This window comes from Streptococcus mitis (assembly GCF_001579045.1).
Lineage (GTDB): Bacteria > Bacillota > Bacilli > Lactobacillales > Streptococcaceae > Streptococcus > Streptococcus mitis_D.
In genome coordinates this window covers 8614-52926 of sequence record NZ_KQ970264.1, presented here as the reverse complement: position 1 = coordinate 52926, position 44313 = coordinate 8614, and the positions used below count along the sequence as shown (strand labels likewise).

The window sequence follows — 44313 nt, the reverse complement described above, 5'->3', positions numbered from 1 at the left end:
ATTGTCAAGCAATTCTGAAATATTTTTTTCCTATTCTGTTCCAATCTAGTTTTCATATTCTTAAAAAAGTGATAAAATGGTAGGAAGAATTGGAGAGTAGAGATGCCAAAAGAAGTGAATTTAACAGGCGAAGAAGTTGTCGCCTTAACCAAAGAATATTTAACGGAAGAGGATGTCCATTTTGTCCATAAGGCCTTGGTCTATGCGGTGGATTGTCATAGTGGTCAATACCGCAAATCAGGCGAGCCTTATATCATTCACCCTATCCAAGTGGCAGGTATTTTAGCCAAACTCAAGCTGGATGCTGTAACAGTAGCTTGTGGTTTCTTGCATGATGTGGTAGAAGATACAGATGCGACCTTGGACGATTTAGAAAGAGAGTTTGGTCCTGATGTGCGGGTAATCGTAGATGGGGTTACCAAGCTTGGTAAGGTCGAGTACAAATCAATCGAGGAGCAATTAGCGGAAAATCATCGCAAGATGCTCATGGCCATGTCTGAGGACATCCGCGTTATCTTGGTCAAACTGTCTGACCGCTTGCACAATATGCGAACCCTGAAACATCTTCGAAAAGACAAGCAGGAGCGCATTTCTAAAGAAACCATGGAGATCTATGCCCCACTTGCCCACCGTCTGGGGATTTCCAGTGTCAAATGGGAATTGGAAGACCTATCTTTCCGTTATCTCAACCCAACGGAGTTTTACAAGATTACCCATATGATGAAGGAAAAACGCAGAGAGCGTGAAGCCTTGGTGGATGAGGTGGTCACAAAATTAGAGGAATATACGACGGATCGTCACTTGAAAGGGAAGATTTACGGTCGTCCCAAGCATATTTACTCTATTTTCCGAAAAATGCAGGATAAGAGAAAACGTTTTGAGGAAATCTATGACCTGATTGCTATTCGTTGTATTTTGGATACCCAAAGTGATGTTTATGCCATGCTTGGTTACGTGCATGAGCTTTGGAAACCCATGCCTGGTCGTTTCAAAGACTATATCGCTAACCGCAAGGCCAATGGTTATCAGTCTATCCATACGACTGTTTATGGACCAAAAGGGCCGATCGAATTCCAAATTCGGACCAAGGCTATGCACGAGGTGGCTGAGTACGGGGTTGCGGCTCACTGGGCTTATAAGAAAGGCGTTAAGGGGCAGGTTAACAGCAAGGAATCAGCTATTGGGATGAACTGGATCAAGGAGATGATGGAGCTCCAAGACCAGGCTGATGATGCTAAGGAATTTGTAGATTCAGTCAAGGAAAACTATCTGGCTGAGGAGATTTATGTCTTTACTCCAGATGGAGCTGTTCGTTCCCTTCCAAAAGATTCAGGACCGATTGACTTTGCCTACGAAATTCATACTAAAGTAGGGGAAAAAGCAACTGGTGCCAAGGTCAACGGTCGTATGGTTCCACTGACAACCAAGCTCAAGACAGGGGATCAGGTTGAAATTGTCACCAATCCGAACTCCTTTGGACCAAGTCGTGACTGGCTCAATATGGTCAAGACCAGCAAGGCGCGTAACAAGATTCGTCAGTTCTTTAAAAACCAAGATAAGGAATTGTCTGTCAACAAGGGGCGTGAAATGTTGATGGCCCAGTTCCAAGAAAATGGCTATGTAGCCAATAAATTTATGGACAAGCGCCACATGGACCAAGTTCTGCAAAAGACTAGCTATAAAACAGAAGAATCCCTCTTTGCGGCCATTGGTTTTGGAGAAATCGGTGCGATTACCGTCTTTAACCGTCTGACTGAAAAAGAACGCCGTGAAGAAGAACGTGCCAAGGCCAAGGCGGAAGCAGAAGAGCTTGTCAAAGGTGGCGAGATCAAGGTTGAAAACAAAGAAACCCTCAAGGTTAAGCATGAGGGTGGTGTGGTCATTGAAGGAGCCTCAGGTCTCCTAGTGCGGATTGCTAAGTGTTGTAATCCTGTTCCTGGTGATGATATTGTTGGCTATATCACCAAGGGGCGTGGTGTAGCTATTCACCGTGTGGACTGTATGAACCTGCGTGCCCAAGAAAACTACGAGCAACGTCTCCTTGATGTGGAGTGGGAAGATCAGTATTCAAACTCAAATAAGGAGTATATGGCTCATATCGATATCTATGGTCTCAACCGTACAGGACTGTTGAACGATGTACTGCAAGTTCTTTCAAACACAACCAAGAATATCTCAACAGTCAACGCCCAACCAACCAAGGATATGAAATTTGCTAATATCCATGTATCCTTTGGCATTACCAACCTCTCTACACTGACCACGGTCGTGGACAAGATTAAGAGTGTGCCTGAGGTTTATTCTGTCAAACGAACCAACGGCTAGTTGTCCTAGCTCTTACTAGAAAGGCTATTATGAAAATCATTATCCAACGGGTTAAAAAAGCCCGAGTGAGTATCGAAGGTCAGGTGCAGGGGAAAATCAACCAAGGCCTCTTATTGCTGGTTGGCGTAGGACCAGAGGACCAAGAGGAAGATTTGGACTATGCCGTGAGAAAATTGGTCAATATGCGGATTTTTTCAGACGCAGAAGGCAAGATGAACCTGTCTGTCAAAGATATTGAGGGGGAAATTCTCTCTATTTCTCAGTTTACCCTCTTTGCGGATACTAAGAAAGGCAATCGTCCAGCCTTTACAGGAGCAGCCAAGCCTGATATGGCATCAGACTTCTATGATGCTTTCAATCAAAAATTAGCACAAGAAGTGCCCGTTCAGACAGGCATTTTTGGAGCGGATATGCAGGTTGAGCTGGTCAATGACGGACCAGTCACCATTATACTTGATACTAAAAATAGATAAGAAAGACCAAGCCCAGACGGCTTGGTTTTTCTTATCTATTACAAAATACTCGAAAATGAAATCTGTTCCTGATAGGCCTTGGGGAAATCTTGTTTCAGGCTTTGGCTTATGCGATAGGAAGGAATGAGATGCCCTAGGATGAGGAGACTTCCCTGAAGGAAAAGTGGCACACCACTCAAACATATCAAGGAGAGAATCATTAGGCTATCCCATAGAAGGATTTGTAAGGCAAAGCGCCAGAATCTCAGTCTAATCTGGGAATAGAGTTGACTAAAGTGGTCACAAAGCTGGTTAGAAAGATAGGTCAATAGTACAGGATGAAAGAAAATGAGCCAACTACTGTAAATCAAAATCCAATCCAAAGTAAGCCCCTCTTTAAATGTCAAAAATGCCAACATGATTCCATCAATGACAAGGAGTTGAGTGGTTTTGATGAAGATGATTTTTTTCATGATAAAACCTCCTTTTTTATATGTTAGTGACGTAATAGTTTATATAATTATTATACAATATTTAGTTGGAACCTGAAAGCGTTTACTATAATTTTTGATATAAAAAATAGATGGGAAAACCCTGAAAATTAAACTTTCAGGGTTGGTTGGGGTACTTGAGAAATTAGTCGATTTTCTCGACGTAGAGTTGTTTGGCAATGTCCATATTTACTTGTAAATCTTCATTTTTAGTGAGGATAGTGAAGGTATTGCTGAAGCCATCAAACTGCTTGACTTTGAGCGGATCTCCGATGTGAAGTGAGTGCTTGTCCAGATAATGGAGAATGTCAAAACTATCGTGCACTCGAGTCAGACGGTAGGAGCCAGCTTCCTTGATATCAGCTAGTGGCAGGTTATTGATTTCAACCAGAAGTTCTCCCTTGGCTGGAATGGTTCCTCCGTGGGGGCAGGTCTTGGGGAATCCAAGTAATTTATCTAGTCTTTCAACGAATAGATCAGAGACAGTATGTTCCAAGACCTCAGCTTCCTCGTGAATCTGGTCACTCGTATAGTCTAAATGATGGACTAGAAAAACTTCAATCAAGCGGTGTTTGCGATAGAGCTCAGAGACCAGTTTGAGGCCGAGGTCAGTCAGTAGATAGCCACATTCCTTGTCCTTAAGGATGAGATTTTCACTCTTCATCCGTTTAATCATTTCAGTTACGGCAGGGGGAGAGACTTGCATGCGGGCAGCAATTTCCTTGTTGGTAATTTTATGCAGGTCTATGCCGATTTCATAAATACATTTTAGATAATCTTCTTTATTCGGGGTCATTCGTTTCCTCTTGTCTAATATCTTTATCTAGTATATCAAAAAAAGCTAGATTTCTCCAGCTGTGACTTTTTATGTTATACTTATTGCAAGAGAAAAAACGAGGAGATGAATATGACAAAAATAGCTCTTCTTTCAGATATTCATGGAAATACCACCGCCTTGGAGGCTGTTTTGGCAGATGCTCGGCAGCTAGGAGTTGATGAATACTGGCTTTTGGGAGATATTCTCATGCCAGGGACAGGGCGTAGAAGGATTTTGGACTTGTTGGCTCAACTACCGATTACGGCTAGAGTTTTGGGGAACTGGGAAGACAGTCTGTGGCATGGTGTCCGTAAGGAATTGGATAAGACTCGTCCCAGCCAACGCTATCTCTTGCGCCATTGCCAGTATGTTTTAGAGGAAATTTCCCTAGAAGAAATTGAACTGCTCCACAATCAACCACTCCAGCTTCATCGTCAGTTTGGGGATTTGACGGTGGGAATTAGCCACCATCTTCCTGATAAGAATTGGGGGCGTGAGTTGATTCATACTGGAGCGCAAGAGGATTTTGACCGCTTGGTGACCAATCCGTCTTGTGATATTGCTGTTTATGGTCATATTCACCAGCAGTTGCTTCGTTACGGGACTGGTGGGCAATTAATTGTCAATCCGGGTTCAATTGGCCAGCCTTTCTTTCTAGATGCCCAGTTGCGGAAGGACTTGCGGGCCCAGTATATGATTTTGGAGTTTGATGACAAGGGATTGGTAGATATGGACTTCCGACGGGTGGACTACGATGTGGCAGCTGAATTGCAGTTGGCTAAAGATCTTAAACTTCCCTATTTTGAGGTTTACTATGAAAGTCTGGTCAATGGTATCCACCATACTCATCATCAGGAATTTCTGAGAGAATTGGCCCAGAAAGAGGGCTATGATAGGGAGTTAGATGCCTGGTTAAAAGGTGGTAACGATTGACATTACAACTAAAAAGGGTATAATAAAAGAAAAAGAAGAGTAGAGGCAGGCTAGCCTCGTAAAAAGGAGAAGAGGATGCAAATTCCAAGTAGATTTACCATTGCGACTCATATGCTGATAATCATTGCCCTCAAGGGGAAGGAAAGCAAGGTGACCAGTGATTTTTTAGCTGCTAGTGTCGGGGTCAATCCTGTCATTATCAGAAAAACCTTGTCCCAGTTGAAGAAGGCAGAGCTGATTTCAGTAGCGCGTGGAACAGGTGGGACAGAGATTGTTAAGGATCTCAAGGACATTAGTCTTTTAGATGTTTATCAGGCGGTTGAGTGTCTTGGTAAGACTGGTAAACTCTTCAGTTTCCATGACAATCCGAATCCAAATTGCCCTGTAGGAGCTCATATTCATGAGGTTTTGGATCAAAAATTGGAGAGAATCCAGCTGGCTATGGAGGCTGAACTTGGTCAGACCAGTCTAGAACAAGTCGTAGCCGATGCAGAGAGTCAGATGAAGGAGTGAATTCTTCTTTAAAACAAAAAAGCTTATGAAAAGGCAAAAACCTTATCATAAGCTTTTTATCTATTCTTCCAAGCTTGGTAACGGGTATCAATCAATAATTGAGTGATGCGTCCCATGGTTTCCCTTTTTTCTGGAGTGAGGGATTGCGCTTGGACAAAGAGATGATGAATGTGTTCAAGCGCCTTTAAGGAAGACAGGTCATTGATGGAGCTAATCCCAGCATCTAGAATGGTGCCAAAGAAGAGGTCGAAGTAGAGCTGGAGTTCTTCGTCAGGGACTGTGGCCACCCACTCCTTGAAGGTCGTGTCGACTTGTTGGCTATCACTGTTGGTCTTATCCAGTTGAACGAAGTGCTTGTCCTTAATTTGCCAGCTAAAGGTATCGTGCTGGGCGATGCCACCCAGGGCAGTACTCTGAACGATGATTTGATGAGCAGGGATTTCCAGCATCATACCGATAATGGAACCTTGTGGGATGAAGACCTTGGTTCTATCCATTATCCTTTGATAACCTGCAGTTTGTGTTAGTTCTTTGTGGAGACCAGGCGAATCATAGGTATAAACTGCTGTGATTTGATTTTGCAAGCTTTTCTCAATTTGGCTAGCAGCATAGATGGCTAAGTTTCCTCCCTTGGAATGCCCAGCCAGAACGACCTTTTGCTTAGGATAGTGGGCAAAAAAGTTCTTTAAATAGCGGAGAGCGTGCTTTTGAGCAGGAATTTCCTTCATATAGGTCAGGTGGAAATCTTCCTTCCAGCCAATGATACTGTCATCTGTCCCACGAAAGACAATCAGATAGGTATCGAGAGTGAGACGGTAGGTCATAGCCGCAAATTGCTTTTGCAGTTCAGGGTCGATGTCGTTGATAAAATGGGAAAGTTTGCAATTTTTGAAGCGTTTGTGTTGAGCCAATTCATCTAACAACTGGAGTCGACTTTTGCTGGTCAACATGTTCGATTCTCTTGGAATCTGAGGTGCTAGGTCTAAGAGACGTTTAGGAGTTGTGATGACCAGATTATCAAAGGAGAGGTAGGTGGTTTCTGTTAAGGCTAAAACATCTAATTCATTCAAAGGTAAGTCGTAAAAGGAATCGTGTGCGACATCTTTCAGATAGTCAAAAATATTGGCCATAAGAGCTCCTTTCTTTTTATTTATCTTATCAAATTTCCCTCAAATTAGCTACTAGGATTGTCTTGCTTTGTTGGCTAAAAACAAGATATGTCAAATTCAGTTTCAGACCATCTAGCATGGAAAAATCTGTTATAATAATAGAAAAGGAGGAGCGCATGCACAAGATTTTACTAGTAGAAGATGATCAGGTTATTCGGCAACAGGTCGGGAAAATGCTCTCTGAATGGGGATTTGAAGTGGTTCTGGTAGAAGACTTTATGGAAGTTTTGAGCCTTTTTGTCCAGTCGGAGCCTCATCTGGTCCTCATGGATATTGGGCTACCTTTGTTTAATGGTTATCACTGGTGTCAGGAAATTCGCAAGATTTCCAAGGTACCCATCATGTTTCTGTCTTCGAGAGACCAGGCGATGGATATTGTCATGGCAATCAATATGGGCGCGGATGACTTTGTGACCAAGCCTTTTGACCAGCAGGTTCTTCTAGCCAAGATTCAGGGCTTGTTGCGCCGTTCCTATGAGTTTGGGCGTGACGAGAGTTTACTGGAATATGCTGGTGTTATCCTCAATACCAAATCCATGGATTTACATTATCAAGGGCAAGTCTTGAATTTGACCAAGAATGAATTCCAGATTTTACGTGTCTTGTTTGAGCATGCAGGCAACATCGTAGCACGTGACGACCTGATGCGGGAACTTTGGAACAGTGACTTTTTCATTGATGATAATACCCTCTCTGTCAATGTGGCTCGTTTGCGTAAAAAGTTGGAAGAGCAGGGCTTGGTAGGATTTATCGAGACCAAGAAAGGGATAGGGTACGGACTGAAGCATGCTTGATTGGAAACAATTTTTTCTAGCCTATCTGCGTTCCCGTAGTCGTCTGTTTGTCTATCTGCTTTCTTTGACGTTTCTGGTCTTACTCTTTCAGTTTTTATTTGCTAGTTTAGGAATTTACTTTCTCTATTTTTTTCTCTTGTGTTGCTTTGTAACCATCTTGTTTTTCACTTGGGACATATTGGTTGAAATGCAGGTCTATCGCCAGGAAATTCTCTACGGTGAGAGGGAAGCCAAATCTCCATTGGAAATAGCCTTGGCTGAAAAATTAGAAGCGCGTGAGATGGAACTCTATCAGCAGAGGTCAGATTCAGAAAGAAAACTGACGGATTTGCTGGATTACTATACCTTGTGGGTTCATCAGATAAAGACCCCCATTGCAGCCAGTCAACTCTTAGTTTCAGAAGTAGCTGACCGCCAACTGAAGCAGCAATTAGAACAGGAAATTTTCAAGATTGATTCCTATACCAATCTAGTTTTACAGTACCTGCGTTTAGAAAGTTTCCATGATGACTTGGTCTTAAAGCAGGTGCAAATTGAGGACTTGGTCAAGGAAATAATTCGTAAATACGCTCTTTTCTTTATTCAAAAAGGCTTAAATGTCAATCTACATGACCTTGATAAAGAAATCGTGACGGATAAAAAGTGGCTACTAGTGGTTATTGAGCAAATTATTTCAAACAGTCTCAAGTACACCAAGGAAGGTGGTCTGGAGATTTATTTGGAGGGGCAAGAGCTTTGTATCAAGGATACGGGAATCGGGATAAAAAATAGTGATGTCCTCCGAGTCTTTGAACGTGGATTTTCAGGATATAATGGTCGCCTAACCCAGCAGTCATCTGGACTTGGCCTCTACCTATCCAAGAAAATTTCTGAAGAACTAGGTCACCAGATTCGTATCGAGTCTGAGGTCGGTACAGGAACGACAGTGCGGATTCAGTTTGCTCAAGTGAACTTAGTCCTTGAGTGAGAAGAGACAATGAGTTTTTACCCAATCTCTTTTTGCTATATTTCAGGATATTTGAAGACTGTTTTTTACAAAACCAATAATAGAATTTTTAATACGGAATATAGTATAAATACTGGTTCAAAGTGAAGTTTTGTATGCTTTATACTTTTGTTGAGCATAAAATCTATAAACTAAGGGTGAATTACAAAAATTAATTTGAGATGAAGTGAATTGTAGACTTGGGAAATGTCTCCTATTCGATTTCAGAATGAATCGTTGATACAGGATTAAAAGAACTGCAGCTTTCTTTTTATTTTGAATGAGATAGGTGTATATAGATTTGTGTAACTGGTGTAGAATTGTTTCCAAGAATTTATTGAATGTATCGAATACACACATTCTATTGATTTTGAACCAGTTTTTAATTTCTAAATGTTATAATAGTTTTATCAAGTAAAAGGAGACTGCCATGATTGGAGACAATATAAAATTCTTACGAAAATCACATAATCTGATATAACCAGAATTTTCACGGATTGTGGGTGTGTCACGAAATAGCCTAAATCGTTAGAAAAACTGAAAAAGCTTACTTTCAATAGAAGTATTGGAAATATTCATTTTACATCTATCAAAGAAACATGGGATAGACCTATATTTTACAAAATAGCAAATTATATTTTGAATGATAGTAAAAACGGCAGTACTTGTGTGATTTACAATTATTGCACTCAATGTCCGAGTATCGCACTATCTGAAATAGGGAATAGTAGAGATTGTTCTGCGATATGTAAAAAAACGCATTAGCAAGGAGTATCGTATATGCTACCATATCTTAAAACTATTAGATGGTATCTCTTCTTTAATTTTCTTTTTGGTGTAGTATCGAATATCTGCACAGCTTTGTTACCGTATTTCACGCAGGCATTAATCAAAGGGGATTATCAAGTAGCTCTATATGGTTACTCTATGTCAGTGGCAGGTTATTTGAGTTGTAACTATATCCAAATGATACTTGATTGGAAGCAGGGGATTATCTTTTCGACTACTTTGAAAAATGAGTGGTTTCGTTCACTTCTGGGACTCAGTCACCACGATTTCAAGCAGAAAGCAGTAGCAGAGTATATTTCCTATCAATCTAATGACCTAGATTCGTTGGAAAAGGATTACCTTCCTCCATTGATGAGTTTTATCAAACAAATTTTACGTATCATCATTTACGCTTTCATTATTAGCAGAACAATTAATCCTATTGTATCACTGATTTTAATCTTTTCCACTGGAATTAGTATTCAAATTCCTAAAATCGTTGGGAAGTTGACCGCTAATCGTAGACAGGTTTACTTGAAAAAACAAGGAGATTACTATCGAACTTTGGAGGATTTGCTCATGGGACATCATTTGGTAAATAAACTAACTATGTCGCATTTTTTGAATCAACAAAAGAGTTCTCTAAAGAATTTGCAGGATAAGTATTTTAAGTATGGTTTGACAAAAATTACAGGCATCTTATTGACAGGTGTTTCTTTTGAATTCATTAGTCTTGTTCTGTTTATTTATTTAGCCTACTCTCTATCTCACCAGCAACTCGGTATTCCTGAGGTGGTGGCGAGTTTCGGATATATTAATGCTTTTTCTGAACCAATACAGGAAATCCTTTATGATTTACAAATGTTAGAGTCCGTAAAGCCTGTAATCAAGAGTTTTCAAAACATTGTTGGGAGCCCCGTTTCAGTTCAAGCACCTCAACATTCTTTTGATACGATTACTTTGAAAAACATTTCCAAACAACTGGGAGAATCAAAATTGATAATTACTTCCGCTACGATTCAAAAAGGGGATAAAATTGCGCTTATTGGTAAGAATGGGTCTGGAAAAAGTAGTCTGCTCAACATTTTAAATGGAACAGATGAAGATTTTGAAGGACAAATTGTGCTAGATGAGCTTGTTTTGGACCATCTTTGGGGAAGATTCGGTATGATTCTGCAACAAGAACATACATTTATTTCGAGTTATGAAAATAATGTAACGCTATTCAATAGTTTCAATGAAAAATTCAGAGAAGAAGATTTTGAAAAAATTCCACCACAATCCCTGTCAGGTGGTCAGCAACAACGAATGTATTTAAATCGTGAGAAAAATCGTAAAAATCCATTGCTTATCCTAGACGAACCTTTTTCTGCCTTGGATACTAATCAGTTTAAAATGGAATTGGAAAGAGTTCTGGAACTACCAAGTGCCGTCATTGTTACTTTACATCGCCAAAACGAATTATTAAGTAAGTTTGACCAAGTTTGGGAAATTAAGAATGGAGAACTTGTAATTTTGAAATAGCTAAATTATAAAGAATAAAACGCATAGTATCAAGGTTCACACCTGATATTATGCGTTTTTTTGATTTTAAAGACTTTTTACTTGGTTCTTATTTCTCAACGCGTGATTTGTTGGCGATATCAGCTAGGATAGTTTGAACAAAGTCATCAACTGAGACAGTTTGTGTTTCTTTTTGGCCGTAGCGACGAACGTTGACTGTTCCGTCTTCCATTTCCTTGTCTCCAACAATCAATTGGTAAGGAATCTTGCTTGTTTGTGACGCACGGATCTTGAACTGCATTTTTTCATTGCGCTCATCTACGTCTGCACGGACACCGCGGTCACGGAGTTTCTTCGCCACTTCCCAAGCGTAGTCCACGTGTTTTTCGTTAGATACTGGGATGAGGGTTACTTGGTGTGGTGCAAGCCATGTTGGGAAGGCACCCTTGTAGTTTTCAATCAAGATAGCAGTGAAGCGTTCCATAGTTGAGATAACCCCACGGTGAATCATAACTGGACGGTGTTCTTCGCCATCAGCTCCGATGTATTTAAGGTCGAAACGTTCTGGAAGTAAGAAGTCAAGCTGGATAGTAGAAAGGGTTTCTTCTTTGCCAAGAGCAGTCTTAACCTGGATATCCAGTTTTGGTCCGTAGAAGGCTGCTTCCCCTTCAGCTTCGTAGTATTCAACACCCATGTCGTCAACGGCTGCTTTCAACATGCGTTGAGCATTTTCCCACATTTCGTCATTGTCAAAGTATTTATGTTTATCTGCAGGGTCACGATAAGATAGACGGAAGCGATAATCCGTCAAGTTGAAATCTTCATAGACATCGATAATCAATTGAAGGATTTTCTTGAATTCATCTTCAATTTGTTCTGGAGCAACGAAGGTATGTCCGTCGTTCAGTGACATTTCACGCACACGTTGAAGACCTGTAAGAGCACCTGATTTTTCGTAACGGTGCATCATACCGATTTCAGCGATACGGATTGGCAATTCACGATAAGAATGGACGTGATGTTTGTAGACTTCGATGTGGTGTGGACAGTTCATTGGACGAAGGACAAATTCTTCCCCATCTCCCATATCCATTGGAGGGAACATATCTTCACGGTAGTGGTCCCAGTGACCTGAAGTTTTATACAATTCAACAGAAGCGATTGGTGGTGTGTATACGTGTTGGTAGCCCGCAGCGACTTCCTTGTCAACGATATAGCGTTCGAGGATACGGCGAATTGTTGCACCGTTTGGCAACCAGAATGGAAGTCCTTGACCAACCTCTTGAGAAATCATAAAGAGGTCAAGCTCTTTACCAAGCTTACGGTGGTCACGTTCCTTAGCTTCTTCACGCATTTGAAGGTAGTTTTTCAAGTCTTTCTTGTCAAACCAAGCTGTACCATAGATACGTTGCATCATAGCGTTGTCGCTATTTCCACGCCAGTAAGCACCAGCTACATGGAGAAGGTGGAAGATTTGGATACGACCTGTTGAAGGGACGTGTGGGCCACGGCAAAGGTCTACATATTCACCCTGACGGTAGATGGTCAAACCACCTTCGTCTTCTGAGTGTTCTTCAATCAATTCCAACTTGTAAGGGTCATTTTTGAAGATTTCACGTGCCTCGTCTTTAGTAACTTCTTCACGGATTGATGGGAAGTTTTCTTTGACAATTTTTTGCATTTCTTCTTCGATATGAGGAAGGTCTTCGTTAGAGATTTGACCAGCTGTGTTGTCAGTATCGTAGTAGAAACCATCTTCGATGGCTGGACCAACTCCCAAGTGAATGTCTGGGAAAAGGCGACGAGCGGCTTGGGCAAACAAGTGAGCAGCTGAGTGACGCAAGATTGGAAGGGCATCTTCGTGATCAGGTGTCACGATTTCAATGCTTCCATCTTCAGTGATAGCACGAGTAGTGTCTATGAGTTTGCCGTTGAATTTACCAGCCAAGGCCTTTTTAGCTAGGGAATTGCTGATAGATTGGGCAATTTCAAAAGTTGTAACGCCAGATTCGAATTCACGAACAGCGCCATCTGGGAAAGTAATGTTAATCATGATTTTCTCCTTACTTATATTATTGACGAATGTGTTAAGCCCTATTTGGAAAACAGGGATAGAGAATTATGAAAGCTAGAAAAACAAAAAGCGACATCCTCGAAAGGACGTCGCAACGTGGTTCCACCTTCATTTATGTACCTCAAAAGAGAGGGACACCTCTGATTGGCTCTAACGTGGCCACCGTTTTATGTTTTCATAAAAAACTCAAGAGTAGTATCAGTTTAGGCTCTCTATGCGTTTCCAGCAACCACGCACTCTCTAGTAGAAAGGGACTAAGTGACTTGTCTCTATGGATTATTATAGCATGATTGTGAGATTTTTCAAGGATTTTGTGAAAGTTTTTTGTTTTTCATTTTTGTAGAATATGCTTGATGCCAATACCGGAAGCCATGCCCACCAGAGCCAAGGTTTCATAGATTAGCAAGTAAATTAGTATAAACTCACCAAAGGTTATGATAGTAAAGCAAAAGAGCAGTCCGTTACCAATTAACCACCAAAGTGAAAAACGGAAACGGTAGCTATAAAGTAGCGATACAATCAAGATTACCAGAGGTGTAAAGAAGAGAATATTATTTACGTAGAGACTCTTGAGAAAAAGGGGGTCAGAAATAATTAGTGATAACAACTGATAAAGTGGCCAATAAAAGAAAAATATGACCAGATAGTAGGGGAGATGGGAATAGAATCTAGGCATGATAATCACCTCGTTTTAAAAAACAGACAACTTAGATTTCTTGCTATGATTATTATAGCATATTTAAAACAAGAAAGTAAATCTGTTGACAAAGAAGTTAGTTATTGGTAGAATAGTGAATGTCGTAAAGACAAATAACTTCTTCTTGGTTACAGGCATGCCAACCTGTCACTCGGATGAAGCCAAATAAAAAGGAGAAACATCATGGCAATCTCAAAAGAGAAAAAAAATGAAATCATCGCACAATATGCACGTCACGAAGGTGATACAGGTTCAGTAGAGGTTCAAGTTGCTGTCCTTACTTGGGAAATCAACCACCTTAACGAACACATCAAACAACACAAAAAAGACCACGCTACTTACCGTGGATTGATGAAAAAAATCGGTCGCCGTCGTAACTTGCTTGCATACTTGCGTAAAAACGACGTTAACCGTTACCGTGAGTTAATCAACTCTCTAGGACTTCGTCGTTAATTCAAGATACAAAGGCCGTCAAAAGCACAAAGCAAAAATAGGAAAATTGACGAAGAAACTTCAGTTTCTAGGAGATTTTATCTTTTTTGCCAAGTGCTTAGGCCGTGTTCAATTGAGCATATCTTGATAATGAAGCTACTCTAAATTGGGTAGCTTTTTTACTTTTGTTACCTTACTTCGATATACTCAAGTATAATCTTCGGTTACAGTTCCTAGCACTGTAAGGTAAAATAAACCAGAATGATCTCCCTTCGGGGAGATTTTTTTGTTTCACTAAAAATTTTGTACAATCTTCGGCTTACCGCCTAGTCTATAAACGGTTTATCCAGCAAGAATTATGATGCTAAGGGCGTAAGAAATCCGTATGAAAATAGGGAAAGGACACCGTGTTCGATGAACGCAAGGAGTTTTATCTTTTTAACTAGGATTTTAGCCCTAGCTCAAATTATCTTTCGGACTTCAGAGGGCTTTTTACGTTGGCACCTTACCTCGATATATTCAAGTATAATCTTCGGTTACGGTTCCTAGCACAATAAAACCAACTATATTCATTTATTCTCATCTTGTTACACAGTTGAAAATATGGTATACTTTTCATGAGAATTTTCTAAATTTTTAAGATTCTATCAAAGGAGGTTTGCATGCTTTCCAAATTTTCTGGAAGCCGACAAGACCAGCAATTTGTGTTACTTTTAGTTATTTTGCTAGGTATTTTAGGGATTTCTCTCTTTCTAGCAGTTTCAATGGGATCTGTTGCGATTGATCTAGGAGATACCTATCGGATTATTTTGAGCAGGTTGGGATTTCCTCTTGAGATAGGAGAGGTTTCCAAGTCCACTCTTGCCATTGTATGGAACATGAGATTCCCTCGAGTATTGTTAGGTCTGATAGTAGGGGCTGGACTTTCTATGTGTGGTAGCGTGATGCAGTCTACAGTGAACAATCCCATCGCAGAGCCTTATGTCTTAGGAATATCTGCGGGTGCAACTCTAGGGGCAACCTTGAGCATCATTCTTGATTTAAAAGTGATGATTAGCCTTGGAGCTTTTCTTGGAGCTATTTTGGCAACAATTGCTGTTCTCATCATTGCCTCTATGCAGGGAAGGATGACAACTTCCAGTCTGATCTTATCGGGAACGGTGGTCAACGCTCTCTTTCTGGCCTTTTCAAACTTTATTATCTCAGTTGGAGCTAATGCGGACAGTGTGATGACCATTAAGTTTTGGACAATGGGTTCGCTCGCTGGGACTTCCTGGGCAGACTTGGTCCTGCCAACTATAGTAGTAGGAATAGCCTTTCTATTTTTCTCTACTCAGTATCGTGTTTTCAATGCGATGATGATGGGAGATGAGGCTGCTTTAACTTTGGGGATTCCCTTACGTTTTTATTGGTATCTTTATGTGACCATGGTGGCTGTGCTGACAGCAGTCTTAGTGGCAACCTGTGGGATTATTGGATTTGTCGGTCTTATTACTCCACATTTAGCTCGAGGGCTAGTAGGAACGAATTACAATAGGCTTTTTCCTGTTGCAACCTTGCTAGGTGCCTTTTTTGTCATTTGGGCAGACGTACTCTCTCGTATCATCATTCCAAACGCAGAGCTTCCTATTGGTATTTTCACAGCCTTAGTAGGTGCTCCCTTCTTTATCTACATTGTTGGAGGTAGGCGAAGGGAGGTGAGGGTCTGATATGGACTTGATTTGTCAGGATGTCCACTTTGGACTGGGAGAGAAAAAAATCCTCAAGGGAGTTTCTCTTAAGGTTGAAGGGCATCAATTTCACACGATACTAGGACCAAATGGAAGCGGGAAAACCAGTCTACTTAAACTCCTCTATCGTCAGGAAAAGGCGGACAAAGGCTTGATAAGCCTAGATGGAAAGCCGCTGGAGCATTGGTCACTCAAAGAAACAGCCAAGCAAATGGCAGTTGTGACCCAGTTTAATCAATTGCAGTTTGATTGTACAGTTGAGGAAATCGTCTTGCTGGGAAGAACTCCCCACCTCTCTTTTTTACAGAAGGAAAGGGAAAGGGATTATGCGCTTGTTCAAGATGCCCTCGTTAAGGTGGATATGCTTGAGAAGAAAACTCGTCTCTATTCGTCCCTGTCGGGGGGAGAGAAACAGCGAGTCTTACTAGCCCGCGCCTTGGCGCAAGAACCGACTCTCTTGCTCTTGGACGAACCAACCAATCACCTGGATATCAGGTATCAGCTAGACTTGTTGGCCATTGTGAAAAATCTCAAGGTTAATGTTCTAGCTGTCCTGCATGATATTCAACTTGCTTGTCGCTATTCGGATTATCTCTATCTGATGAAAGAGGGAGAAATCCTTTACCAAGGGACTCCAAAGGAGACCATCACCCCTGAGTCATTGCAAACTGTATACGGAGTTCAAAGTCAGGTGACTTGGACCGAGGACCAGCAAGCCATGATTCACTATTTATAAGAATGAAAAGGAAAACAAGATGAAAAAAACACTAAGCATTTTACTCGTAACAGTAGCTACCTTAACCATAGCAGCTTGTGGTAACACTACTACAGAAAAAGCTACCACACAATCTAGCATAGAAACAAGTCAAAAGGCGAGCACAGAGACGACTTATCCACTAACGGTCAAAACCTATGACGCGAAAGGGAATGAAGTCGAACAAGTCTTTGACAAGGCACCTGAAAAAGTTATCACCAACAATCTTTCAACCACTGAAATCTTATTGGAGTTGGGGTTGAAGGATAAAATTGTTGGCATGCTCAATCCAGACAATGCTGTGACGGACAAATACAAGGACGCGATTGCGACGATTCCCCAAATTGGGGATAAAAAAACAGTCTCACAAGAGACAATCCTTTCTTATGAGCCAGACGCTGTGATGGGTCGAAACATGATGTTTTCTGAAAAATCCTTGGGGACAGTTAGCACTTGGAATGAAAACAAAATCCCAGTTTATACGCAAAAAGCTTCTCTCTCAACGATTCAGCAAGATTTGGGGAATATCGTAGAAGATGTCAAAAATCTTGGAATGATTTTTAATGTTCAGGATAAGGCTAATGAATACGCAGCCCAATTACAAACTAAAATTGACGCTGTTAAGAAAGCAAATTCAGCAAGCCAAGGTGAAAAGAAAAAGGCATTGATTATGGTTGCTTATAATGATGAAACCTTCGGTGCCTACAAGTCTGCCTTGCAAGAAAGTTTGCTGAACCAACTTGGTTATACAAACGTTGCTACGGGGACATCAGGCTTGACTTTGGAAAATCTCGTGTCAATGGATCCTGAATTGATTATCTATGTAACCAGCGACCGCAATAAAAAATTGGATGAAAAAGCAGTAGAGTTGATGAAGGCAAATGCTGTTTTGGAAAGCGTTCCTGCTATTAAGAATCAAAAAATCATGACCATCTCTTACGATGAATTGATGGACTATGGTCCAGCAGTGATTGATTCCCTTGAGAAAATCAATGACTTTATCAATAAATAATGAGTTTGATTGGGAAGGAATTCAAGTTAAAATCAGCCTTCCCTCTAACTACGACCCCAATCAAACCTATCCGGCTATTTTATTGAATGATGGAAACTTGGATTTCCTATCGTCCCTTTCCGAATCTGTGATTTTAGTGGGCTTGACATCTAAAAATCGCCTAGATGATTACACTCCCTGGAAGGCAGCTGCTCTGAGAGATGGAGCTCCAGATTTTGGAGGTCAGGCCAACGTCTATCATGATCATTTATTTGGAGGTCTTTTAGACAAGTTGCAGTCACTTTATCGCCTGGACGAAACTCGCCTTGCTTATGGAGGCTACTCACTAGGTGGTTTGGCGGCAGTCTACAGTCTTTTCAGCTTTGACAAGGTTTCCTGTGTCTTCTCCATCTGCGGTTCCTTTTGGTATCCTGATTTTGTGACTTATTGCAAGGAAGAAAATGTGGAAAATTTGGACTGTTTGCTGTATTTACAGAACGGTCAAACAGAAGGAGCACGCCATACTAATCGCTTGGCTCAAGCACCAGTCTATGCTGAGCAGATCCATGCCAGTCTTCAGAAATGCTATCCGAACGGTCTGTTTGTCTTTGATCCTTATGGACACCATGAACAAGTAGCTGAGCGATTTTTAGCCTTTTCCAGCTGGTTGGCTCAAAAATGGAAAATCGAATAAAAGATTTATCCCTTGGCTTTTGCCAAGGGATTATTGTATTTATTTAACCAAGTTTTTCTCTTTTCTTATCTGGATTCCAGATGAAGCTCGCGATAAAGCTAAAGATGATAGTTAGGATAGCGAGGATAATGGCAAGGATGAGGGCAGGGATGCGGATAAACCACCAGAGTGGGTTTGGTTTTTTATCATTGTGCCATTGTTTGGTTTCTTGGTCCAGACGTTGAAATTCTGCTTGGATGCGATTGGCGACTGTTTCAATGCCGTCATCATTCATTTTCTTGATATCTGAGATATCGATTGGATTTCCAAAGTTCATATCGACACGTTCACGGCTAACTAAGCCCTTCAAGGTCATAGGACCTGTGTAGGTAACCGGCATGATACGGACCTTGGCCATTTTGGCAATCAGAGCTACGCCACCCTTGACATCGTTTGAGTGGCGGCTCCCACTTGGAAACATGATGAGAGAGCGGTCACTTTTTTTGAGAACATTGATAGGGTATTTGATGGCTGAGGCGCTAGGATTTTCACGGTCGATAGGAAAGGCACCACACATGCGAATCCACCAGCCAAAGATACGGTTGGTAAAGAGTTCTTTTTTGGCCATAAAGATAAACTGTTTTGGCTTGGTCGCAAAGGCCATGTAAACAGGATCCCACCAGGTACGGTGAGGCGCAACTAAAATATAATTTTCATCTTGATTAGGAATTTTATCAGTATTATGATAGTGGGCATTGCCATTGATGGACCATAGGAGCAAGACAACCAATCCACGTAAATAAGTATAAAACATGCGATCTCCTTCGATTCTTTTCTTGTTATTATTATACCTTATCAAAGGAGGGCTGGCAAACTTTTCCCTTGACTAGGTGCATATTTGGGATGAGATTAGAATTCTTTTAGAAAAAATGATATGATAGAATTTATGGATAAAAATAAGATTATGGGATTAACCCAAAGAGAAGTTAAGGAAAGACAGGCTAAGAGCTTGGTCAATGATTTTACTGCTTCGGCCAGTACCAGTACTTGGCAAATCGTTAAACGAAATGTCTTTACCCTTTTTAACGCTTTGAACTTTGTCATTGCTTTGGCCCTTGCCTTTGTGCAGGCTTGGAGCAATCTGGTCTTCTTTGCCGTTATCTGTTTTAACGCTTTTTCTGGGATTGTGACCGAGTTGCGGGCCAAACACATGGTGGACAAGCTCAATCTCATGACCAAGGAAAAGGTCAAGACTATTCGTGATGGCCAAGAAGTGGCTCTGAATTCGGAAGAATTGGTGCTGGGAGATGTCATTCGTCTGTCTGCTGGAGAGCAGATTCCCAGTGATGCCTTGGTTTTGGAAGGCTTTGCGGAGGTTAATGAAGCCATGTTGACTGGAGAAAGCGATTTGGTGCAAAAGGAAGTGGACGCCTTGCTTTTGTCAGGAAGTTTCCTAGCTAGTGGGTCAGTTTTAGCTCGTGTCCATCATGTCGGTGCAGACAACTATGCTGCCAAACTCATGCTGGAAGCCAAGACCGTTAAACCAATCAACTCTCGTATCATGAAATCGCTGGACAAGCTAGCTGGTTTTACTGGGAAGATTATCATTCCTTTTGGTCTGGCTCTCTTGCTAGAAGCCTTGCTTTTAAAAGGCCTGCCTCTCAAGTCATCCGTTGTAAATTCGTCGACAGCCCTACTGGGAATGTTGCCCAAGGGAATTGCCCTTTTGACCATTACTTCGCTTTTGACTGCGGTGATTAAGTTGGGCTTGAAAAAGGTCTTGGTGCAGGAGATGTACTCTGTTGAGACCTTGGCACGCGTGGATATGCTCTGTCTGGACAAGACGGGTACCATCACCCAAGGAAAGATGCAGGTAGAGGCTGTCCTTCCACTGACGGAAACTTATGGTGAAGAGGCTATTGCTAGCATCATGACCAGCTACATAGCTCATAGTGAGGATAAAAATCCAACAGCTCAAGCTATTCGCCAGCGATTCCAAGGTCAGGTAGCCTATCCTATGATTTCCAATCTCCCCTTCTCAAGCGACCGCAAGTGGGGTGCCATGGAGTTAGAAGGCTTGGGAACAGTTTTCTTAGGGGCGCCTGAGATGTTGCTGGATTTTGAGGTCCCCGAAGCCAGAGAGGCCTTGGAGAGAGGGTCACGTGTCTTGGTTTTGGCTTTCAGTCAGGAGAAATTAGACCATCACAAACCACAGAAACCATCTGATATTCAGGCTCTAGCCTTGCTGGAAATCTTGGACCCCATTCGGGAGGGAGCGGCAGAGACGCTGGACTATCTCCGTTCTCAGGAAGTGAGCCTCAAGATTATCTCTGGTGACAATCCAGTTACGGTGTCTAGCATTGCCCAGAAGGCTGGCTTTGCGGACTATGACAGTTATGTAGATTGCTCGAAAATTACGGATGAGGAATTGGTTGCTATGGCTGAGGAGACAGCTATTTTCGGACGTGTTTCCCCTCATCAAAAGAAACTCATCATCCAAACACTGAAAAAAGCGGGGCATACAACAGCTATGACAGGGGATGGAGTTAATGATATCCTGGCCCTTCGTGAGGCGGATTGTTCTATCGTGATGGCTGAGGGAGATCCTGCGACTCGTCAGATTGCCAATTTGGTTCTTTTGAACTCAGATTTTAATGATGTTCCTGAGATTCTCTTTGAAGGTCGTCGCGTGGTTAATAACATTGCCCATATCGCCCCGATTTTCTTGATAAAGACCATCTATTCTTTCTTGCTCGCAGTTATCTGTATCGCCAGTGCTCTTCTGGGACGGTCTGAATGGATCTTGATTTTCCCCTTCATTCCGATCCAGATTACCATGATTGACCAGTTCGTGGAAGGTTTCCCACCATTCGTTCTGACTTTTGAGCGAAATATCAAACCTGTCGAGCCAAACTTCCTCAGAAGATCCATGCTTCGTGCTCTACCAAGTGCTCTCATGGTTGTGTTCAGCGTTCTTTTCGTGAAAATATTTGGCACGAGTCAAGGCTGGTCTGAATTAGAAATCTCAACTCTACTCTATTATCTCCTTGGGTCTATCGGTTTCTTATCCGTATTTAGAGCCTGCATGCCATTTACCTTATGGCGTGTCCTCTTGATTGTTTGGTCAGTAGGAGGCTTCCTAGCCACAGCTCTCTTCCCAAGAATTCAAAAACTGCTTGAAATTTCGACCTTGACTGGACAAACGATACCTGTGTATGGGGTCATGATGTTGGTCTTTACCGTGATTTTCATCCTGACTAATCGCTATCAAACCAGAAAATAAAGAAAGGCTGCAATCTGTGGATTGCGGTTTTTTTAGGTACAAGATTGCCAGCTGAAATGTGGTATAATAAGAGGTAATAGAGTTTTGGAAAGTGAGAGAAGATGATTTCAAAGAGATTAGAATTAGTGGCTTCCTTTGTGCCACAGGGAGCCATTTTGCTAGATGTGGGGAGTGATCATGCTTATCTGCCTATCGACTTGGTCGAAAGAGGACAAATCAAAAGTGCCATTGCAGGTGAGGTGGTGGAAGGTCCCTACCAATCTGCAGTCAAAAATGTTGAGGCTCACGGTCTAAAGGAAAAAATCCAAGTCCGTTTAGCAAATGGCTTGGCAGCCTTTGAAGAGGCAGACCAAGTGTCTGTCATTACCATTGCTGGTATGGGTGGTCGTTTGATTGCTAGGATTTTAGAAGAAGGCTTGGACAAGTTAGCTAATGTAGAACGATTGATCCTTCAGCCCAATAATCGTGAAGACGACTTGCGCATTTGGTTGCAAGACAATGGTTTTCAGATTGTAGCAGAAAACATCCTAGAAGAAGCTGGCAAGTTTTACGAGATTTTGGTGGTGGAAGCAGGTCAAATGAAGCTATCAGCCAGTGATGTTCGCTTTGGACCTTTCTTGTGCAAAGAGGTCAGTCCAGTCTTTGTCCAAAAATGGCAAAAAGAAGCTGTTAAGCTAGAGTTTGCCCTCGGACAAATCCCAGACAAAAATCTGGAGGAACGTCAAGTTCTAGTAGATAAGATTCAAGCCATCAAGGAGGTACTCCATGTTAGCAAGTGAAGTGATTAATGCGTATGAAGCCTTTTGCCCTCAGGAATTTTCCATGGAGGGAGATAGTCGTGGTCTGCAAATTGGTACTTTGGACAAGGATATCCAAAGTGTCATGGTGGCTCTCGATATTCGTGAAGAAACGGTGGCTGAAGCCATTGAAAAGGGTGTGGACTTGATTATTGTCAAGCACGCGCCGATTTTCCGTCCTATCAAGGATTTGGTAGCTAGCCGTCCACAAAATCAGATTTACATTGATCTCATCAAGCATGACATCGCAGTTTATGTCAGCCATACCAATATTGACATCGTTGAAAGTGGCCTCAATGATTGGTTCTGTCAGATGCTAGGTATCGAGGAAACGACTTATCTACAGGAGACATGTCCTGAACGTGGGATTGGACGTATTGGAAATATTCGGCCTCAGACATTTGGGGAATTGGCCCAACATGTCAAGCAAGTCTTTGGTTTAAATAGCCTTCGATTGGTGCATTATCAAGAGAGTGATTTGCAGAAACCTATTTCAAGAGTGGCCATCTGTGGTGGGAGCGGGCAGTCTTTCTATAAGGATGCTTTAGCTAAGGGAGCTGATGTCTATATCACTGGTGACATCTACTACCACACTGCCCAGGATATGTTGTCTGATGGCTTGTTGGCATTGGATCCAGGTCACTATATCGAAGTGCTTTTTGTGGAAAAAATCGCAGAGCTTCTTAATCAATGGAAAGAGGAAAAAGGCTGGGAACTAGAGATTTTACCTAGTCAAGCATCGACCAATCCTTTCCACCATATCTAGTTAGAAAGTGAAAACAATGAAAAAAGTTGCCATTATCGGAGCAGGGATTGTAGGTGCAACAGCTGCCTACTACCTCTCTAAAGAAAGTGACCTAGAGGTGACCGTTTTTGACCATGGACAGGGGCAAGCCACCAAGGCAGCAGCTGGAATTATCAGTCCTTGGTTTTCCAAACGCCGCAATAAAGCTTGGTACAAAATGGCGCGCTTAGGGGCTGACTTTTATGTGGATTTGTTGGCTGATTTAGAAAAGTCAGGGCAAGAAATCGACTTTTACCAACGTTCGGGAGTCTTTCTCCTGAAAAAGGATGAAACTAAGTTGGAAGAACTCTATCAACTAGCCCTCCAGCGTAGAGAAGAATCTCCCTTGATAGGGCAATTAGCCATTCTGGACCAAGCATCAGCTAACGAATTATTCCCTGGTTTGCAGGGATTTGACCGTCTGCTCTATGCTTCTGGTGGAGCGAGAGTAGATGGCAAACTTTTAGTGACTCGTTTGCTGGAAGCTAGTCAAGTCAAGCTGGTCAAAGAAAAAGTGAGTCTGACACCTTTAGCATCAGGTTACCAGATTGGTGAAGAAGTGTTTGATCAGGTTATTTTGGCGACGGGAGCTTGGTTGGGATACCTGTTAGAGCCTTTAGGTTATGAAGTAGATGTTCGTCCCCAAAAAGGACAACTCCGAGATTATCAGCTGGCCCAAGATATGGAAGCTTATCCTGTTGTTATGCCAGAAGGGGAGTGGGATTTGATTCCTTTTGCAGGTGGGAAATTGTCCTTAGGTGCTACTCATGAAAATGATATGGGATTTGATTTGACGGTAGATGAAACCTTGCTCCAGCAAATGGAGGAGGCAGCCTTGCCTCACTATCCAGTTTTAGCTAGAGCGACTTCAAGAGCTGAGCGTGTGGGAATCCGTGCCTATACCAGTGATTTCTCTCCTTTCTTTGGGCAGGTGCCAGAATTGGCAGGTGTCTATGCAGCCAGTGGCCTAGGTTCATCGGGCCTCACAATTGGTCCTATCATTGGTTACCATCTAGCTCAACTGATCCAAGACAAGGAGTTGACTTTGGACCCTCTAAACTACCCAATTGAAAACTATGTCAAACGACTAAAAAGCGAATAATACTCAATGAAAATCAAAGAACAAACTAGGAAACTAGCCGCGGGCTGCTCAAAGCACTGCTTTGAGGTTGTGGATAGAACAGACGAAGTCAGCTCAAAACACTGTTTTGAGGTTGTGGATAGAACTGACGAAGTCAGTAACATATATACGGCAAGGCGAAGCTGACGTTGTTTGAAGAGATTTTCGAAGAGTATAGGAATTTTACTGAAATTTTAGCCTCCCTTCTAGGATAGCAAATGACATTCCCTATCAAAAATGGTAAAATAAGAAAAAATCCGAGAATCGAGGAAAAAAGATGCAAGAAAAGATTTTGGTAACGGGTGGAGCTGGTTTTATCGGAACTCACACTGTTATTGAGTTAATCCAAGCAGGCCATCAAGTCGTTGTGGTGGATAACCTTGTCAACAGCAACCGTAAAAGTTTAGAAGTTGTTGAGAGAATTACAGGAGTTGAAGTGCCGTTCTATGAGGCTGATATCCGTGATACAGATACTCTTCGTGATATTTTCAAGCAAGAAGAACCAACAGGTGTCATTCACTTTGCTGGTTTGAAGGCTGTTGGCGAATCAACCCGTATCCCACTTGCTTATTATGACAACAATATCGCTGGAACTGTTAGTCTTTTGAAGGTCATGGAAGAAAACAACTGTAAAAACATCATTTTCAGTTCCTCTGCGACAGTTTACGGAGATCCTCATACAGTGCCCATCTTGGAAGATTTCCCACTTTCAGTGACCAATCCATACGGTCGTACCAAACTCATGTTAGAGGAAATTTTGACGGATATCTACAAGGCAGACTCAGAATGGAATGTTGTCTTGCTTCGTTACTTTAACCCAATCGGAGCCCATGAGAGTGGAGATTTGGGAGAAAATCCAAACGGTATTCCAAACAATCTCTTGCCATATGTGACGCAAGTAGCCGTTGGAAAACTAGAACAAGTGCAAGTGTTTGGAGACGATTACGATACGGAAGATGGAACTGGTGTTCGTGACTATATCCACGTTGTTGACTTGGCTAAAGGTCACGTTGCAGCTCTGAAAAAAATCCAAAAAGGTTCAGGACTTAACGTTTACAACCTTGGAACAGGTAAAGGCTATTCTGTTCTTGAAATTATCCAAAATATGGAAAAAGCAGTGGGACGTCCAATTCCTTACCGCATCGTAGACCGTCGCCCAGGGGATATCGCAGCCTGCTATTCAGATCCTGCAAAAGCCAAAGCAGAATTAGGCTGGGAAGCAGAATTAGGCATCACCCAAATGTGTGAAGACGCATGGCGTTGGCAAAGCAAGCATCCAAATGGATTTGAAGACTAAGATGGTGATGTCAATCATTGTCCCCTGTTTAAACGAAGAGGAAGTACTTCCTCTTTTTTATCAGGCTCTGGAAGCTTTACTTCCAGATTTGGAAACAGAAATCGAGTATGTTTTTGTCGATGATGGATCGAGCGATGGGACCTTGGAACTCTTAAAGGCCTATCGAGAACAAAATCCGGCAGTGCATTATATTTCTTTCTCACGAAATTTTGGCAAAGAAGCAGCCCTCTATGCAGGCTTGCAATATGCGACAGGAGATCTGGTGGTGGTAATGGATGCAGACCTCCAGGATCCTCCTAGTATGTTGCTTGAGATGAAAAACTTACTAGACCAAAATGAAGATTTGGACTGCGTAGGAACACGGAGAACCAGTCGGGAGGGAGAACCAGTTTTACGTAGTCTCTGCGCTAATCTCTTTTATCGCCTTATGAAAAAAATCAGCCCAGTAGCCCTACCGTCAGGTGTCCGTGATTTTCGCATGATGAGACGGTCTGTGGTCGATGCCATTTTATCCTTGACCGAGTCTAATCGTTTTTCAAAGGGCCTCTTTGCTTGGGTCGGCTTTAAAACCCACTATCTGGACTATCCAAATGTTGAAAGGCAGGCTGGTAAGACCAGTTGGAGTTTTAGGCAACTCTTTTTCTACTCCATTGAAGGGATTGTTAATTTTTCAGATTTTCCCTTGATTATCGCCTTTGCGGCTGGTCTCCTATCTTGTTTCATTTCTCTGCTAATGACCTTTTTTGTTGTGGTTCGAACTCTCATTTTGGGCAATCCGACATCAGGTTGGACCTCTCTGATGGCTGTCATTCTCTTTCTTGGAGGCATTCAACTCTTGACCATTGGGATTCTCGGTAAGTACATCAGTAAGATTTATTTAGAGACTAAAAAAAGACCACTTTATCTTATCAAAGAAAAAAGTGACCTTCCTGATTTTACAGAAAAAAATAGAGAGAAAAGACTATAATTTTACATGGAAATGTGCTAAACTAGAGGGAGTGGATTATCGCCATTGATTTAGGCTTCCTGGTTTCTGATCAGGGCGCGAGTTGGGCAATTTTTAACAGCCTCTAAGACGTCCTGACTAGGAGAAATTTCTTTTTCCAGCTGGTCAGGATCATCGTAAAAACGCACGATTCCATTATCGTGGTAATCAAATAAATCAGAATAAGTTTGGCAAAGTCCACAGGCGATACATCGTTCGGGTATAAGTGTGATTTTCATGTTCATATTTATATTGTAATAAGAAAAGTAAAAAAAACAAGGAGTAGGGTATGGAAAAAGAACCGTGGCAAGAAGATATTTATGATCAAGAAGAATCAAGGGCAGAGCGTCGTAAGAGAACTCAAGGCAGAGATGTAGTGGCCAATCGTGTCTTGACGATTTTAGCTAGTATTTTCTTCGTGATTGTAGTCGTGATGATTATTGTTCTTATCTATCTATCAACGGGGGGGAGTAATCGCACGGCAGCCTTGAAAGATTTTCATGATTCAGATGCAAGTGTAGTACAAGTCTCATCTTCAAGCAGTTCTCAGCCTGAGCAAAGTTCAGAGCCAGAATCTACTTCTAGTAGTTCAGAAGAAGCTACTAATCCTGAAGGAACGATTAAAGTTCTCGCAGGAGAAGGGGAAGCAGCTATTGCAGCTCGTGCTGGAATCTCCATTGCTCAGTTAGAGGCCTTGAATCCTGGGCATATGGCTACAGGATCTTGGTTTGCTAATCCAGGTGATGTTGTCAAAATAAAATAGGAGTTGATATGAAAACTATTCAAATTGCTATTGACGGCCCTGCTTCAAGTGGTAAGAGTACGGTCGCAAAGATTATTGCCAAGGATTTTGGATACACCTACCTAGATACAGGTGCCATGTATCGTGCGGCGACCTATATGGCTCTCCAAAACCAGTTAGGAGTAGAAGAAGTCGAAGCCCTTCTAGCCTTATTGGCCCAGCATCCAATTAGTTTTGGGCGTTCAGAAACTGGAGAGCAGCTTGTCTTTGTAGGAGATGTGGATATTACCCATCCTATCCGTGAAAATGAAGTGACCAATCATGTTTCTGCTATTGCAGCAATTCCTCAAGTGCGTGAGAAACTAGTTTCTCTCCAACAAGAAATCGCCCAACAAGGCGGGATTGTCATGGATGGTCGCGATATTGGGACTGTTGTATTGCCACAAGCAGAATTGAAAATTTTCCTAGTAGCTTCGGTAGATGAAAGAGCAGAGCGTCGTTACAAGGAAAATGTTGCCAAGGGAATTGAAACAGACCTTGAAACTCTAAAAGAGGAAATTGCTGCGCGTGACTACAAGGATAGTCATCGTGAGACTTCACCTCTCAAACAAGCAGAGGACGCTGTCTACCTTGATACAACTGGTTTGAACATTCAAGAAGTAGTTGAAAAAATCAAAGCAGAAGCTGAAAAAAGAATGTAAATGTAGAAAAGCCGATAGATGGATATCGGTTTTTTTCTAAATTTGTCAAAATGCTGATTTTAGGGTATAATAGTTGCTGTTCGAGAAATTTTGATTTTCAAAGAATAGTGAATGATGATAAGGAGAAACCATGAACAACCTACCAAATTGCCCACAATGTAACTCAGAGTATGTCTACGAAGACGGTGCCCTACTGGTTTGCCCAGAGTGTGCTTATGAGTGGAATCCTGCTGAGGTTACAGATGTAGAAGAGGGTCTTGTTGCTATCGATGCCAACGGAAATAAATTGGCTGACGGTGATATAGTCACTCTAATCAAGGACTTGAAAGTAAAAGGTGCGCCAAAAGATTTGAAACAAGGGACGCGCGTGAAAAATATCCGTATCGTAGAAGGCGACCACAATATCGACTGTAAGATTGATGGTTTTGGTGCCATGAAACTTAAATCAGAGTTTGTGAAGAAAATTTAAACATGTCAAAGAACTACAAACTTACATTTTATAGCCGTATCTTCTTGTTTCTAGCGGCTTTTACGGGAGTTTATCTTGAAATCGCCAAGCATGGTGGATTTGGGATGCTGCTCTATTATACGGTTCTGTCCAACCTCTTGGTAACTATTTTTACCCTTTATCTTCTAAAGGTTATGAGCCGTTTAGGTGAAAACTGGCAAAGGCCAAGTCTCTTGCGTCTAAAAGGTGGAGTCACCATGAGTATCATGATTACCTGTGTGATTTACCATTTCCTCTTAGCGCCTATTGCGACTAATTTCTATACCCTAGAAAATTTCCTTTGTCACTATATCGTTCCCCTCTGGTTTTTAGCAGATACCCTCTTTTTTGACAAACAGGGTCAATACAAGATTTGGGATCCAATTGTGTGGACGATTTTACCCTTGCTTTATATGATTTTTGCTCTTTTTAATGGCTTGGTACTGAAACTTGATGTTCCTAATTCTAAGGTCAGTCCCTTCCCTTACTTCTTTTTGAATGTGAACAAGGGGTGGGATGTCGTGTTCAAGTGGTGTCTGATTATCTTTGTTGCCTATATGGTGGCAGGATTTATCTTCTACTTTATCAAGCAAATCAAGAGAAAGTCATCCTAAGACACAAGGGATTCATTTTCGAGTTTAAGAAGGAGTCTATACACTAAAGAGGCTTCTTCTTTTCTTGCTTGTTTGATAACTATCAAAAAAGTAGATTAAGAGAAATATAGAAAGAGATTTCATGAAACAATTTTTAGAACGGGCCAGTATTTTGGCTCTCTCCCTCGTTTTGATTACCTCCTTTTCCATCTCGAGTGCCCTGCCAGCCATGTTTGACTATTATCAAGGTTATCCTAAGGAACAAATTGAGCTCTTGGCGAGCTTGCCATCCTTTGGGATCATGATTATGTTACTACTAAATGGTTTCTTAGAAAAAATATTTCCTGAGCGATTACAGATTAGTTTGGGATTGCTGATTTTATCACTGAGTGGAACGGCTCCCTTCTGGTATCAAGCCTACCCCTTTGTCTTTGGAACACGGATTCTTTTTGGTTTAGGAGTTGGGATGATCAATGCCAAGGCTATTTCGATTATCAGTGAACGCTATCAAGGAAAAATGCGAATTCAGATGTTAGGGCTACGCGGTTCTGCAGAGGTTGTTGGGGCTTCTCTCATTACCTTGGCAGTCGGCCAGTTGTTGGCCTTTGGTTGGACAGCTACCTTCCTAGCCTATAGTGCTGGATTTTTGGTGCTGACCCTTTATCTGCTCTTTGTCCCTTATGGAAAAGAAAAGAAAGAAGTCAAGAAAAAAACGAAGGAAGCAAGTCGTTTAACTCGGGAAATGAAAGGCTTGATTTTTATCCTAGCTATAGAAGCAGCAGTGGTAGTTTGTACCAATACGGCTATTACTATCCGTATTCCAAGTTTGATGGTGGAAAGAGGACTTGGAGATGCCCGGTTATCTAGTTTTGTTCTTAGTGTCATGCAGTTGATTGGGATTGTGGCTGGGTTGAGTTTCTCTTTCTTGATTTCTATCTTTAAAGAGAAACTGCTCCTCTGGTCAGGTATTACCTTTGGCTTAGGGCAAATTGTGATTGCCTTGTCTCCATCCTTGTGGGTGGTAGTGGCAGGAAGCATTCTGGCTGGTTTTGCCTACAGTGTAGCCTTGACGACGATCTTTCAACTTGTCTCTGAAAGAATTCCAGCTAAACTCCTCAATCAAGCCACTTCATTTGCAGTTTTAGGCTGTAGTTTCGGAGCCTTTACGACTCCATTCGTTCTAGGTGCGATTGGCTTACTAACTCACAATGGGATGTTGGTCTTTGCTATCTTAGGATCTTGGTTAATTGTAACCTCTATCTTTGTCATGTACCTACTTCAAAAGAGAGCTTAGGATTGTTTTCCTAAGTTTTTCTTTTTGGAAATATTGTACCCAGACACTATTTGATTTAGGACCTTGTTTACAGACTAATTTCTTGATAAAATAGAAGTTATGACGAGATATAAAGCAACTATTTCCTATGATGGTTACGCCTTTGCTGGTTTTCAGCGCCAGCCCCATGCGCGTAGCGTTCAGGAAGAAATTGAAAAAACCTTGACCAGGTTAAATAAAGGGCAAGCCATTACTGTTCACGGTGCTGGTAGGACAGATAGTGGGGTTCATGCTTTGGGACAGGTGATTCATTTTGACTTGCCCTATCAAATGGATGAGGAGAAGCTCCGTTTTGCTCTAGACACTCAGTCCCCTGAAGATATTGATGTGATTTCGATTGAGCTTGTGGCGGATGATTTTCATTGCCGTTATGCTAAACATAGCAAGACCTATGAGTTTATTGTGGATAGAGGACGTCCCAAAAATCCTATTCACCGTCATTATGCCACTCACTTTCCCTACAAACTCGATGTGGAACGCATGCAGATTGCAATCAAAAAGCTAGAAGGAACCCACGATTTCACAGGCTTTACAGCCTCTGGAACCAGTGTGGAAGACAAGGTTCGCACTATTACCGAAGCTAGTCTTAGGGTTGATGAGACAGGACAATTTTTGACCTTTACCTTTTCAGGAAATGGTTTCTTGTATAAGCAGATTCGTAATATGGTGGGGACACTGCTCAAAATCGGAAATAATCGAATGCCAGTAGAGCAGATTGATCTGATCTTGGAGAAAAAGGACAGGCAACTTGCAGGTCCCACTGCAGCACCTAATGGTTTGTATTTAAAGGAGATTCGTTATGAAGAATAATCGTATTTTAGCACTTTCAGGAAATGATATTTTTAGTGGTGGTGGTTTGTCCGCTGATTTGGCTACCTATACCTTGAACGGCTTGCATGGCTTTGTAGCAGTGACTTGTTTGACAGCCTTGACGGAAAAGGGCTTTGAAGTCTTTCCAACTGACGATACCATTTTTCAACATGAATTAGATAGCTTGCGTGATGTGGAGTTTGGGGGAATTAAGATTGGTCTTCTTCCTACTGTCAGTGTGGCTGAGAAGGCCTTGGACTTTATCAAGCAATGCCCAGGAGTGCCTGTGGTATTGGATCCTGTCTTGGTCTGCAAGGAAACGCACGATGTAGCTGTAAGTGAGCTCTGCCAAGAGTTGATTCGCTTTTTCCCTTATGTCAGTGTGATTACGCCTAATCTTCCTGAAGCAGAATTACTAGCAGATCAAGAGATTAAAACCCTTGAAGACATGAAAACTGCAGCTCAGAAATTGCATGACTTAGGCGCGCCAGCAGTCATTATCAAGGGAGGCAATCGCCTTAGTCAGGACAAGGCTGTGGATGTCTTTTATGATGGACAAAACTTTACAGTCCTAGAAAATCCAGTTATCCAAGGCCAAAATGCTGGTGCAGGTTGTACCTTTGCCTCCAGCATTGCCAGTCACTTGGTTAAAGGTGATGAACTTTTGCCAGCAGTAGAAAGCTCTAAGGCTTTCGTTTACCGTGCCATTGCACAAGCAGATCAGTATGGAGTAAGACAATATGAAGCAAAGCAAAACAACTAAAATCGCCCTTGTATCCCTATTAACCGCCCTCTCTGTGGTTCTAGGTTATTTCTTAAAAATTCCAACACCGACAGGCATTCTAACACTCTTAGATGCAGGTGTCTTCTTTACGGCCTTCTACTTTGGTAGTCGTGAAGGGGCTGTAGTCGGAGGACTGGCAGGTTTCTTGATTGACCTCTTATCAGGCTATCCTCAGTGGATGTTCTTTAGCTTGGTCAACCATGGCTTGCAGGGATTTTTCGCAGGATTTAAAGGAAAAACTCAGTGGTTAGGCCTTATCTTAGCAACGATTGCCATGGTAGGGGGTTACGCCTTGGGTTCTACATTGATGAATGGCTGGGCTGCAGCCCTACCAGAAATCCTACCAAATTTCATGCAAAATATGGTAGGAATGATTGTAGGGTTTATTATTAGTCAAAGTATCAAGAAGATTAAGTAAAGAGGATGTGGAGAAAGTCCTAAGAATTAGAAAAAACGCATAGTATCAGGTATTGAAACCTTGATAGTATGCGTTTTATTGTGGGAAGATTTTATACTCTTCGAAAATCTCTTCAAACCTCGTCAACGTCGCCTTGCCGTAGATATGGTTACTGACTACATCAGTTCCATCTACAACCTCAAAACAGTGTTTTGAGCAACCTGCGGCTAGTTTCCTAGTTTGCTTTTTGATTTTCATTGAGTATTAGATGAATATTAATCAAAATAAAGCAAGTCTTTGCTGGTGCTTGTAAAGAGGTCAAAGCCATCCTTGGTAACAACACCGCAGTCTTCGATACGGACACCGACTTTACCAGGGATATAGACACCAGGTTCAACAGAGAAGCACATGCCTTCTTCGATAACCAAGTCGTTTCCTTCCATGATGGATGGGAATTCGTGGACATCCATACCGATACCGTGACCGAGACGGTGGTTGAAGTACTCGCCGTAACCAGCTTTTTCGATGACCTCACGGGCAGCACGGTCCACTTCATGGGCAGTCACACCTGGTTTGATAAAGTCAAGAGCAGCTTGTTGGGCTTCAAGAGTCAAGTTATAAATGTCTTTCTTGAATTGGTCAGGTTTGCCGACTGCGACTGTACGAGTCATATCTGACGCATAGCCGTTGACTAGAACACCAAGGTCAAAGAGGAGAAGGGCGTTATTTTCAACTTTGTTTGCTGCTGGAATGCCGTGTGGATTTGCAGCATTATCACCAGTCAAGACCATGGTATCAAAGCTCATTTCATAACCTTCACGTTTCATAGCAAAGTCAATTTGGGCAATAATATCTGTCTCCGTCTTATCAAGAGAAATATTGTCAAAACCAACCTTAACAGCCTTGTCCGCATAGAGACCTGCAACCATCATTTTTTGCACTTCGTCAGCTGATTTGATGAGGCGCATGCGTTGGATACGAGGTGTGAGGTTTTCAAACTCAGCAGCTTCAAAGACTATTTTCAAGCCATGATATTTGGTCAAGATGAGATTGTCAAACTCAACAGCGACACGTTTGAAGTCAAGTTGTGGAAGAGCATGTTTCATTTTTTGCCATGGATTTTCAGAATCCACATAGCCCACAACTGGGAAGGAAACAGTGCTACTTGCACGTTCTACTTCAAGGGCTGGGACAAAGAGGAGGGGTTCCTGATCCGCTAGAACAAAGAGGAACATTTGGCGTTCATGGGGATCACTGTAAAAGCCAGTGAGGTAATTGATTGTGACGGGGTCAGATACGACAGCGACGTCTAGTTTTTCTGATTCAAGATATGTTACGATTTGTTGTAATTTAGACATATGCTACCTTCTTTCTACCCCTCTATTTTGGCAAAAAATGAGAGAAAATGCAAGGGAGAAGGGTAAAAGAACAGACAAAAAGAACTCCGACAAGATAACGGAGTTCTTTGATATCATTTTCCTTTGTTTAAGAAAAGTCAGCCTTGCTTTTGACATCACTGTATTCTTCAGCGATTTCTTGGCTGAGAATGTCCTCATAAGCAGGGAGTTGGATGTCCTGACCATATTTTTTCTTGAGGGCAGTAGTGACTAGGCGATAAGCCAGATTGGCATTACGAGAGAGGATAGGCCCGTGGAAGTAGGAACCAAAGACATTCTTGTAATGGACCCCTTCACCAACCTTTTCTTCATTGTTTCCATTTCCATAGACAACCTGTCCCAGTGGTTTTTGGTCATCAGAGAGGAAGGTACGGCCCTGATGGTTTTCAAATCCATAGTAGGTTTCATCGAAATCTTCATTGTGAATCTTGATGTCACCGATAAAACGGTTGTTGGCTTGATTAAGGGTATAATGTCCCATGACCCCTAGCCCTTCGATGCGTTTGCCTGAAGCTTCAACATAATACTGACCCAATAGTTGGAAACCACCGCATATAGCGAGAACCACACCGTCGTTTTGGATGTAGTTGTCAATACTCTCTTTTTTAGCAGGTAGATCGTCTGCAATAATACTCTGTTCAAAGTCTTGGCCACCACCGAAAAAGGCAACGTCGTAGTGATTTTCATCAAAGTCATCATGGAGAGAAACGATGTCAACTGTCACATGGGCTCCCAGTTTTTCAGCCACATACTTGAGCATGAGGATGTTTCCATTGTCCCCATAGGTATTCATGAGATTTCCGTAGAGGTGGGCAATGTTGAGCTGATAAGGGTAATTGCCAGCTTTTGAGGAAAGTGAAGTATAAACCATTAGTTCATCTCCTTTCTAACAATCTGACGACTAGCCAGCAGTTCGCGGAATTCCAGCATAGCAGTATAAGTTGCTAGGATATAGGCATGCTTGCAGTCTTGGTTCTCAATTGTTTTGAGAACTTGCTCCAGACTACTTGTTTCAGTGATTTTCTCAGCTGGATAGCCTGTTACTCGTAGACGACGAGCGATTTCAGAATGGCGAACACCGCCAGCGTTGATTTCTGGAATATCCATCTCAGTGATTTGTTCAAAATCAGCATCCCAGATCCAGCTAGTATCAATCCCATCAGCATAGTTGGCATTAAGGAGAACAGATAGGCTAAATGGATAAGGAGCTAGTTTAATCATTTCGATAGCTTGGGTTGCACCGACTGGATTTTTAATCAAGACGAGGGTACATTCCTTGTCACCGATATGGAAGGTTTCTTGGCGTCCAAAGACAGCACGGCTCTTATCAAATCCCTGTTTGATGAGTTGTGAATCTGCACCGAGAAAACGGGCGATGGCAACCGCAGCTAGGGCGTTGTAGATATTGTAGAGTCCACCGATTTGAATACCGTATTCTTGCCCGTCAATGACAAAGCGAGAGCGATTGTTGGTTAACTCAACCAATTCTGTCAAGCGATAGTCGAGATCAGGACGTTTACATCCGCAACCTTCACAGATATAGGCACCCAAGTTTGCATAGGTATTACGCTCATATTTGAGGATTCCTTGGCAGTCAGGGCAGAGGATTCCTTCGGTATTATAGTGAGCCAGCTGAGCTGGACCTTTCTCCAAGTCAAAACCAAAATACTGTACAGGATTTGGAATAGCTGGCTTGTAGAAAAGTGGACTGTCTCCATTAAGGAGAACAGTGGCAGTAGGCACTTTACGAATGGCATCCAAAATCATCTTATAAGTTGTGTAAATCTCACCATAGCGATCCATCTGGTCACGGAAGATATTCGTGATAACAAATAAGCTTGGCTGGATATAGTCACAGATACGAGATAGACTGGCTTCGTCGATTTCGAGGACGGCAATATTTTTCCCAGTTTTAGAAGATTTGGCAGTCAAGAAAGTTGTCGCAATTCCTGTGATCATGTTGGCACCGCTTGGATTGGTCAGAACTTGACCATAAACCTCTTTTAAAATACCGACAGTCAGGGCAGTTGTCAGGGTTTTTCCATTGGTCCCAGTGACCACGACAATCTCGTAGTTCTTAGCTAGGTTTTGTAAAATATCTCTATCAAATTGAAGGGCGACTTTTCCTGGGAGCGTACTTCCACGGCCAAGACGACTTAAAACGAAGTGGGAAGAACGCCCAGCAAGAAGGCCCAAAGTAGTTTTTAATTTCATGTTTCTATTATATCACAAAAGAGGAAAAAGACAGATTTGGTGTTTCGCAGAAGCAAAAACAGCCCAAAGAGGGCTGTCAGTTAAGATGAGATTTCAACTTAAATCGCAAACAAGTCATTCAAGTTCTCAGCCAAGGTTGGGTGAGTGAAGATTTGTTTTGTGAAGTAAGTGTAAGGAATCTTGTTGTCCATAGCAACAGTGATGATGTTGATGATTTCTTGAGAACCTTCTGAGAAGATGCTTGCTCCAAGAATTTCTTTTGTTTCAGTATTAACCACAGCTTTGAAAGCTCCTCGAAGGTCTCCGTTTACGTGACCACGAGGCATTGCTGCAACAGGGATTTCCTTAACAGCGTATGGAAGTTTCAAATCAGCTGCTTGGCTTTCAGTCAAACCAACTTGTGAAAGGGCAGGTGTGATGAACATAGTATTTGGTACATTGAGACGGTCTTCAAGTGTGTAGCTGCCATCTCCAGCAAGGTAGCTGTATACAACACGGAAGTCATCAAGTGAAATGTAAGTAAATTGAAGGCCACCGTTGACATCTCCAACTGCAAAGACACCAGGAACGTTTGTTTGACAATGTTTGTCTACTTTAATAGCACCACGTTCAGTTAATTCAATATCTGTATTTTCAAGTTGAAGTGGTTCTACGTTGGGTTTACGTCCAGTTGCGTAGAGAAGGGCATCGAAACGGTAAGTTTCGTTTTCAGTTACGACAAGCACTTGTTCACCGTCATTTTTAATTTCAGTAGTACGGATGTTTTGAAGCAATTCAATACCGTCTTCTTCCATGTATTGCTTAGCAAGAGCTGCGATGGAAGGTTCTGCACGAGGTAGGAAAGTATCCAAAGCATCTAGGACTGTGACTTTGCTTCCAAGTTTGTTGTAAAGGCCAGCAAATTCCAGACCGATATTTCCACCACCAAGGACTCCAAGTTTTTCAGGCAATTTGTCCAAGTTTTGGATACCTGTTGAGTCAAAGACGTTTTTGCTTGTAGCAAGTCCAGGGATTGGCAAGACGTTTGAAACAGCACCAGTGTTGATGACGATTGTTTCAGCAGTCAGTTCTTTCTTTTCATCACCAGCTTGGATTTCGATGACTTTATTTGAAAGGAAGTGAGCTTCCGCATCAAAGATATCCACGCCTGTACCAGCAACAGTCGCATAGTTTTTACCGTTAAGGCGACCAGTGATAGTGTTTTTGGTAGCAATCACTTCTTCAAAAGACAAGTCCTTCTCAGCAGCAACTAGCAAAGTCTTAGTTGGGATACATCCGATGTTGATACAAGTTCCACCGTACATAGCTTTGCTACGTTCAACGAGGGCAACTTTTTTGCCAGCTGAAGCCAATTTACCTGCTAGTGTTTTACCAGCCTTACCAAATCCAATAACAATTAAATCGTATGTTAACATTTATCTTCCTCCTATTCGAATTACATTCTAGCACAAGAAAAAAACTTTTGCACAATTCTGCTACGCTTTAAAAAAGTTTATGAAATAGTGGAAATTTCAGCCTCATTTTCTCAGGAAAGATGTCAGAAAATAGAGAATTATCAAAAAATTCCGTAAATACACTTGTCTTTATCGTAATTTTATGTTATATTATCTAACACAAAATAAATTATGAATTGGAGTGGTTTCATGGATACAGGTAGTAGTGCCTTTATATTGATTTGTTCAGCCATGGTTTGTTTGATGACACCGGCCTTGGCCTTCTTCTATGGTGGGCTCGGACGTCGTAAGAATGTTATCAATACCATGATGATGTCTGTTCTTCCCTTAGCTATAGCTTCTCTCTTGTGGATTGTTGCTGGCTACTCGCTTTCTTTTGGCGGTCATGGGAATTTCTTCGGTAATTTTAGTCACCTTTTTTTAAATGGTGTGTCTGAAACGGCCTCAAGCCGTGGTCTAACCATTCCTGATATGCTGTTTGCTGCTTTCCAGATGATGTTTTCAATTATCTGTGTGGCGATTTTGACGGGTTCAGTGGTAGGAAGGATGCGCTTTACACCTTTAGCCATCTTTGTTGTCTTTTGGTTACTTCTTGTCTACTATCCATTTGCACATATGGTTTGGGACGAAGGGCTCCTTGCTAAATGGGGGACAATTGACTTCGCAGGTGGTGATGTGGTTCATATTACCTCGGGTGTATCGGCTTTGGTTCTGGCCATCGTTGTTGGTAAACGTCGTGATTTTGGCATTTTAGAACACCGTCCTCATAATGTTCCTTTTGTCCTATTGGGAGCGGGTCTCTTATGGTTTGGTTGGTTTGGTTTCAATGCAGGATCAGCCTTGGCTGCTAATGGCTTGGCAGTTCACGCGCTAGTAACCACCCATGTTTCAGCAGCTGCATCCATGTTTTCATGGCTAGCTCTTGAAAAATATGTGACAGGTCATCCCTCTTTGGTCGGTGGTTCGACTGGGTTAGTGGCCGGACTTGTTGCCATCACACCTGGAGCAGGTTTTGTTTCAATTTGGAGTGCCATTCTAATTGGTCTTATGGTTAGTCCGATTTGTTTCTATGCTATTTCAGTCTTGAAGAAGCATTTTGCCTATGATGATGCTTTGGATGCTTTTGGTTGCCATGGTGTCGGAGGCATCTTTGGTGGTTTGGCTACTGCGATTTTTACGACACCAGATTTAGCCCTAGATAAGGCCAATATTGGCTTAATTTATGGAAAGGCCCATCTGTTTATTGTGACCATCTTGGCTATTATCTTTACAGCTATTTGGTCTGCTCTTGTGACCTATGGTATTATTAAAGTAATTGCTCATTATATGCCTTTACGTGTTAGTGACCGTGATGAGGCTATTGGTCTTGATGACTGTGAACACAAGGAAACAGCCTACCCAACCTTTATGGGTATGGATTCGTAGGAGGATACTGATGAAAAAAATAGAAGCGATTATTCGTTCGGATAAATTGGAAGATTTGAAAAATGCCTTGACTGGTAGTGGTTTGGCCAAAGGGATGACTGTGATGCAAGTACTAGGATACGGTAATCAACGTGGCTTTGCAGAGTTTGTTCGTGGACAGCGCATTGTTCCCACCTTATTAGCTAAGGTTAAGGTTGAAATTGTAGTTAAGGATATGGCAGTTGACGAAGTTGTTGATGCCATTCGGAGCGCCGTGGCGACAGGAGAAGTTGGTGATGGGAAGATTTTTATTGTTCCTATTGATGATGTTGTCCGCATTCGTACTGGTGAACGTGGTGGAGACGCTATTTAATATAATGAAGGCTTAAACCAGTTGGTTTGGGTCTTTTTTAGTGAATTTTGATATACTTAGAGGAGTTAGTATGATTGAGGGGGTGACCGATTGGCGAAAGGAAAAAAGAAAAGCAAGTCGAAAGCTAGACTGAAAGTTCTAAGGAAAATCGTTTACATGACTTTATCGACGGATTTAACTATCTTTTGCTCTGGTCTTGTGTTATACTAGATAGGTTGCAAAGAAAACAGTACTTTTCTTTTGTGGAAAAGAAGCAACACGATTTTGTATCCAGTATATGAAAGTACGTCATAAAAAGAAAAGTATAAACTAAGCCCTATAGGGTGGCTTCGCACCACCTTTAGAAAGAAGAATAACGTGAAATTTAATAAATTAAACTTGTCTGCTGATTTGCTAGCAGAGATTGAAAAAGCTGGTTTTGTAGAAGCTAGTCCAATCCAAGAACAAACTATTCCCTTGGCTTTAGAAGGTAAGGATGTTATCGGTCAAGCTCAGACTGGTACAGGAAAAACTGCAGCCTTCGGCTTGCCTACCCTTGAAAAAATCCGTACAGAAGAAGCGACCATTCAAGCCTTGGTCATCGCTCCAACTCGTGAACTCGCTGTCCAAAGTCAAGAAGAACTCTTCCGCTTTGGTCGTAGTAAGGGAGTCAAAGTCCGTTCAGTATATGGCGGATCAAGCATTGAAAAGCAAATTAAGGCTCTTAAATCTGGTGCCCATATCGTGGTGGGAACTCCAGGTCGCCTCTTGGACTTGATTAAACGCAAGGCCTTGAAATTACAAGACATTGAAACTCTTATCCTTGACGAAGCGGATGAAATGCTTAACATGGGCTTCCTTGAAGATATCGAAGCTATCATTTCTCGTGTCCCTGAAAACCGTCAAACTTTGCTTTTCTCAGCAACTATGCCAGATGCTATCAAACGTATCGGTGTTCAGTTTATGAAAGAACCTGAGCATGTGAAGATTGCGGCTAAGGAATTGACAACAGAATTGGTTGACCAATACTATATCCGAGTTAAGGAACAAGAAAAATTTGATACCATGACTCGTCTTATGGATGTGGAACAACCAGAGCTTGCTATCGTATTTGGTCGTACAAAACGCCGTGTAGATGAATTGACTCGTGGTCTGAAAATTCGTGGCTTCCGTGCAGAGGGAATTCATGGTGATTTGGACCAAAACAAACGTCTGCGTGTCCTTCGTGACTTTAAAAATGGCAATCTCGATGTTTTAGTAGCGACAGACGTTGCAGCGCGTGGCTTGGATATTTCAGGTGTGACCCATGTCTATAACTATGATATTCCACAAGATCCTGAAAGTTATGTTCACCGTATCGGTCGTACAGGTCGTGCTGGTAAGTCAGGTCAGTCTATTACCTTTGTTGCTCCAAACGAAATGGGCTACCTCCAAATCATTGAAAACTTGACCAAGAAACGCATGAAAGGTCTCAAACCTGCAAGTGCAGAAGAAGCCTTCCAAGCTAAAAAACAGGTAGCTCTCAAGAAAATCGAACGTGATTTTGCAGATGAAACCATTCGTGCCAACTTTGAGAAATTTGGTAAGGATGCTCGTAAGCTAGCTGCCGAATTTACTCCAGAAGAATTGGCAATGTATATCTTGAGTCTGACTGTTCAAGATCCAGATAGTCTTCCAGAAGTGGAGATTGCGCGTGAAAAACCACTGCCATTTAAACCATCAGGTAATGGCTTTGGTGGTAAAGCTAAGGGAGATCGTCGTGGAGATGATCGTCGTGATAATCGCCGTGGAGACAACCGTCGTGGTGGTCGCCGTGATGATTTCAAAAAAGGAAGTCGTGGCAACGATCGTTTTGATAAGGAAAAACGTTATCGTAAGGATAATAAAAAACCACGCACTACTTCAAGCGAAAAGAAAACAGGCTTTGTGATTCGTAACAAGGGCGATAAATAAGAAAAAGCGGTTCAAAATGAATCGCTTTTTTATATAAGGAGACCGAATGGAAAAAGAAAGATAGATAAAATAGCTATATTATCTTCTTGTAATATTATAATACACAAAAATAGGGGGCTTGTCAATAGAAAAAAGCAATTTAATTAAAAATATTCTTGTTTTTTCAAATTGCAATTAAATAAGCAATTTTCAGATAATAATTGAAAATTCAAGCTGTTTATGTTATAATGATAGCGATTAAATTCGAGGTGAAAAATGGCACATTTATTAGAAAAAACAAGAAAGATTACATCAATTTTAAAGCGCTCAGAGGAGCAGTTGCAGGATGAGCTTCCTTACAACGCTATTACGCGTCAGTTAGCGGATATTATTCATTGCAATGCCTGCATTATCAATAGTAAGGGACGTCTGCTTGGCTATTTTATGCGTTATAAAACAAATACAGATCGTGTAGAGCAATTCTTCCAAACTAAGATTTTCCCAGATGACTACGTTCAAGGGGCTAATATGATTTACGAAACAGAAGCAAACTTGCCTGTTGAGCATGATATGAGTATTTTTCCTGTTGAGAGTAGAGATGATTTTCCAGAAGGCTTGACGACTATTGCACCGATTCATGTATCGGGGATTCGCCTTGGTTCTTTGATTATTTGGCGCAATGATAAGAAATTTGAAGATGAAGATTTGATTCTTGTTGAGATTGCCAGTACCGTGGTTGGGATTCAACTCCTCAACTTCCAGCGTGAAGAAGATGAGAAAAATATCCGTCGCCGTACTGCTGTTACCATGGCGGTTAATACTCTGTCTTATTCCGAACTCCGTGCTGTTTCAGCAATTTTAGGAGAATTAAATGGAAATGAAGGGCAGTTAACTGCGTCTGTAATCGCAGACCGTATCGGAATTACCCGCTCTGTGATTGTCAATGCCCTTCGTAAACTTGAGTCCGCTGGGATTATTGAAAGTCGCTCGCTTGGAATGAAGGGAACCTATCTTAAGGTCTTGATTTCAGATATTTTTGAAGAAGTGAAGAAAAGAGATTACTAATGACTAAGGCTTTGATTTCGATTGACTATACGGAAGATTTTGTTGCTGATAGTGGTAAATTGACAGCAGGGGCTCCAGCTCAGGCAATTTCAGAAGCTATTAGCAAGGTGACTCGATTAGCTTTTGAACGAGGGGATTACATCTTCTTTACTATTGATGCGCACGAGGAAAATGATTGTTTTCATCCAGAAAGCAAGCTGTTTCCTCCTCACAATTTGATTGGGACTAGTGGACGCAATTTATACGGAGATTTGGGGATCTTTTATCAAGAGCATGCTTCAGACAGTCGTGTCTTTTGGATGGATAAACGCCATTACTCAGCTTTTTCAGGGACTGACCTGGATATCCGTTTGAGAGAGCGGAGAGTGTCTACCGTTATCTTAACAGGTGTCTTGACGGATATCTGTGTCCTGCATACAGCTATAGATGCCTATAATCTAGGATATGATATCGAGATTGTTCAACCAGCTGTTGCTTCCATCTGGCCTGAAAATCACCAATTTGCCCTAGGTCATTTCAAAAATACACTTGGAGCTAAGTTAGTAGATGAAAATCTAAATGAACTTTCTGAGTAATTTGGTTGATGAAATGAAAAATTTTGAAAAAAGTGTTGACAAGCATCCCAAAAGTTGATATACTAGTAAAGTAATCGACGCGGGGATGGCGGAATTGGCAGACGCGCAGGACTAAGGATCCTGTGACCGCTTTAGGTCGTGAGGGTTCAAGTCCCTCTCTCCGCATAGGATAAGAGTTAGCTTAGGCTAGCTCTTTTGTTTTTTATCAGGGTTATAATATCTATAGTGGATGCCTTTCACTTTCAGATAAATAATATAGTTTGAAATTTCTCCTAATTTTCTCTACTCTTTCTATTTTTTCCTTTTTTCCGAATAAATAGATAGAAGCATCAAATCTAGTAAATTAGATTAAAAAATGTGCTATAATGAAAGGAGAGCAAATATGACCTTACGTCATCCGGGCATTAGCCCAACCAATGACTTGGTTGCTAAGAAAATCTTTAGCAATCCAGAGATCACTTGTCAATTTATTCGCGATATGCTGGATTTACCAGCCAAAAATGTAACCATTTTGGAAGGGAGCAATATTCATGTCTTGCCTTCTCTACCCTACTCGGCGCAGGATTTCTATACTAGCATAGATGTCTTGGCGGAGTTGGATAATGGAACCCAAGTAATCATTGAGATTCAAGTTCATCATCAGAATTTTTTCATTAATCGCCTGTGGGCGTATCTGTGCAGTCAGGTTAATCAAAACCTAGAAAAAATTCGCCAACGAGAAGGTGACACACACCAAAGTTACAAACATATTGCACCAGTATATGCTATTGCTATCGTGGACAGCAATTATTTCTCAGATGATTTAGCTTTTCATAGCTTTAGTATGCGTGAGGACACGACAGGTGAGGTCTTAACCATAACCAATAATGGACAAGAAAACCATTTGGTCAAGATGGCATTCTTGGAATTAAAAAAATACAGAGAAACCAGCAAAGATAGTATTCGCAAACCATGGTTAGAGTTTTTTGGGAATAAACCCTTTACTCAACAACCCGAGCGAGTCATTAGCCAAGCAGACCAACTGCTAGACTACAAGAGCTGGTCCGAGGAGGACAGGAAAATGTTTAGTCAACTACGTATGCGCGAAGAACAAGCTTTGTTAGCACAGGACTATGCCTTGGAACAAGCTGAGGAGAAAGGTTTAGAGCGTGGTCGAGAAGAAGGTATTAAACAAGGTATTAAACAAGGTTTAGAACGTGGTATTGAACAGGGACTGGAGCGTGGAAAAGTTGAAGGAAGAGTCTTTGCCTTCCTAGATATGGTCCGTCAAGGTCTCCTGACTTCAGAAGTTGCTAGCCAGCAGTTGGGTATGACTGTCGTTGAGTTTGAGGCCTTGTTGTAAAGACTAGCACTAACGGTCAAGATGGCATTCTTGGAATTAAAAAAATACAGAGAAACCAGCAAAGACAAGGTTCGCAAGCTATGGTTGGAATTTTTTGGGAATAATCCCTTTACCTAATAATAAGCTTTCATCAATCCGCTGTCTATAAAATGTAAGGATAGGCAGTCTACCATTTAAAATAATGACAGATTTTTCCGAAGTAAAAGGTAAGATCTGTTTTTTATTTATATTAAATTTTTATACTATATAGATAGCATAGCCGAAAACAGCTGTATAACAAGCTTTGCATATATATAGCATGGAAATGCCTTTAAATATCAATGTTACAGCGTTTACATTTTTAGAGCAATTAAATTAGAAAAAA

At 41.7% G+C, this 44313-nt stretch carries 44 protein-coding genes, 1 tRNA gene and 2 pseudogenes; 34 read left to right on the top strand and 13 right to left on the bottom strand.

Annotated elements, in window-relative coordinates:
* The first annotated feature begins 102 nt into the window (after positions 1-102).
* The gene (locus tag SMIDD28_RS08675) at positions 103-2325 is read left to right on the top strand and encodes a RelA/SpoT family protein (protein ID WP_061425628.1); all 2223 of its coding nucleotides are present in this window, start codon (positions 103-105) and stop codon (positions 2323-2325) included.
* A 29-nt stretch (positions 2326-2354) separates the two neighbouring features.
* The gene (gene dtd, locus SMIDD28_RS08670; RefSeq protein ID WP_061425627.1) at positions 2355-2798 is read left to right on the top strand and encodes a D-aminoacyl-tRNA deacylase; all 444 of its coding nucleotides are present in this window, start codon (positions 2355-2357) and stop codon (positions 2796-2798) included.
* A gap of 38 nt (positions 2799-2836) precedes the next feature.
* Here dtd and SMIDD28_RS11360 read toward each other — a convergent pair whose 3' ends face one another.
* Positions 2837-3250 carry a hypothetical protein gene (locus tag SMIDD28_RS11360; RefSeq protein ID WP_081103271.1) on the bottom strand — a complete coding sequence of 138 codons (414 nt, stop codon included), beginning with the start codon at positions 3248-3250 and terminating at the stop codon, positions 2837-2839.
* Between the two features lie 163 nt (positions 3251-3413).
* Positions 3414-4064: a metal-dependent transcriptional regulator gene (locus SMIDD28_RS08660; RefSeq protein WP_061425626.1), complete on the bottom strand. Its 651-nt coding sequence runs from the start codon at positions 4062-4064 to the stop codon at positions 3414-3416.
* Between the two features lie 111 nt (positions 4065-4175).
* On the opposite strand from SMIDD28_RS08660, the gene SMIDD28_RS08655 reads away from it, so the two are divergent.
* Both SMIDD28_RS08655 and SMIDD28_RS08650 read left to right on the top strand, forming a co-directional pair.
* A complete protein-coding gene (locus SMIDD28_RS08655) occupies positions 4176-5018 on the top strand; it encodes a metallophosphoesterase family protein (RefSeq protein ID WP_061425625.1) in 843 nt (280 codons plus the stop codon).
* 75 nt (positions 5019-5093) lie between these two features.
* The gene (locus tag SMIDD28_RS08650) at positions 5094-5531 is read left to right on the top strand and encodes an Rrf2 family transcriptional regulator (protein WP_061425624.1); all 438 of its coding nucleotides are present in this window, start codon (positions 5094-5096) and stop codon (positions 5529-5531) included.
* 56 nt (positions 5532-5587) lie between these two features.
* Here SMIDD28_RS08650 and SMIDD28_RS08645 read toward each other — a convergent pair whose 3' ends face one another.
* Complete coding sequence (locus tag SMIDD28_RS08645) at positions 5588-6661, bottom strand: DUF2974 domain-containing protein (RefSeq protein ID WP_061425623.1); 1074 nt, start codon at positions 6659-6661, stop codon at positions 5588-5590.
* 155 nt (positions 6662-6816) lie between these two features.
* Between SMIDD28_RS08645 and SMIDD28_RS08640 the strand changes: the two genes are divergently transcribed.
* The 3 genes from SMIDD28_RS08640 (at position 6817) to SMIDD28_RS08630 (ending at position 10771) form a co-directional block, all read left to right on the top strand.
* Positions 6817-7494 (top strand): response regulator transcription factor, encoded by a 678-nt coding sequence (locus SMIDD28_RS08640; protein ID WP_000548988.1) that lies wholly within the window; start codon positions 6817-6819, stop codon positions 7492-7494.
* Entirely contained in the window at positions 7487-8461 is a 975-nt protein-coding gene (locus SMIDD28_RS08635) for a sensor histidine kinase (protein WP_061425622.1), read from the top strand. Before SMIDD28_RS08640 ends, SMIDD28_RS08635 begins: the two co-directional genes overlap by 8 nt.
* Before the next feature lie 798 nt (positions 8462-9259).
* Positions 9260-10771, top strand: coding sequence for an ATP-binding cassette domain-containing protein (locus tag SMIDD28_RS08630; RefSeq protein ID WP_061425621.1), 1512 nt, complete (start codon positions 9260-9262; stop codon positions 10769-10771).
* 88 nt (positions 10772-10859) lie between these two features.
* Here SMIDD28_RS08630 and thrS read toward each other — a convergent pair whose 3' ends face one another.
* From thrS to SMIDD28_RS12320, 3 genes and pseudogenes are all read right to left on the bottom strand, one after another.
* Positions 10860-12803 carry a threonine--tRNA ligase gene (gene thrS, locus SMIDD28_RS08625; protein WP_061425620.1) on the bottom strand — a complete coding sequence of 648 codons (1944 nt, stop codon included), beginning with the start codon at positions 12801-12803 and terminating at the stop codon, positions 10860-10862.
* Positions 12804-12844: 41 nt separating this feature from the next.
* Positions 12845-13053, bottom strand: a pseudogene (locus SMIDD28_RS12525) (hypothetical protein).
* 73 nt (positions 13054-13126) lie between these two features.
* Positions 13127-13500, bottom strand: a pseudogene (locus SMIDD28_RS12320) (hypothetical protein).
* A 204-nt stretch (positions 13501-13704) separates the two neighbouring features.
* On the opposite strand from SMIDD28_RS12320, the gene rpsO reads away from it, so the two are divergent.
* The 5 genes from rpsO (at position 13705) to SMIDD28_RS08595 (ending at position 18122) form a co-directional block, all read left to right on the top strand.
* Complete coding sequence (gene rpsO, locus SMIDD28_RS08615) at positions 13705-13974, top strand: 30S ribosomal protein S15 (protein ID WP_001018251.1); 270 nt, start codon at positions 13705-13707, stop codon at positions 13972-13974.
* A 641-nt stretch (positions 13975-14615) separates the two neighbouring features.
* A complete protein-coding gene (locus SMIDD28_RS08610; RefSeq protein WP_061425619.1) occupies positions 14616-15662 on the top strand; it encodes a FecCD family ABC transporter permease in 1047 nt (348 codons plus the stop codon).
* Between the two features lies 1 nt (position 15663).
* Complete coding sequence (locus SMIDD28_RS08605) at positions 15664-16419, top strand: ABC transporter ATP-binding protein (protein WP_061425618.1); 756 nt, start codon at positions 15664-15666, stop codon at positions 16417-16419.
* Positions 16420-16438: 19 nt separating this feature from the next.
* Positions 16439-17449, top strand: coding sequence for an ABC transporter substrate-binding protein (locus SMIDD28_RS08600; protein WP_061425617.1), 1011 nt, complete (start codon positions 16439-16441; stop codon positions 17447-17449).
* On the top strand, positions 17430-18122 hold the full coding sequence (locus SMIDD28_RS08595) for an alpha/beta hydrolase-fold protein (RefSeq protein ID WP_061425616.1): 693 nt from the start codon (positions 17430-17432) through the stop codon (positions 18120-18122). The genes SMIDD28_RS08600 and SMIDD28_RS08595 overlap by 20 nt, the downstream gene beginning before the upstream one ends.
* Before the next feature lie 43 nt (positions 18123-18165).
* Here SMIDD28_RS08595 and SMIDD28_RS08590 read toward each other — a convergent pair whose 3' ends face one another.
* Positions 18166-18915, bottom strand: a complete 750-nt coding sequence (locus SMIDD28_RS08590) for a lysophospholipid acyltransferase family protein (protein ID WP_061425615.1) — start codon at positions 18913-18915, stop codon at positions 18166-18168.
* 132 nt (positions 18916-19047) lie between these two features.
* Here SMIDD28_RS08590 and SMIDD28_RS08585 point away from each other — a divergent pair, with 132 nt between their 5' ends.
* The 7 genes from SMIDD28_RS08585 to SMIDD28_RS08560 all read left to right on the top strand — a co-directional run bounded on the left by SMIDD28_RS08585 (position 19048) and on the right by SMIDD28_RS08560 (position 26349).
* The gene (locus tag SMIDD28_RS08585; RefSeq protein ID WP_061425734.1) at positions 19048-21384 is read left to right on the top strand and encodes a cation-translocating P-type ATPase; all 2337 of its coding nucleotides are present in this window, start codon (positions 19048-19050) and stop codon (positions 21382-21384) included.
* 101 nt (positions 21385-21485) lie between these two features.
* The gene (locus tag SMIDD28_RS08580) at positions 21486-22163 is read left to right on the top strand and encodes a tRNA (adenine(22)-N(1))-methyltransferase (RefSeq protein WP_061425614.1); all 678 of its coding nucleotides are present in this window, start codon (positions 21486-21488) and stop codon (positions 22161-22163) included.
* Complete coding sequence (locus SMIDD28_RS08575) at positions 22150-22947, top strand: Nif3-like dinuclear metal center hexameric protein (RefSeq protein WP_061425613.1); 798 nt, start codon at positions 22150-22152, stop codon at positions 22945-22947. Before SMIDD28_RS08580 ends, SMIDD28_RS08575 begins: the two co-directional genes overlap by 14 nt.
* A gap of 16 nt (positions 22948-22963) precedes the next feature.
* Complete coding sequence (locus SMIDD28_RS08570; protein ID WP_061425612.1) at positions 22964-24067, top strand: NAD(P)/FAD-dependent oxidoreductase; 1104 nt, start codon at positions 22964-22966, stop codon at positions 24065-24067.
* Positions 24068-24073: 6 nt separating this feature from the next.
* Positions 24074-24232, top strand: coding sequence for a hypothetical protein (locus SMIDD28_RS12315; RefSeq protein ID WP_231075178.1), 159 nt, complete (start codon positions 24074-24076; stop codon positions 24230-24232).
* A 130-nt stretch (positions 24233-24362) separates the two neighbouring features.
* Positions 24363-25382: a UDP-glucose 4-epimerase GalE gene (galE, locus tag SMIDD28_RS08565; RefSeq protein ID WP_024057477.1), complete on the top strand. Its 1020-nt coding sequence runs from the start codon at positions 24363-24365 to the stop codon at positions 25380-25382.
* 1 nt (position 25383) lies between these two features.
* The gene (locus SMIDD28_RS08560) at positions 25384-26349 is read left to right on the top strand and encodes a glycosyltransferase family 2 protein (RefSeq protein ID WP_061425733.1); all 966 of its coding nucleotides are present in this window, start codon (positions 25384-25386) and stop codon (positions 26347-26349) included.
* Positions 26350-26399: 50 nt separating this feature from the next.
* Here SMIDD28_RS08560 and SMIDD28_RS11350 read toward each other — a convergent pair whose 3' ends face one another.
* The gene (locus SMIDD28_RS11350) at positions 26400-26606 is read right to left on the bottom strand and encodes a ferredoxin (RefSeq protein ID WP_001824692.1); all 207 of its coding nucleotides are present in this window, start codon (positions 26604-26606) and stop codon (positions 26400-26402) included.
* A gap of 50 nt (positions 26607-26656) precedes the next feature.
* Between SMIDD28_RS11350 and SMIDD28_RS08555 the strand changes: the two genes are divergently transcribed.
* The 8 genes from SMIDD28_RS08555 to SMIDD28_RS08520 all read left to right on the top strand — a co-directional run bounded on the left by SMIDD28_RS08555 (position 26657) and on the right by SMIDD28_RS08520 (position 32235).
* Complete coding sequence (locus SMIDD28_RS08555; RefSeq protein WP_061425611.1) at positions 26657-27130, top strand: SAG1386/EF1546 family surface-associated protein; 474 nt, start codon at positions 26657-26659, stop codon at positions 27128-27130.
* Between the two features lie 8 nt (positions 27131-27138).
* Positions 27139-27810, top strand: a complete 672-nt coding sequence (gene cmk, locus SMIDD28_RS08550) for a (d)CMP kinase (RefSeq protein WP_061425610.1) — start codon at positions 27139-27141, stop codon at positions 27808-27810.
* Between the two features lie 130 nt (positions 27811-27940).
* Positions 27941-28279 carry a zinc ribbon domain-containing protein YjdM gene (locus tag SMIDD28_RS08545; RefSeq protein ID WP_061425609.1) on the top strand — a complete coding sequence of 113 codons (339 nt, stop codon included), beginning with the start codon at positions 27941-27943 and terminating at the stop codon, positions 28277-28279.
* Positions 28280-28281: 2 nt separating this feature from the next.
* Positions 28282-28911 (top strand): Pr6Pr family membrane protein, encoded by a 630-nt coding sequence (locus SMIDD28_RS08540; protein WP_061425608.1) that lies wholly within the window; start codon positions 28282-28284, stop codon positions 28909-28911.
* Between the two features lie 121 nt (positions 28912-29032).
* Positions 29033-30184: an MFS transporter gene (locus SMIDD28_RS08535; protein ID WP_061425607.1), complete on the top strand. Its 1152-nt coding sequence runs from the start codon at positions 29033-29035 to the stop codon at positions 30182-30184.
* Positions 30185-30283: 99 nt separating this feature from the next.
* A complete protein-coding gene (gene truA, locus SMIDD28_RS08530; protein WP_061425606.1) occupies positions 30284-31033 on the top strand; it encodes a tRNA pseudouridine(38-40) synthase TruA in 750 nt (249 codons plus the stop codon).
* The gene (locus SMIDD28_RS08525) at positions 31023-31796 is read left to right on the top strand and encodes a bifunctional hydroxymethylpyrimidine kinase/phosphomethylpyrimidine kinase (RefSeq protein ID WP_061425605.1); all 774 of its coding nucleotides are present in this window, start codon (positions 31023-31025) and stop codon (positions 31794-31796) included. The genes truA and SMIDD28_RS08525 overlap by 11 nt, the downstream gene beginning before the upstream one ends.
* Complete coding sequence (locus SMIDD28_RS08520; RefSeq protein WP_061425604.1) at positions 31774-32235, top strand: ECF transporter S component; 462 nt, start codon at positions 31774-31776, stop codon at positions 32233-32235. Before SMIDD28_RS08525 ends, SMIDD28_RS08520 begins: the two co-directional genes overlap by 23 nt.
* 75 nt (positions 32236-32310) lie before the next feature.
* Here the strand turns inward: SMIDD28_RS08520 and SMIDD28_RS12310 are convergent, their stop codons facing one another.
* The 5 genes from SMIDD28_RS12310 to SMIDD28_RS08500 all read right to left on the bottom strand — a co-directional run bounded on the left by SMIDD28_RS12310 (position 32311) and on the right by SMIDD28_RS08500 (position 37240).
* Entirely contained in the window at positions 32311-32472 is a 162-nt protein-coding gene (locus tag SMIDD28_RS12310) for a hypothetical protein (protein WP_081103269.1), read from the bottom strand.
* Positions 32473-32489: 17 nt separating this feature from the next.
* Positions 32490-33572, bottom strand: a complete 1083-nt coding sequence (locus tag SMIDD28_RS08515) for a M24 family metallopeptidase (protein WP_061425603.1) — start codon at positions 33570-33572, stop codon at positions 32490-32492.
* 127 nt (positions 33573-33699) lie between these two features.
* On the bottom strand, positions 33700-34482 hold the full coding sequence (gene gatD / locus SMIDD28_RS08510) for a lipid II isoglutaminyl synthase subunit GatD (RefSeq protein WP_061425602.1): 783 nt from the start codon (positions 34480-34482) through the stop codon (positions 33700-33702).
* Positions 34482-35825: a lipid II isoglutaminyl synthase subunit MurT gene (gene murT, locus SMIDD28_RS08505; RefSeq protein WP_061425601.1), complete on the bottom strand. Its 1344-nt coding sequence runs from the start codon at positions 35823-35825 to the stop codon at positions 34482-34484. The genes gatD and murT overlap by 1 nt, the downstream gene beginning before the upstream one ends.
* Before the next feature lie 98 nt (positions 35826-35923).
* Entirely contained in the window at positions 35924-37240 is a 1317-nt protein-coding gene (locus SMIDD28_RS08500; RefSeq protein WP_023945448.1) for an FAD-containing oxidoreductase, read from the bottom strand.
* A gap of 228 nt (positions 37241-37468) precedes the next feature.
* Here SMIDD28_RS08500 and SMIDD28_RS08495 point away from each other — a divergent pair, with 228 nt between their 5' ends.
* The 7 genes from SMIDD28_RS08495 (at position 37469) to SMIDD28_RS08465 (ending at position 43949) form a co-directional block, all read left to right on the top strand.
* On the top strand, positions 37469-38704 hold the full coding sequence (locus tag SMIDD28_RS08495; protein WP_000379419.1) for an ammonium transporter: 1236 nt from the start codon (positions 37469-37471) through the stop codon (positions 38702-38704).
* Between the two features lie 10 nt (positions 38705-38714).
* Positions 38715-39056, top strand: a complete 342-nt coding sequence (locus tag SMIDD28_RS08490) for a P-II family nitrogen regulator (RefSeq protein ID WP_000717797.1) — start codon at positions 38715-38717, stop codon at positions 39054-39056.
* Positions 39057-39413: 357 nt separating this feature from the next.
* Positions 39414-40988 (top strand): degradosome RNA helicase CshA, encoded by a 1575-nt coding sequence (locus SMIDD28_RS08485; RefSeq protein ID WP_061425600.1) that lies wholly within the window; start codon positions 39414-39416, stop codon positions 40986-40988.
* A 255-nt stretch (positions 40989-41243) separates the two neighbouring features.
* Positions 41244-42032, top strand: a complete 789-nt coding sequence (codY, locus tag SMIDD28_RS08480; RefSeq protein ID WP_061425599.1) for a GTP-sensing pleiotropic transcriptional regulator CodY — start codon at positions 41244-41246, stop codon at positions 42030-42032.
* Positions 42032-42607 (top strand): cysteine hydrolase family protein, encoded by a 576-nt coding sequence (locus SMIDD28_RS08475; RefSeq protein ID WP_061425598.1) that lies wholly within the window; start codon positions 42032-42034, stop codon positions 42605-42607. Before codY ends, SMIDD28_RS08475 begins: the two co-directional genes overlap by 1 nt.
* A 79-nt stretch (positions 42608-42686) precedes the next feature.
* Positions 42687-42772, top strand: a tRNA-Leu gene (locus SMIDD28_RS08470).
* A 217-nt stretch (positions 42773-42989) separates the two neighbouring features.
* Entirely contained in the window at positions 42990-43949 is a 960-nt protein-coding gene (locus tag SMIDD28_RS08465; protein WP_061425597.1) for an Rpn family recombination-promoting nuclease/putative transposase, read from the top strand.
* Positions 43950-44313 lie beyond the last annotated feature (364 nt).

Bases quoted from the DNA above. Each gene is read 5' to 3' on its own strand.
- SMIDD28_RS08660 (WP_061425626.1), bottom strand. From the start codon at position 4,064: ATGACCCCGAATAAAGAAGATTATCTAAAATGTATTTATGAAATCGGC.
- SMIDD28_RS08520 (WP_061425604.1), top strand. From the start codon at position 31,774: ATGAAGCAAAGCAAAACAACTAAAATCGCCCTTGTATCCCTATTAACC.
- SMIDD28_RS08590 (WP_061425615.1), bottom strand. From the start codon at position 18,915: ATGTTTTATACTTATTTACGTGGATTGGTTGTCTTGCTCCTATGGTCC.
- SMIDD28_RS08610 (WP_061425619.1), top strand. From the start codon at position 14,616: ATGCTTTCCAAATTTTCTGGAAGCCGACAAGACCAGCAATTTGTGTTA.
- SMIDD28_RS11350 (WP_001824692.1), bottom strand. From the start codon at position 26,606: ATGAAAATCACACTTATACCCGAACGATGTATCGCCTGTGGACTTTGC.
- SMIDD28_RS08465 (WP_061425597.1), top strand. From the start codon at position 42,990: ATGACCTTACGTCATCCGGGCATTAGCCCAACCAATGACTTGGTTGCT.
- SMIDD28_RS08600 (WP_061425617.1), top strand. From the start codon at position 16,439: ATGAAAAAAACACTAAGCATTTTACTCGTAACAGTAGCTACCTTAACC.
- SMIDD28_RS08655 (WP_061425625.1), top strand. From the start codon at position 4,176: ATGACAAAAATAGCTCTTCTTTCAGATATTCATGGAAATACCACCGCC.
- galE (WP_024057477.1), top strand. From the start codon at position 24,363: ATGCAAGAAAAGATTTTGGTAACGGGTGGAGCTGGTTTTATCGGAACT.
- SMIDD28_RS08635 (WP_061425622.1), top strand. From the start codon at position 7,487: ATGCTTGATTGGAAACAATTTTTTCTAGCCTATCTGCGTTCCCGTAGT.
- SMIDD28_RS08645 (WP_061425623.1), bottom strand. From the start codon at position 6,661: ATGGCCAATATTTTTGACTATCTGAAAGATGTCGCACACGATTCCTTT.
- SMIDD28_RS08650 (WP_061425624.1), top strand. From the start codon at position 5,094: ATGCAAATTCCAAGTAGATTTACCATTGCGACTCATATGCTGATAATC.
- murT (WP_061425601.1), bottom strand. From the start codon at position 35,825: ATGAAATTAAAAACTACTTTGGGCCTTCTTGCTGGGCGTTCTTCCCAC.
- SMIDD28_RS12310 (WP_081103269.1), bottom strand. From the start codon at position 32,472: ATGAAAATCAAAAAGCAAACTAGGAAACTAGCCGCAGGTTGCTCAAAA.
- SMIDD28_RS08500 (WP_023945448.1), bottom strand. From the start codon at position 37,240: ATGTTAACATACGATTTAATTGTTATTGGATTTGGTAAGGCTGGTAAA.
- cmk (WP_061425610.1), top strand. From the start codon at position 27,139: ATGAAAACTATTCAAATTGCTATTGACGGCCCTGCTTCAAGTGGTAAG.
- rpsO (WP_001018251.1), top strand. From the start codon at position 13,705: ATGGCAATCTCAAAAGAGAAAAAAAATGAAATCATCGCACAATATGCA.
- SMIDD28_RS08515 (WP_061425603.1), bottom strand. From the start codon at position 33,572: ATGTCTAAATTACAACAAATCGTAACATATCTTGAATCAGAAAAACTA.
- SMIDD28_RS08575 (WP_061425613.1), top strand. From the start codon at position 22,150: ATGTTAGCAAGTGAAGTGATTAATGCGTATGAAGCCTTTTGCCCTCAG.
- SMIDD28_RS08545 (WP_061425609.1), top strand. From the start codon at position 27,941: ATGAACAACCTACCAAATTGCCCACAATGTAACTCAGAGTATGTCTAC.
- SMIDD28_RS08525 (WP_061425605.1), top strand. From the start codon at position 31,023: ATGAAGAATAATCGTATTTTAGCACTTTCAGGAAATGATATTTTTAGT.
- SMIDD28_RS08630 (WP_061425621.1), top strand. From the start codon at position 9,260: ATGCTACCATATCTTAAAACTATTAGATGGTATCTCTTCTTTAATTTT.
- dtd (WP_061425627.1), top strand. From the start codon at position 2,355: ATGAAAATCATTATCCAACGGGTTAAAAAAGCCCGAGTGAGTATCGAA.
- SMIDD28_RS11360 (WP_081103271.1), bottom strand. From the start codon at position 3,250: ATGAAAAAAATCATCTTCATCAAAACCACTCAACTCCTTGTCATTGAT.
- SMIDD28_RS08475 (WP_061425598.1), top strand. From the start codon at position 42,032: ATGACTAAGGCTTTGATTTCGATTGACTATACGGAAGATTTTGTTGCT.
- SMIDD28_RS08535 (WP_061425607.1), top strand. From the start codon at position 29,033: ATGAAACAATTTTTAGAACGGGCCAGTATTTTGGCTCTCTCCCTCGTT.
- SMIDD28_RS08640 (WP_000548988.1), top strand. From the start codon at position 6,817: ATGCACAAGATTTTACTAGTAGAAGATGATCAGGTTATTCGGCAACAG.
- SMIDD28_RS08490 (WP_000717797.1), top strand. From the start codon at position 38,715: ATGAAAAAAATAGAAGCGATTATTCGTTCGGATAAATTGGAAGATTTG.
- SMIDD28_RS08605 (WP_061425618.1), top strand. From the start codon at position 15,664: ATGGACTTGATTTGTCAGGATGTCCACTTTGGACTGGGAGAGAAAAAA.
- gatD (WP_061425602.1), bottom strand. From the start codon at position 34,482: ATGGTTTATACTTCACTTTCCTCAAAAGCTGGCAATTACCCTTATCAG.
- SMIDD28_RS08540 (WP_061425608.1), top strand. From the start codon at position 28,282: ATGTCAAAGAACTACAAACTTACATTTTATAGCCGTATCTTCTTGTTT.
- SMIDD28_RS08595 (WP_061425616.1), top strand. From the start codon at position 17,430: ATGACTTTATCAATAAATAATGAGTTTGATTGGGAAGGAATTCAAGTT.
- SMIDD28_RS08580 (WP_061425614.1), top strand. From the start codon at position 21,486: ATGATTTCAAAGAGATTAGAATTAGTGGCTTCCTTTGTGCCACAGGGA.
- truA (WP_061425606.1), top strand. From the start codon at position 30,284: ATGACGAGATATAAAGCAACTATTTCCTATGATGGTTACGCCTTTGCT.
- SMIDD28_RS08675 (WP_061425628.1), top strand. From the start codon at position 103: ATGCCAAAAGAAGTGAATTTAACAGGCGAAGAAGTTGTCGCCTTAACC.
- SMIDD28_RS12315 (WP_231075178.1), top strand. From the start codon at position 24,074: ATGAAAATCAAAGAACAAACTAGGAAACTAGCCGCGGGCTGCTCAAAG.
- codY (WP_061425599.1), top strand. From the start codon at position 41,244: ATGGCACATTTATTAGAAAAAACAAGAAAGATTACATCAATTTTAAAG.
- SMIDD28_RS08495 (WP_000379419.1), top strand. From the start codon at position 37,469: ATGGATACAGGTAGTAGTGCCTTTATATTGATTTGTTCAGCCATGGTT.
- SMIDD28_RS08555 (WP_061425611.1), top strand. From the start codon at position 26,657: ATGGAAAAAGAACCGTGGCAAGAAGATATTTATGATCAAGAAGAATCA.
- SMIDD28_RS08570 (WP_061425612.1), top strand. From the start codon at position 22,964: ATGAAAAAAGTTGCCATTATCGGAGCAGGGATTGTAGGTGCAACAGCT.
- SMIDD28_RS08560 (WP_061425733.1), top strand. From the start codon at position 25,384: ATGGTGATGTCAATCATTGTCCCCTGTTTAAACGAAGAGGAAGTACTT.
- SMIDD28_RS08585 (WP_061425734.1), top strand. From the start codon at position 19,048: ATGGATAAAAATAAGATTATGGGATTAACCCAAAGAGAAGTTAAGGAA.
- thrS (WP_061425620.1), bottom strand. From the start codon at position 12,803: ATGATTAACATTACTTTCCCAGATGGCGCTGTTCGTGAATTCGAATCT.